General features: G+C 66.7%; 54 protein-coding genes, 1 other RNA gene and 3 pseudogenes (2 of these 58 only partly in view). 21 read left to right on the top strand and 37 right to left on the bottom strand.

Annotated elements, in window-relative coordinates:
• The 18 genes from nuoF to OCU_RS43785 form a co-directional block, all read right to left on the bottom strand.
• A protein-coding gene (gene nuoF, locus OCU_RS43870; protein WP_009955121.1) for an NADH-quinone oxidoreductase subunit NuoF crosses the window boundary here: on the bottom strand, positions 1-724 show its 5' portion. Its footprint begins 617 nt before the window's first position; the window shows 724 of its 1,341 coding nt (coding positions 1-724); its start codon is at positions 722-724; its stop codon lies beyond the left edge, outside the window.
• Entirely contained in the window at positions 721-1,479 is a 759-nt protein-coding gene (gene nuoE, locus OCU_RS43865; RefSeq protein ID WP_009955120.1) for an NADH-quinone oxidoreductase subunit NuoE, read from the bottom strand. The genes nuoF and nuoE overlap by 4 nt, the downstream gene beginning before the upstream one ends.
• Positions 1,476-2,801 carry an NADH dehydrogenase (quinone) subunit D gene (nuoD, locus tag OCU_RS43860; protein ID WP_008259439.1) on the bottom strand — a complete coding sequence of 442 codons (1,326 nt, stop codon included), beginning with the start codon at positions 2,799-2,801 and terminating at the stop codon, positions 1,476-1,478. The genes nuoE and nuoD overlap by 4 nt, the downstream gene beginning before the upstream one ends.
• Complete coding sequence (locus OCU_RS43855; protein ID WP_009955118.1) at positions 2,801-3,508, bottom strand: NADH-quinone oxidoreductase subunit C; 708 nt, start codon at positions 3,506-3,508, stop codon at positions 2,801-2,803. Before OCU_RS43855 ends, nuoD begins: the two co-directional genes overlap by 1 nt.
• A complete protein-coding gene (locus OCU_RS43850) occupies positions 3,505-4,059 on the bottom strand; it encodes a NuoB/complex I 20 kDa subunit family protein (RefSeq protein WP_008259437.1) in 555 nt (184 codons plus the stop codon). The genes OCU_RS43855 and OCU_RS43850 overlap by 4 nt, the downstream gene beginning before the upstream one ends.
• Positions 4,060-4,067: 8 nt before the next feature.
• A complete protein-coding gene (locus tag OCU_RS43845; RefSeq protein ID WP_008259436.1) occupies positions 4,068-4,445 on the bottom strand; it encodes an NADH-quinone oxidoreductase subunit A in 378 nt (125 codons plus the stop codon).
• A 266-nt stretch (positions 4,446-4,711) separates the two neighbouring features.
• On the bottom strand, positions 4,712-5,125 hold the full coding sequence (locus OCU_RS43840; RefSeq protein WP_008259435.1) for an Rv3143 family two-component system response regulator: 414 nt from the start codon (positions 5,123-5,125) through the stop codon (positions 4,712-4,714).
• A 54-nt stretch (positions 5,126-5,179) separates the two neighbouring features.
• On the bottom strand, positions 5,180-5,716 hold the full coding sequence (locus tag OCU_RS43835) for a YceI family protein (RefSeq protein ID WP_029384835.1): 537 nt from the start codon (positions 5,714-5,716) through the stop codon (positions 5,180-5,182).
• Positions 5,717-5,748: 32 nt separating this feature from the next.
• Positions 5,749-6,162 (bottom strand): nuclear transport factor 2 family protein, encoded by a 414-nt coding sequence (locus OCU_RS43830; RefSeq protein ID WP_009955114.1) that lies wholly within the window; start codon positions 6,160-6,162, stop codon positions 5,749-5,751.
• Between the two features lie 11 nt (positions 6,163-6,173).
• Positions 6,174-7,562, bottom strand: a complete 1,389-nt coding sequence (locus tag OCU_RS43825) for a phosphotransferase family protein (RefSeq protein WP_014380850.1) — start codon at positions 7,560-7,562, stop codon at positions 6,174-6,176.
• Complete coding sequence (locus OCU_RS43820; protein ID WP_009955110.1) at positions 7,559-8,797, bottom strand: acyl-CoA dehydrogenase family protein; 1,239 nt, start codon at positions 8,795-8,797, stop codon at positions 7,559-7,561. Before OCU_RS43820 ends, OCU_RS43825 begins: the two co-directional genes overlap by 4 nt.
• A gap of 10 nt (positions 8,798-8,807) precedes the next feature.
• Complete coding sequence (locus OCU_RS43815; protein WP_009955109.1) at positions 8,808-9,431, bottom strand: TetR/AcrR family transcriptional regulator; 624 nt, start codon at positions 9,429-9,431, stop codon at positions 8,808-8,810.
• Positions 9,431-10,342: a hydroxymethylglutaryl-CoA lyase gene (locus OCU_RS43810; RefSeq protein ID WP_014380849.1), complete on the bottom strand. Its 912-nt coding sequence runs from the start codon at positions 10,340-10,342 to the stop codon at positions 9,431-9,433. The genes OCU_RS43815 and OCU_RS43810 overlap by 1 nt, the downstream gene beginning before the upstream one ends.
• Positions 10,339-11,544 carry a CaiB/BaiF CoA transferase family protein gene (locus tag OCU_RS43805; RefSeq protein ID WP_009955107.1) on the bottom strand — a complete coding sequence of 402 codons (1,206 nt, stop codon included), beginning with the start codon at positions 11,542-11,544 and terminating at the stop codon, positions 10,339-10,341. Before OCU_RS43805 ends, OCU_RS43810 begins: the two co-directional genes overlap by 4 nt.
• Positions 11,541-12,737 carry an alpha/beta hydrolase family protein gene (locus tag OCU_RS43800; RefSeq protein WP_014380848.1) on the bottom strand — a complete coding sequence of 399 codons (1,197 nt, stop codon included), beginning with the start codon at positions 12,735-12,737 and terminating at the stop codon, positions 11,541-11,543. Before OCU_RS43800 ends, OCU_RS43805 begins: the two co-directional genes overlap by 4 nt.
• A 28-nt stretch (positions 12,738-12,765) precedes the next feature.
• Complete coding sequence (locus OCU_RS43795; protein WP_009955104.1) at positions 12,766-13,860, bottom strand: homogentisate 1,2-dioxygenase; 1,095 nt, start codon at positions 13,858-13,860, stop codon at positions 12,766-12,768.
• 231 nt (positions 13,861-14,091) lie between these two features.
• Positions 14,092-15,063, bottom strand: coding sequence for an NADPH:quinone oxidoreductase family protein (locus OCU_RS43790; RefSeq protein WP_009955103.1), 972 nt, complete (start codon positions 15,061-15,063; stop codon positions 14,092-14,094).
• Between the two features lie 22 nt (positions 15,064-15,085).
• Positions 15,086-16,084 (bottom strand): acrylyl-CoA reductase family protein, encoded by a 999-nt coding sequence (locus tag OCU_RS43785; RefSeq protein ID WP_009955102.1) that lies wholly within the window; start codon positions 16,082-16,084, stop codon positions 15,086-15,088.
• Positions 16,085-16,106: 22 nt separating this feature from the next.
• Between OCU_RS43785 and OCU_RS43780 the strand changes: the two genes are divergently transcribed.
• Positions 16,107-16,964 carry an oxidoreductase gene (locus tag OCU_RS43780; RefSeq protein WP_009955101.1) on the top strand — a complete coding sequence of 286 codons (858 nt, stop codon included), beginning with the start codon at positions 16,107-16,109 and terminating at the stop codon, positions 16,962-16,964.
• Here the strand turns inward: OCU_RS43780 and OCU_RS43775 are convergent.
• From OCU_RS43775 to hisN, 3 genes are all read right to left on the bottom strand, one after another.
• Entirely contained in the window at positions 16,957-18,162 is a 1,206-nt protein-coding gene (locus OCU_RS43775) for an acyl-CoA dehydrogenase family protein (protein WP_008259399.1), read from the bottom strand. The genes OCU_RS43780 and OCU_RS43775 overlap by 8 nt on opposite strands.
• A 32-nt stretch (positions 18,163-18,194) precedes the next feature.
• A complete protein-coding gene (locus OCU_RS43770) occupies positions 18,195-19,592 on the bottom strand; it encodes an acyl-CoA dehydrogenase family protein (protein WP_008259397.1) in 1,398 nt (465 codons plus the stop codon).
• 80 nt (positions 19,593-19,672) lie between these two features.
• Positions 19,673-20,458 (bottom strand): histidinol-phosphatase, encoded by a 786-nt coding sequence (gene hisN / locus OCU_RS43765; RefSeq protein ID WP_014380847.1) that lies wholly within the window; start codon positions 20,456-20,458, stop codon positions 19,673-19,675.
• 33 nt (positions 20,459-20,491) lie between these two features.
• Here hisN and OCU_RS43760 point away from each other — a divergent pair, with 33 nt between their 5' ends.
• A complete protein-coding gene (locus OCU_RS43760) occupies positions 20,492-20,836 on the top strand; it encodes a hypothetical protein (RefSeq protein WP_009955097.1) in 345 nt (114 codons plus the stop codon).
• Positions 20,837-20,842: 6 nt separating this feature from the next.
• Here the strand turns inward: OCU_RS43760 and OCU_RS43755 are convergent, their stop codons facing one another.
• The 7 genes from OCU_RS43755 to OCU_RS43725 form a co-directional block, all read right to left on the bottom strand.
• A complete protein-coding gene (locus OCU_RS43755; protein ID WP_014942742.1) occupies positions 20,843-21,931 on the bottom strand; it encodes a PPE family protein in 1,089 nt (362 codons plus the stop codon).
• A gap of 48 nt (positions 21,932-21,979) precedes the next feature.
• Positions 21,980-23,155, bottom strand: a complete 1,176-nt coding sequence (locus OCU_RS43750; protein ID WP_014380845.1) for a PPE family protein — start codon at positions 23,153-23,155, stop codon at positions 21,980-21,982.
• 447 nt (positions 23,156-23,602) lie between these two features.
• Entirely contained in the window at positions 23,603-24,400 is a 798-nt protein-coding gene (locus OCU_RS43745; protein WP_009954275.1) for a slipin family protein, read from the bottom strand.
• Complete coding sequence (locus tag OCU_RS43740) at positions 24,397-25,023, bottom strand: hypothetical protein (RefSeq protein ID WP_014712156.1); 627 nt, start codon at positions 25,021-25,023, stop codon at positions 24,397-24,399. Before OCU_RS43740 ends, OCU_RS43745 begins: the two co-directional genes overlap by 4 nt.
• 2 nt (positions 25,024-25,025) lie before the next feature.
• On the bottom strand, positions 25,026-27,356 hold the full coding sequence (locus tag OCU_RS43735) for a nitric-oxide reductase large subunit (protein ID WP_009954273.1): 2,331 nt from the start codon (positions 27,354-27,356) through the stop codon (positions 25,026-25,028).
• A 712-nt stretch (positions 27,357-28,068) separates the two neighbouring features.
• A complete protein-coding gene (locus OCU_RS43730; RefSeq protein WP_009954272.1) occupies positions 28,069-28,485 on the bottom strand; it encodes a pyridoxamine 5'-phosphate oxidase family protein in 417 nt (138 codons plus the stop codon).
• 47 nt (positions 28,486-28,532) lie between these two features.
• Positions 28,533-29,909, bottom strand: a complete 1,377-nt coding sequence (locus OCU_RS43725) for an FAD-dependent oxidoreductase (RefSeq protein WP_009954271.1) — start codon at positions 29,907-29,909, stop codon at positions 28,533-28,535.
• A gap of 171 nt (positions 29,910-30,080) precedes the next feature.
• Here OCU_RS43725 and prfB point away from each other — a divergent pair, with 171 nt between their 5' ends.
• The 9 genes from prfB (at position 30,081) to ssrA (ending at position 37,021) form a co-directional block, all read left to right on the top strand.
• Positions 30,081-31,193 (top strand): peptide chain release factor 2, encoded by a 1,113-nt coding sequence (prfB, locus tag OCU_RS43720; RefSeq protein ID WP_009954269.1) that lies wholly within the window; start codon positions 30,081-30,083, stop codon positions 31,191-31,193.
• The gene (locus OCU_RS43715; protein ID WP_026071243.1) at positions 31,183-32,160 is read left to right on the top strand and encodes a mechanosensitive ion channel family protein; all 978 of its coding nucleotides are present in this window, start codon (positions 31,183-31,185) and stop codon (positions 32,158-32,160) included. The genes prfB and OCU_RS43715 overlap by 11 nt, the downstream gene beginning before the upstream one ends.
• On the top strand, positions 32,157-32,645 hold the full coding sequence (locus tag OCU_RS43710) for a hypothetical protein (protein WP_014380843.1): 489 nt from the start codon (positions 32,157-32,159) through the stop codon (positions 32,643-32,645). The genes OCU_RS43715 and OCU_RS43710 overlap by 4 nt, the downstream gene beginning before the upstream one ends.
• 43 nt (positions 32,646-32,688) lie before the next feature.
• Positions 32,689-33,378, top strand: coding sequence for a cell division ATP-binding protein FtsE (ftsE, locus tag OCU_RS43705; RefSeq protein ID WP_020415574.1), 690 nt, complete (start codon positions 32,689-32,691; stop codon positions 33,376-33,378).
• Positions 33,379-34,272 carry a permease-like cell division protein FtsX gene (ftsX, locus tag OCU_RS43700; protein WP_009954262.1) on the top strand — a complete coding sequence of 298 codons (894 nt, stop codon included), beginning with the start codon at positions 33,379-33,381 and terminating at the stop codon, positions 34,270-34,272.
• Between the two features lie 2 nt (positions 34,273-34,274).
• Entirely contained in the window at positions 34,275-34,784 is a 510-nt protein-coding gene (gene smpB / locus OCU_RS43695; RefSeq protein ID WP_009954261.1) for an SsrA-binding protein SmpB, read from the top strand.
• A gap of 95 nt (positions 34,785-34,879) precedes the next feature.
• Positions 34,880-35,623, top strand: coding sequence for an EamA family transporter (locus tag OCU_RS43690; protein ID WP_438803706.1), 744 nt, complete (start codon positions 34,880-34,882; stop codon positions 35,621-35,623).
• Positions 35,624-35,642: 19 nt separating this feature from the next.
• Positions 35,643-36,488, top strand: coding sequence for a maleylpyruvate isomerase family mycothiol-dependent enzyme (locus OCU_RS43685; protein ID WP_014380840.1), 846 nt, complete (start codon positions 35,643-35,645; stop codon positions 36,486-36,488).
• A gap of 165 nt (positions 36,489-36,653) precedes the next feature.
• Positions 36,654-37,021: a transfer-messenger RNA gene (ssrA, locus tag OCU_RS50655) on the top strand.
• A 96-nt stretch (positions 37,022-37,117) separates the two neighbouring features.
• Here the strand turns inward: ssrA and OCU_RS43680 are convergent.
• From OCU_RS43680 to OCU_RS43665, 5 genes are all read right to left on the bottom strand, one after another.
• Positions 37,118-37,576 (bottom strand): hypothetical protein, encoded by a 459-nt coding sequence (locus OCU_RS43680; RefSeq protein WP_009954259.1) that lies wholly within the window; start codon positions 37,574-37,576, stop codon positions 37,118-37,120.
• Positions 37,577-37,747: 171 nt separating this feature from the next.
• Complete coding sequence (locus OCU_RS50650; protein ID WP_029384585.1) at positions 37,748-38,461, bottom strand: DUF4352 domain-containing protein; 714 nt, start codon at positions 38,459-38,461, stop codon at positions 37,748-37,750.
• Positions 38,458-38,649, bottom strand: a complete 192-nt coding sequence (locus tag OCU_RS51910; RefSeq protein ID WP_080552517.1) for a DUF3263 domain-containing protein — start codon at positions 38,647-38,649, stop codon at positions 38,458-38,460. The genes OCU_RS50650 and OCU_RS51910 overlap by 4 nt, the downstream gene beginning before the upstream one ends.
• A 704-nt stretch (positions 38,650-39,353) precedes the next feature.
• Entirely contained in the window at positions 39,354-39,815 is a 462-nt protein-coding gene (locus OCU_RS43670) for a DUF1942 domain-containing protein (RefSeq protein WP_014380839.1), read from the bottom strand.
• A gap of 123 nt (positions 39,816-39,938) precedes the next feature.
• Positions 39,939-40,379: a nitroreductase family deazaflavin-dependent oxidoreductase gene (locus OCU_RS43665; protein ID WP_009954255.1), complete on the bottom strand. Its 441-nt coding sequence runs from the start codon at positions 40,377-40,379 to the stop codon at positions 39,939-39,941.
• 216 nt (positions 40,380-40,595) lie between these two features.
• Here OCU_RS43665 and OCU_RS43660 point away from each other — a divergent pair, with 216 nt between their 5' ends.
• Both OCU_RS43660 and OCU_RS43655 read left to right on the top strand, forming a co-directional pair.
• Positions 40,596-42,797, top strand: coding sequence for an acyltransferase family protein (locus tag OCU_RS43660; RefSeq protein WP_014380838.1), 2,202 nt, complete (start codon positions 40,596-40,598; stop codon positions 42,795-42,797).
• A 97-nt stretch (positions 42,798-42,894) separates the two neighbouring features.
• A complete protein-coding gene (locus OCU_RS43655) occupies positions 42,895-46,020 on the top strand; it encodes a serine/threonine-protein kinase (protein WP_014380837.1) in 3,126 nt (1,041 codons plus the stop codon).
• A 7-nt stretch (positions 46,021-46,027) separates the two neighbouring features.
• Here the strand turns inward: OCU_RS43655 and OCU_RS51965 are convergent.
• The 4 genes and pseudogenes from OCU_RS51965 to OCU_RS43645 form a co-directional block, all read right to left on the bottom strand.
• Positions 46,028-46,780 (bottom strand): annotated as a pseudogene (locus tag OCU_RS51965) (ABC transporter permease); the annotation flags it as partial.
• 459 nt (positions 46,781-47,239) lie between these two features.
• A pseudogene (locus OCU_RS51960) lies at positions 47,240-47,602 on the bottom strand (ATP-binding cassette domain-containing protein); the annotation flags it as partial.
• Between the two features lie 174 nt (positions 47,603-47,776).
• Positions 47,777-48,460, bottom strand: a pseudogene (locus OCU_RS51955) (FHA domain-containing protein); the annotation flags it as partial.
• A 181-nt stretch (positions 48,461-48,641) separates the two neighbouring features.
• A complete protein-coding gene (locus tag OCU_RS43645; protein WP_014380835.1) occupies positions 48,642-49,562 on the bottom strand; it encodes a LysR family transcriptional regulator in 921 nt (306 codons plus the stop codon).
• 96 nt (positions 49,563-49,658) lie between these two features.
• On the opposite strand from OCU_RS43645, the gene OCU_RS43640 reads away from it, so the two are divergent.
• From OCU_RS43640 to OCU_RS43600, 8 genes are all read left to right on the top strand, one after another.
• Positions 49,659-50,942: an aromatic ring-hydroxylating oxygenase subunit alpha gene (locus OCU_RS43640; RefSeq protein ID WP_014380834.1), complete on the top strand. Its 1,284-nt coding sequence runs from the start codon at positions 49,659-49,661 to the stop codon at positions 50,940-50,942.
• Positions 50,939-51,262: a hypothetical protein gene (locus OCU_RS43635; RefSeq protein WP_014380833.1), complete on the top strand. Its 324-nt coding sequence runs from the start codon at positions 50,939-50,941 to the stop codon at positions 51,260-51,262. The genes OCU_RS43640 and OCU_RS43635 overlap by 4 nt, the downstream gene beginning before the upstream one ends.
• A gap of 3 nt (positions 51,263-51,265) precedes the next feature.
• A complete protein-coding gene (locus OCU_RS43630; protein WP_014380832.1) occupies positions 51,266-52,096 on the top strand; it encodes a TauD/TfdA dioxygenase family protein in 831 nt (276 codons plus the stop codon).
• The gene (locus OCU_RS43625; protein WP_014380831.1) at positions 52,093-52,950 is read left to right on the top strand and encodes a TIGR03619 family F420-dependent LLM class oxidoreductase; all 858 of its coding nucleotides are present in this window, start codon (positions 52,093-52,095) and stop codon (positions 52,948-52,950) included. Before OCU_RS43630 ends, OCU_RS43625 begins: the two co-directional genes overlap by 4 nt.
• A gap of 54 nt (positions 52,951-53,004) precedes the next feature.
• Positions 53,005-54,525, top strand: a complete 1,521-nt coding sequence (locus OCU_RS43620) for an adenylate/guanylate cyclase domain-containing protein (RefSeq protein WP_041787095.1) — start codon at positions 53,005-53,007, stop codon at positions 54,523-54,525.
• A gap of 80 nt (positions 54,526-54,605) precedes the next feature.
• Positions 54,606-54,908 carry an RNA 2'-phosphotransferase gene (locus OCU_RS43615; protein ID WP_225331030.1) on the top strand — a complete coding sequence of 101 codons (303 nt, stop codon included), beginning with the start codon at positions 54,606-54,608 and terminating at the stop codon, positions 54,906-54,908.
• A gap of 9 nt (positions 54,909-54,917) precedes the next feature.
• A complete protein-coding gene (locus tag OCU_RS51435) occupies positions 54,918-56,873 on the top strand; it encodes a hypothetical protein (RefSeq protein ID WP_014380829.1) in 1,956 nt (651 codons plus the stop codon).
• Between the two features lie 8 nt (positions 56,874-56,881).
• Positions 56,882-57,167, top strand: partial view of a hypothetical protein gene (locus OCU_RS43600; RefSeq protein WP_225331029.1) — the 5' portion only. It continues 5 nt past the right edge of the window; the window shows 286 of its 291 coding nt (coding positions 1-286); its start codon is at positions 56,882-56,884; its stop codon lies off the right edge, out of view.

Below are 57,167 nucleotides of genomic sequence, written 5' to 3'. Positions count from 1 at the left end.
GGAACCAGTCCACGCCGTTGCCGATGATCGACGGCACGCTCGCGATGGTCTCGACGTTGTTGATCACCGTGGGGCAGCCGTACAGGCCGGCGACGGCGGGGAACGGCGGGCGCAGCCGCGGCTGGCCGCGTCGGCCTTCCAGCGAATCCAGCAGCGCGGTCTCCTCGCCGCAGATGTACGCGCCGGCGCCCGCGTGCACGACCAGCTCCAGATCGAATCCCGAGCCGTTGATGTCGCGGCCCAGGTACCCGGCGGCGTACGCCTCGGCCACCGCGTTCTGCAGGCGGCGCAGCACCGGCAGCACCTCGCCGCGCACATAGATGAACGCGTGGTTGGCCCGGATCGCGTAGGCGGCGATGATGACGCCCTCGACGAGGACGTGCGGTGTCGCCAGCATCAGCGGGATGTCTTTGCAGGTACCGGGTTCCGACTCGTCGGCGTTGACCACCAGGTAGTGCGGTTTGGCGGCCGCGCCGGTGTCGCCCTGCGGGATGAACGACCACTTGGTCCCGGTCGAGAAGCCCGCGCCGCCGCGCCCGCGCAGCCCGGAATCCTTCACCACCCCGATCACCGCGTCCGGCTCCATCGCCAGCGCCTTCTTCATCGCCTCGTAGCCACCGTGCCGACGGTAGGTCTCAAGCGTCCAGGACTCGGGGTCGTCCCAGAAGCGGCTGAGCACCGGAGTGAGCGGCGTGGCGCCGGACGTCTCGGAAGTGGTTGTCATGGCTGGCCTTCCGGCGCGCCGGGCGCCTGCATGCCGTGTTCCTTGGCTACCTTCAGGCCGGCCAGGGTCGCCGCACCGGCGCCTCCCTGCCCCTGGTCGGGCCGCTCGTCGGGCAGGCCGGCCAGGATGCGCGACGTCTCCCGGAAGGCGCACAGCGGCGCGCCGCGGGTCGGGGCCTTGGGCTCACCGGAACGCAGCGAGTCGACGAGTTCGCGTGCCGATTCGCAAGTCTGGTTGTCGAAGAACTCCCAGTTGACCATCACCACGGGCGCGTAGTCGCAGGCGGCGTTGCATTCGATGTGTTGCAGAGTGACCGATCCGTCGGCGGTCGTCTCGTCGTTGCCGATGCCCAAATGTTCTTTCAGGGCATCGAAAATGGCGTCGCCGCCCATGACGGCGCACAGCGTGTTGGTGCAGACGCCCACCAGGTAGTCGCCGGTGGGGCCGCGGCGATACATCGTGTAAAAGCTCGCCACGGCGGACACCTCGGCTCCGCTGAGTCCCAGCTGCTCACCGCAGAACTCCAGGCCCGCCGGCGTCAGGTAGGAATCCTGCGCCTGCACCAGGTGCAGCAACGGCAGCAGCGCCGAGCGCTTCTCGGGGTAGCGGCCCATGATCTCCTTGGCGTCGACCTCCAGCCGGGCCCGCACCTCGGGCGGATACGACGTGGGCGCGCCCTCGACGACGAACGCGTTGGGCTCGTCCGGCGGCGGGCCGAGCCGCAGGAAGACTGGCTGTCCCTGCGGGCCGGTCACCGGTCCACCCCGCCCATGACCGGGTCGATGCTGGCGACCGAGGTGATCAGGTCGGCGACCAACCCGCCCTCGCACATCGCGGCGACCGACTGCAGGTTGGTGAACGAGGGGTCTCGGTAATGCACTCGGTAGGGCCGGGTGCCGCCGTCGCTGACCATGTGCACGCCGAGCTCCCCGCGCGGCGACTCGACCGCGGTGTACACCTGGCCGGGCGGAACCCTGATGCCCTCGGTGACCAATTTGAAGTGGTGGATCAAGGCCTCCATCGAACCGCCCATGATCTTGGCGATGTGCTCCGGCGAGTTGCCCATGCCGTCCGGCCCCACCTTCAGGTCGGCCGGCCAGGCGATCTTGCGATCCTCGACCATGGTCGGGCCGGGCTTCAACTTGTCCAGACACTGCTCGACGATCTTGATCGACTCCCACATCTCGTTGACACGAATCATGTAGCGCCCGTAAGCATCACACGTGTCTTCGGTGATTACGTCGAATTCGTAGTTTTCATATCCGCAGTACGGTTCGCTCTTGCGCAGATCGTGCGGCAGCCCGGTGGCACGCAGGATCGGCCCGGTGATGCCCAGCGCCATGCACCCGGTCAGGTCCAGGTAGCCGACGTCCTGGGTGCGGGCCTTCCAGATCGCGTTCTCGTTGAGCAGACCGCTCATCTCGCGCAGCACTTCCCGCAGCGGTTCGAGGGCCTCGGCGATCTCGGTCTGCGCGTTCGGCGGCAGGTCCTGGGCCACGCCGCCGGGCCGGATGTAGTTGCTGTTCATCCGCAAGCCGGTGATCGATTCGAACAGGGTCAGCACGATCTCGCGGCCCCGGAAACCGACGAACATCGGGGTCATGGCGCCCAGTTCCATGCCGCCGGTGGCCAAGGCCACCAGGTGCGACGAAATCCGGTTGAGCTCCATCATCAACACCCGGATGACGTCGACGCGCTCGGGTATCTGGTCGGTGATGCCGAGTAGCTTCTCCACGCCCAGGCAGTAGGCGGTCTCGTTGAAAAACGGTGCGAGGTAATCCATCCGGGTCACGAAGGTGACGCCCTGGGTCCAGTAGCGGTATTCGAGGTTCTTTTCGATGCCGGTGTGCAGGTACCCGATGCCGCAGCGGGCGTCGGTGACCGTCTCGCCCTCGATTTCCAGGATCAGCCGCAGCACCCCGTGTGTGGACGGGTGCTGGGGCCCCATGTTGACGACGATGCGTTCGCCGGGATCGGCGTTGCGGGCGGCTTCGACGACCTTGTCCCAGTCCTGGCCGCCGGCGACCACGAGTGTCTCGCCGGCGCCGTCGTGCGTCGATTCGGTGGTGGTGCTCATCAGTTGTACGCTCTCCGCTCGTCGGGCGGGGGGATCTGTGCGCCTTTGTATTCGACGGGAATTCCGCCGAGAGGGTAGTCCTTGCGCTGCGGATGTCCGTGCCAGTCGTCGGGCATTTCGATGCGGGTCAGCGACGGGTGACCGTCGAAGATGATGCCGAAGAAGTCGTAGGTCTCACGCTCGTGCCAGTCGGTGGTCGGATAGATGCCGAACAGCGACGGGATGTGCGGATCATCGTCGGGCGCAGACACTTCCAGGCGGACGCGGCGGTTGTGCGTGATCGATTGCAGCGGATAAACCGCGTGCAGCTCGCGGCCGGCCTCGTGCGGGTAGTGCACCCCGCTGACGCCCAGGCACATTTCGAAGCGCAGTTGCGGTTCGTCGCGAAGGCGCTGGGCGACCTGCGGCAGCGCCTCCCGGCGCACATGCAAGGTGAGCTCGTTGCGGTACACCACCACTTTTTCGATCGCGTCCGTGAATTCGACGCCGCCCTTTTTCAGGGCCTCGGCCAGTCCGTCGACGAGCTCGTCGAAGTAGCCGCCGTAGGGCCGCGGGCTGCTGCCCGGAAGCAGGACTTCGCGCACCAGCCGGCCGTAGCCGGACGTGTCACCCGAGCCTTGGACGCCGAACATGCCGCGGCGCACGTCGATGACTTCTTCGTCGGCGCGGCCGATCGCCTCGTGTGGATCCTGATTCGGCGAACTCATCGCAGCAGTCCGCGCATCTCGATGGTGGGCCGGGCCGACAGCGCCGCCTGCTCGGCCTCGGCGATGGCGTCTTCCCGGTTGACGCCCAGCGGCATCTCCTGAATCTTCTCGTGCAGCTTCAGGATTGCGTACAGCAGCATCTCCGGCCGCGGCGGGCATCCGGGCAGGTAGATGTCCACCGGGACCACGTGATCCACGCCCTGGACGATCGCGTAGTTGTTGAACATTCCGCCCGACGACGCGCACACGCCCATGGCGAGCACCCATTTCGGCTCGGCCATCTGGTCGTAGATCTGCCGCAATACCGGTGCCATCTTCTGGCTGACCCGGCCGGCGACGATCATCAGATCGGCCTGCCGGGGGGTGGCCGAGAAGCGTTCCATGCCGAACCGAGCGATGTCGAATCTTGGCCCGGCGGTTGCCATCATCTCGATGGCGCAGCAGGCCAACCCGAATGTCGCCGGCCACAGCGAGTTCTTGCGGACATAGCCCGCCACCTTCTCGACCGTGGACAGCAGAATCCCGCCGGGCAGCTGTTCCTCAAGACCCACGTCTTACCTCAATCCCACGTCAGGCCGCCGCGGCGCCACACGTACGCGTAGGCCACGAAGACCGTGAGCATGAACACGACCATTTCGACCAGAGCAAACGTGCCCAACGCGTCATAGCTGACCGCCCACGGATACAGGAACACGATTTCGATGTCGAAGACGATGAACAGCATCGCGGTCAGGTAGTACTTCACCGGAAACCGCTGTCCTGCCGTCGCATGCGGCCCGCTCACCGAGGTCTCGGTGGGCTCGATCCCACACTCGTAGGCCGCCATCTTCGACTTGTTGAACCGTGACGGGCCCGCCAGGCTCGCGATCACCACCGAGCCCACGGCAAAGGCCGCGGCGATCGCACCGAGCACCAGGATGGGTATGTAGACGTTCAATTCGCTCCATGATCCGTCGTACGAGCCGCCTGCAGCGGCCAGGCGGTAACCGGGCTGCTGTGACGAACTGGGTCTGAAGCCCGTCACAGTGATCTTCAACATAGCGTCGCGGCGCGCGGTGCGCTTGCCCGGGGTGGGCGTTTTGCACTATTGGGGGGCCGCGCGCGTGCTGTGCTGCGCGAACTCGGACCGGCGCCGGTGGTCAGAACCGCCGCAGGCGGTCAGCGGAAGGCAAAAGCCGCGGCATGGCCGCGGCGAGGAGAAGGTCAGCGAACCGGGGTTCGCAGCAAATTGAGGACCGTGCGGCCCAGCAGGATGGGGTCGATGGGATGTGGCACCGCACCCTCGGCGCGCGACCAGGATGCCAGCCACGCGTCGTCGGGACGCCCGGTGAGCACCACCAGCGGTGGGCAGGTCTCGAGTTCGTCTTTGAGCTGTTTCGCGATTCCCATGCCGCCCGTCGGGGTGGCCTCGCCGTCCAGGATGGCCAAGTCGATGCCGCCCTCGTCCATCGTGCGCACCACCATCGGACCGGTCGCCACCTCGACATAGCTCAACTCGGGCAAATCCGGGTGCAGCTGCTTGCCGAGCGCGCGCATCACCCGTTCGCGGGTTTGGGCGTTGCTGCTGTAGACGAGGATCCGCAGGGCGACGCTGGATTGGGGGAGGCTGTCGGACACGGTGCAGATGCTACTGGGGTCGCTGCGGGTTTATCGCCGGTGCCCGCAGAAATCTCATCGCGATTCGCGCACGAAGATGGCTTCCGCCGCCGCGGTCACCGTCGGGCCGATCATGCCGAGCCGGTTCCAACCCAGGTCGAACCGGGCACGATCGAGCGTGGTCTCGCCGGCGACGCGGACCGAGCCGTCGTCGAGTTCGGAGATCGTGACGGGCAGCGGCAGCTCCGCGGTGATGCCCTTGATGGTGAAGTTGGCCCGAACGTCGGCGGCCTTGCCCGTCGTGGGGCGCAGCGCGGTGACGACGACGCCGATCTCGGGAAAGCGGTCCACGTCGAAGAAGTCCGCCGAGCGCAGGTGTTTGTCGCGGCGGCCGATCCCGGTGTCCAGCGAGGCGGCCCGGATGTCGACGCGCCCGAAAACCGCTCCCTTGCCGGTCAGTTGGCCGTCGCCGGTGAAGTCGGTGAAGCGGCCCTTGACGTTGACGAGCCCCCACATGTTGCGGCCCTTGAACGTGATGGCCGAGCGATCCAAGACCAGGTTCCACCCGCCGGCGAGGTCGGGATCGTGAAGCAGTGTCTCCAAAGTCGTCATCGTCACCCCCATGTCTGGTGGCGAATCTAGTCTCAATCCAGCAACGGCGCGATCCCGGCGGGGTCGAAATATTCGTCGATGCGCTCGATCCGGCCGTCGGTGCCCACCCGGATCACGATGCACACGCGCAGCGAGATCGATTGCCCCGCATGCCCGGTCGCGTGCAGGACGTGCTGCTGGACGAAGCCCTGAGCGGACCCGTCGTCGAAGAGCTGCCGGTCGAGAATTTCGTAGCGGCGCTGCGTGGTCGCGCCGATGAACCACTCGATGACCCGCATCGCGCGGGCCTTGTCGTCCGTTTTGAGGGGGTCGTGGCGCGAGCCGACGCGCCATACCGCGATGTCGTCGCTCCACATCGCGCCGACCGCCGCGACATCGCCTCGCTCGATCGCCGTGAACAGGCGGTCGGCGGCCTCGATGACCGTTTCTGCGCGGGACGCGGGCATGGCGGTGGCTCCTATTCGCTGTCGTATCCGGGGTGGGCGACGGCGAGCCGGCGCCGTACCAGGGTGCGCAGGCAGGCCGTGACGTCGGCCGCCCGGTCGTCCATCTCGCCGGACCGGATCGCGGCGGCCAGCTGGTCCTCGTCGGCGACACCCAGGCCGGCCAGCGCCGCACGGGATTCGGCCCCGCTGTCGTCGAGTAGTTCGCGCTCGACGATGCGCAGGGCGTTGGCCGCCACCCTGGCGTGAAAGTTGACCTGGCCGTCGGTCGCGGCCCGGACGTCGGTCTCCAGGAATTCGGCCACCGCGGCCACGAGTTCGGCCGCCCGCGGGCGGCCGTACGCACCGCTCACGGGGCCGCCCGGCCCCGATTGCCCGCCTCCTCCTCGCGCCGCCGCGCGGCGCCCATCGTCGGCGGGCGCGAGCAGGTTGAGCAGGTCCCACTCGGTCTCGCAGACGCGGCGCCCGATGGTGGCCAGCTCGACCGAGCGGTGCTGACCGCTCAGATGCCGTTCCGCCTGGAATCGGCAGATGACACCCCAGCGCAGCGTGGCCAGCACCAGCCACCAGTGAAACGCCACCCGGTCGACGGTAGTCGCGCCGGCCTGCTCGTAGGCCCGCAGGAAGCTCTCGATGCTGCCGAGGCCGCCGGCGCCCAGGCTGGCCGGGGCGCCGAATCGCCAGGCCCTAATGCAGAACCACGCCAGGTCTTCGTACGCCTGGCCGACGTGCACCAGTTCCCAATCCAGCACGGCGGCAAGGTCGGATCCGTCGACGATGAGGTTGCCCATCCGGAAGTCGCCGTGCACCAGCACCGCCGGCGTCGGGTCGGGCCGGTTTGCGGCCAGCCAGCGAAACCCCCATTCGAAGGTGGCGGTGGTGTCGCCCATGTCGTCAAGGCGCCGGCGCCATTCGTCGAGCTGGTCCTCGTGGGCCAGGCCCGGGCCGTGTGGGTCGGCGCGGTGAATGGCGGCCGCCGCCTGCGCGCACTGCTGCAGCAATCGGGCGCGGCCGGCGTGCCCGTCACCGGAGTCGAGCCGGCGTTGGATGCGCCGCACGATGGTCTCGCCCTTGATCTCATCGCAGATCAGAAACGGATTACCCAGTGCCGCAGGCGAATCGTCGGCGATCAGGACGTGGGGGACCGGAGCTCCGGCGGCCGCGGCGGCGGCCTGGGACCGGGCCTCGAGTTCCATGCCGGCATGCACGTCGTCGGGCGGACCGGTGCGCAGGATCAGCGAGCGGCGTTGCGCGCCGGTCACGGCCTCGAACGCCCAGGTGGTTCTGCTGGCGCCGCCGGTTAGCGCGCGCAGGTTCTCGACCGCCGTGTCGGTGCCGATGGCCGACGTGAGCACGGCGGCGAGTTTGGCGGTCAGCTCGGCCGACTCGTCATCGTGCATCATTTTCGGCCGAAGTTGAACAGCCGCTGCGCCACCCGGCGAATCTGGATCTCTTCGGCGCCCTCGGTGATCCGGTAACGACGGTGGTGTCGGTAGATGTGCTCGAACGGCTCGTGCCGGCTGTACCCGAGGCCGCCGAAGATCTGCATGGCGCGATCGGCGGCGTCGCAGACCAGGCGATTGGCGCGGTAATTCGCCATCGACACCTTGTCGGAGACCTCCATGTGGTGGTCGCGGTCCAGATGCCAGGCGGCGTATTGGACCAGCAGGCGCACCATCTGTGCTTCGGTCTGCAACTCGGCCAGCGGCCACTGCACCGCCTGGTTGACCGACAGCGGCTTGCCGAACACAGTTCGGCCGCCGGCGTATTCGGCGGCGCGGTCGATGCAGTATTGCGCGGCGCCCAGGCTGCTGGCCGCCTGCCGAATCCTGTTCTCGTGCAGGAAGGTTTGCGCCACCTCCAGGCCGCGATCCACCTCGCCGAGCACCGCGTCCGCGGGCACCCGAACGTCGGTCAGCTCGACCTCGCCGTGGTCGGTGGGCATGTTGAACGTCCACCAGTAGTACGGAACGTCGAACCCCGGCGTATCGGTCGGCACCAGAAACGCGGTGATTCCGCGTGCGCCGCCGGGCTCCCCGGAGGTGCGGGCGAAGACCAGGTCGTGGGTGGCGCGGTGCACGCCGGTGTTGAACCGCTTGGAGCCGTTGATCACCCAGGTGTCGCCGTCACGTTCGGCGTGTGTTTCCAGCCAGGTGGCATCCGAGCCGTGCTTGGGCTCGGTCAGTCCGAACGCCATCGAACGTTCCCCGGTGATCAGCGCTTCCGACCACACCCGGCGTTGCTCGTCGGTGCCGAAGCGCTCCATCATGATCACCTGCGGGAAGTTCCCGACGATCGACGACTCGTTCTGCAGGTCGTTGTGCAGGCCAAGTCCCTTGCGCGCCAGGTGTTCCCGGATGACGGCCATGTCGACGTTGCTGCCGTCGCGGCCGCCGAGCGAGGCCGGCAGGCCGTAGCGCAGCCAGCCCGCCTTGTCGGCGCGCCTGCGCATCTCGGCGAGCAGGTCCTCCCACTCGCGGGTGGGAATGCCGTCGTTGTCCCAATCGGTGCGCGCGTGCTCGCGGCGCTGGTCGAAATACTGGATGTTCTCGCGTTCCAGCGGTTTGATCTCGGTCTCGATGAACTCGTCCATCTCGGCGAGCACACCCGGAAGGTGCTCGGGCAGCGTGAAATCCATGGTTTTCTCCTTATGCGCCGTACAGGGTTCTCTTCCAGATCGTCGACAGCGTGGCGATGGCGTCCTTGTCGCTGATCTTGATGCCCAGGTTGGAGGGACCGACGAACACGGTGGTGAAGTTCTCGAACAGCAGCGCGATGGCCGCCGCGGTGTGTTCGGGGTTCAATTCGGCGCCGTAGCCCTGCTCCTGGGCGCGGCGCACCGATGCCGCCACGAGATCGATGCCCAATCGCCGGAATTCGTTCTGCACGGCGGCGAACCGGCGCTGGGTGGCGGCCAGCTGGGCCACCGCGATCATGATCCCGATGTTCTGCTTGAACATGTTCCAGTAGCCGGTGACCACCGAGGTGAAAAAGGCGTCGTCGTCGGGGGCGTCGGGCAGGTGAACACTGGCCCCCGACGGCGTCACCACCTCGTGCAGGAACGATTTCGCCAGCGCCGCCAGCAGGTCTTCCTTGTCGGTGAAGTAGCGGTAGAACACCGCCGGCGATTTCCCGGCGGCCGACGTGATGTCGGCCACCGTGGTGCCGTGAAACCCCCGTTCGGCGAACAGTTTACGGGCGGCCTGCTCGATGGCCTGCCTGGTTTGGCGGCCTTTGGCGGTCAGCTCGCGGGTTGCCTCCGGGGCGGACATCAATTCTGTATCCGGTCGCCGGCGCGCAGCAGGGAGCTCGGTAAATCGTGGCCCACCAACGACTTCGCCACGGCGGCCGCGGCGATGGCGGCTTGCAGGTCGACGTCGACGTCGACACCGCTGTCGCGCAGCAGATACACCAGGTCCTCGGTGGCGATGTTGCCCGTGGCGCCCGGGGCGAACGGGCAGCCGCCCAGCCCACCGACCGAGGCGTCCAGCCGGGTCACCCCGGCGGTGACCGCGGCGTAGGCGCTGGCCAGTCCGGAGCCGCGGGTGTTGTGGAAGTGGCCGCCCAGCGGCATGTCCCCGATGACCGGACGCAGTTGCGCGATCAGCGAACTCACGCGGCCCGGGGTGGTGGTGCCGATGGTGTCGGCGATCGACAGCCGGTCGGCGCCGCGCTCGCGTGCGGCCGCGGCGATGTCGAGCACCCGCTGCGGCGGGGTGGGGCCTTCGAACGGCGAATCCCACGCGGTGGCGATGACGACCTCGACGGTGACAGGGACGCCGGTGGGGCCGTCGTGCGCGATCGCGACGATCTCGTCGATCTGGTGGGTAGCCTCCGCGCTGGTGCGCCCGACGTTGGCCTCGCTGAAGGTGTCGTCGGCGGCCACCACGTACTCGATGGAGCGCAGGCCCGCGGCGACGGCCCGCCTGGCCCCGTTCGGGCTGGCGACCAGGGCGGAGAATTCGATGTCGGGGTAGTCGTGCAGGTGGGCGGCGAGCTCGGCGGCGTCGGCCATCGACGGCACCTTCGTCGGGGAGACGAACGCGGTGGCCTCCACCTCGCGGACGCCGGTGGCCGCCACCGCGGCCAGCAGTTCGAGCTTGGCCGACAACGGGATTGGCGCCTCGATCTGCAGGCCATCGCGCAGGGCCACTTCTCGAATCTGGACATGCTGGGTGGTCATAGCACCTCCTGGGCCCGCAGCTCCTCGAGTTCCGCGGCGGTCTTGCCCAGCAACCCGACGTAGACGTCGTCGTTGTGTTCGCCCGGACGCGCCGGGCCGGCGTTGCGCAGCCGGCCCGGAGATTCCGAGAGCACCGGAACGATGCCGGGTCCGAGCACATTGCGCTGCAACCGCTCGTCGTAGTGCTCGACCAGCATGTCGCGGGCCCGCAGCTGCGGGTCGTTGACGACCTCGGCGACCGTGTTGATGGGACCCGCGATCACCCCTGCGGCGGAAAGGGTTTCGATGACCTCGCCCGGCTGGCGTTCGGCCGCCCAGCAGCCGATGATGTTGTCGAGCTCGTCCTGGTTGCGGCCGCGCGCGACGTGCGTGGCGAACCGGTCGTCGGTGGCCAGCTCCGGGCGCCCCATGGCCTTGCACAGCCGGGCGAAGACGGTGTCCTGGTTGGCGGCGATCACCACCCACGAGCCGTCGGCGCTGCGGTAGATGTTGGACGGGGCGATGCCCTCGAGCCGGGTGCCCGACGGTCCGCGCACCACGCCGCCGACGTCGTAGTCGGGGATCGTGGATTCCTGAACGGCCAAACAGGATTCGGTGAGCGCGACGTCGACCACCTGGCCGCGCCCGGTCACGCTGCGGCGGTACAGCGCGGCCAGCGCTCCCTGGGCGCCGAACATGCCCGCGAGGCTGTCGCCGAGCGAGAGCGCCAGCCGGGGCGGCGGGCCGCCCGGGAAACCGTTGAGGTGTCGCAGTCCGCTCGCCGCCTCGGCGACCGACGCGTAACCGGCCTTGGACGCGTCGGGTCCGGTCTGTCCGTAACCGGAGACGCGCACCAGGATGATGCCGGGGTTGCGCTCGGACAGCACGTCGTAGCCCAGGTTCCACTTCTCCAGGGTGCCCGGGCGGAAGTTCTCCACCACGATGTCGGATTTCTCGACGAGCTCGCAGAACAGTTCGCGGCCCTGGGGGTGGCGCAGGTCGAGGGTGATGGCTCGTTTGTTGCGCGCGTGCACCGTCCAGAAGACGTGCTGCCCGTCGACTTCGGCCTGGCCCCAGGTGCGCAACGGGTCCGGGGCCTTGGGAAGTTCCACCTTGATGACGTCGGCGCCCATGTCGCCCAGCAGCCGCCCGGCGAACGGGCCGGCGATCAGGGTGCCCAGTTCGAGCACCCGGACGCCGTCCAGCGGACCTGTGGGAATCACTCGGCGCTCGCGAAGTCGTGCCGGACGAGCCAGTCCGTGACGATGGTGACCGCCGTGCGCAGCGCGTCACGCTGGTCGGGTCCCGCGTAATAGTGTGTGGCGCCTGGGATTTCGTGTATCTCCTTGTCCGGGTGCCCGATCGCTTCGAAAAGCCGGCGGGTGTGGCTGGGTGTGCACGCGTCGTCGGCCAGGTTACCGATCACCAGCGCCGGGATCGCGATATCGGGCCCGCAGGACACCGCGTCGCCGCGGGCGTCGTCGTAACTCCACTGCGAGAGCCAGCCGCGCAACGTGGAGAACCGGGCCAACCCGACGGGGCTCATGTTCACCACTTGAGGATCCCCCAGGTAGCAAGTCCCCGGGGCGCGTTCGTTGGGATCGACGGTCGGGTCCAGCCATCGCGGGTCGGCCATGGTGCCGTGCACGACGAACCCGAACTCGTCGTCCGGCCGGCCGGCGGCCCTCAGCTCGGCCAACTTGTCTTTGACCCACGCGGTGATGCGGCGGTTGCGGTCGATCTGCGCCTGCCGGTACCGGGCCAGGAATCCTTGGCTGTAAGGCGGCTGGTTGGGGTTGTCGGGGTTGTACAGGTCAAGCTCGGGATCGCGCTTGGTCGGGTCGGATTCGTCGAGGATCGATGCGTCCAGCCACTCGGTCAGCGTGCCGTGCCGGCTGATGTGCGCGGCCAGCAGCATGATGCCGTCGGCGGCGGGCAGGTCGAGTTTGGTCAGGTCGGGGCCGTCACCGGTCGGGCTGGAGGTGATCGTCGGATTCTGCGCCTGCTGCTGGTAGAACACCGACAGCGAACCGCCGCCACTCCATCCGGCCAGCACCACCTTGGAGTACCCCAGCCGTTTCTTGGCGTCCTTGATGCACTCGCCGAGGTCCTCGACCACCTTCTCCATCAGCAGCGCCGAGTCGGTGCCGCGGAAGCGGCTGTTGCAGTAGATGACGTGATGACCGGCGCGGGCCAGGGCATTGATCATCGGCAGGTAGGCGCCACCGCCGATCGGGTGCATGAACACCAGCACGGTGTCCGACGGATTGTCCCTGGGCTTGAGCAGGTAGCTTTCCAGCACGGTGATCTCGGCCAGGCCGCCGTAGACGTCCCGGACACCGGAATTGTTCTGGAAGGCAACGAGATAGGGGATGCGATCGTACTCGTGCTTCTTGGGTTTCACGGCGTGCGTCATTAGCGCCGCTCCTCCTCATCGCGGGTCATCAATGTTGTCCTAGGTCGTGGGCGAGTATTTCCGCCGACGGGGTCAGCCGGCGGCGGGTGTCGATGGCGATCACCTGCCAGTCGACGCGGGAGTATTCGTCGAACTTGCGGCGCGCCCGTTCGCGCGCCTTTTCGGGTGCGCCGTGGTGAACCCCTTGCGGCGCATGCGAAATCAAACCTGGCGGCATCGGGATGCCGTAGAGCGAGCCGCCGTGGAAGAAGGCGATCTCGTCGTAGTCGACGTTGCGGTGATACCACGGTGTGCGCTCGGTGCCCGGGACGCCCTCGGCGGGCTTGGGCAGGAAGTTCATCACGTAGACGCCGGTGGCCTGCATGAACAGGTGCACGGTCGGCGGCAGGTGGACGCTGTCGGAGGTGACCACGTTGTAGTCTGCGATGTTGAACGTGAACGCGAAGTTATCGCCGCGCCAGCCCTCGACGTCGAGCGGATTGTGTTGGTAGAACAGCGTTGTCGGTCCGCCCTCGTGGATCAGCCGGACCTCGTACTCGCCGCCGGACGCGTCGTCGTCGGCGGGGACCGGCTCGGGGATGACGACCTGCGACGGGTCGAAGGGGAAGTGGCGGCCGAGCGCGCCGGGGGGCGGTATCCGAAACTCGTCGCGGGCCTCGATCATCAGCATCGTCGTCGCGGTATCGGGCAGCTGGCGCCAGGTGCACGCCTTCGGGATGTACAGCCAATCGCCCTCCCGATAGCGCAGCGGCCCGAACTCCGTCTCGGCCAGACCGGTGCCTTGGTGGACGAAGCACAGCAGGTCGCCGTCGACGTGACGAGCGAAGAACGGCATCGGCTCATGGCGACGGCTCAACAGAATTCGGCAGTCGTCGTTGCTGAACATCAGCAGCGGCCCGCCACCCGCGTCGGTGGCGTCGCCGGGCTTGAGCTCGCTGGACAGCACGTCGAGGGGGCGCAGCGGACCGACCGACCGGTAGGCGGTGGGATCGTTGCGCCGGTAGAGGTTGGCGGTGCGACCGGTGAACCCGCCGCGGCCCAGCTCGTCGTCCTTGAGCCCGTCAAGATCCGCATGAAGCCGGCGTGGCGTCTTCCCTTTCCGCAGGTGCACAAAGGATTCCATGGACGGCTCCTCCGATGGGCCAAGCTCGGCGGTCACAAAACTGAAAGTGACATTACTTTTTGTTTTGGTCGGACACAAGGGCCGCAAGAGCGCCAGGCCGTCGTCGTCTCGCGTCAGTCACAGTCGCCACAGGCGTCTCCGGCAGGCCGGACCCGCTCGGTGCCCACCTCCCAGCGACAACTCCGATGGCAACGCGCCCGCTCGCTGGGAGGCGGCCAACAAATACGTCCGTCAACCCCGGACGCGCAGCACGACCTTGCCCTTGGCGGTGCGGTTTTCGAGTGAGGCGACGGTGGCCGCGGCCTCGTCCAGCGGGTAGGTGGCCGGCTCGGGCGGAGCCAGCTCCCCGGAGGTGAGCAGACGTTCGAGGCCGGCCCATTGCTCGGCCAGCGCGCCCGGATGCGTGCCCGCCCACGCGCCCCAGCCCACGCCGACGACGTCAATGTTGTTGAGCAGCAATCGGTTTACCTTGACGGTGGGGATCTCACCGCCGGTGAATCCGACGACCAGCAGTCGTCCGCCGGGGGCGAGCGAGCGCAGGGAATCGGTGAACCGGTCGCCGCCGACCGGGTCGACGACGATGTCGACGCCACGGCCGTGGGTCAGCTCCTTGACCGCGTCCTTGAACCCGTCAGCCAGCACCACGTCCGTCGCGCCGGCGGCCGTGGCGATGTCGGCCTTGTCCTGCGTGCTGACGACGGCGATGGTGCGCGAGGCGCCCAGCGCCGGCGCCAACCGCAGCGCCGAGGTGCCGATGCCGCCGGCCGCGCCGTGGACCAGCACCGTCTCGCCGCGCTGCAACCGGCCCCGCACGGTGAGCGCGAAGTACACCGTCAGGTCGTTGAACAGCAGGCCGGCGCCGGCCTCGAAGCTCACGTTGTCGGGCAGCTTGAACACCCGGTCCGGGGCCAAGATTGCGACCTCGGCCATGCCGCCGGACAGCATCGTGAGGCCGACGACCCGGTCGCCGGGACCCACGTGCGCGCCCTCGGGCGCCGACCGGACCACGCCGGCGATTTCGGCGCCCAGCACAAAGGGCAATTGCGGGCGGTACTGGTACAGGCCGCGGGTGAGCAGGGCGTCCGGGAACGCCACCCCGGCGGCGTGCACGTCGACGACGACCCCGTCACCAGTCGGTTCGTCGATGTCGGCCAACTCGACCGAGTCTGGACCATCGAGCCGAGTCACCCGTACCGCGCGCATGCCAGCAGAGCCTACTGCCGCCTCAAAAACCGCCCGCGACCCGCACCACGGCCCGGCCGGAGAACTTGCCGGCGCGCACCTGATCGATCACGCCGACGACGTCCTTCACGTCGACGTCGCTGACCAGCGAGTCCAAGTGACGCGGCCGCAACGAATCACCCAGCCGGGCCCACAGCGCGCGCCGCGGCCCGATCGGCATCAGCACCGAGTCCATGCCCAGCAGCGCCACACCGCGCAGGATGAACGGCATGACCGTGGTGTGCAGGGCGGGACCGCCGGTGAGACCGCTGGCCGCCACCGCGCCGCCGTAGTCGATGGTGCTGAGCACGTCGGCGAGCGTCGCCCCGCCCACGCAATCCACCCCGCCCGCCCAGCGGGCCTTGCCGAGCGGTCGCGGTTTGGCGTCGGGATCGGCGGGCAGGCGACCGATAACCTCCGCGGCACCAAGGGTTTTCAGCCGCTCGGCGGCGTCGGCCTTGCCGGTCGAGGCGACGACCCGGTACCCGGCGGCCGCCAGCAGGTCCACGCTGACCGAGCCGACTCCGCCGGTCGCGCCGGTGACGACGATGTCGCCGGCGTCGGGTGCGATGCCCCAGTCGATCAGCGCCTGCACGCTCATCGCCGCGGTGAAGCCCGCGGTTCCGATCGCCGCGCCCTCGTGGGGGCTCAACGCGCCGAGCGCCACCACCTGGTCGGCCGGCAACCGCGCGTATTCGGCGTAGCCGCCGTGGTGGCCGGTGCCGATCGCATAGCCGTGGGCCAGCACCGCGTCGCCGACGGCGAAGTCCGGTGAGGTGGACTCCACGACCTCGCCGGTCAGGTCGATGCCGGGCACCACCGGATAGTTGCGCACCACGCCGCCGCCGGGCGTCAGCGCCAGCGCGTCTTTGTAGTTGACGCTCGAATACAGGACCCGGATCGTCACGTCCCCGGGCGGTAGGTCGTCGGGACGAAGCGTCTCGACCGACGCGGTTATCCGGTCACCATCTTGGCGCGCGACGAGCGCGTGAAACGTGTCCATGCTTCGACGCTAACCTCACCGTATGGATCCCTTTCCACTCGGTGGGTTTTCGGTCAACCGCGTGGGCTTCGGCGCCATGCAACTGCCCGGTCCGAACGCGTTCGGCCCGCCGCGCGACCGCGACGAGGCGTTGGCCGTACTGCGGCGCGCGGTCGAACTCGGCGTCGACCACATCGACACCGCCCAGATCTATGGGCCCGACGTTGCCAACGAGTTGATCCGCGAGGCGCTGCATCCCTATCCGCCAAACCTGGCGCTGGTCAGCAAGGTCGGCGGGCGCCGCGACGGCGACGGGGCCTGGCTGCCGGCCGGCGAGCCGGCCGAGCTGCGCCGCGACATCGAGACGAACCTGCGCACTCTCGGCGTCGAGCGGCTCGCCGTGGTCAACCTGCGGGTGTTCGACAGCTCGGCTCCCGATCAGCTGTTCGACGACCAGCTCTCGGCCATGATCTCCGCGCGCGACGCCGGGCTGATCGGCGCAATCGGACTGAGCAACGTCAGCCGCGAGCAGCTGGCCCATGCGTGCGAGCGCACCGAAATCGCCTGTGTGCAAAACGCATTCAATCTCATTCACCGCGAGTCGGCCGCGGTGCTCGGCGAGTGCACGACGCGGGGGATTGCGTTCGTCCCCTTCTTCCCGCTGGGCGCGGCGTTCATGCGTCCCAACCCCGTGCTCGGCCATCAGCTGGTCCAGGGGATCGCGCAGCGCCTCGGCCGCACCCCGGCCCAGGTCGCGCTGGCGTGGACGCTCGGCGTGGCGCCCAACGTGCTGCTGATCCCCGGCACCTCGTCGCTGCGGCACCTGGAGGAGAACGTCGACGTCGCCTCGATCGAACTGGACGACGACGACCGCGAGCGGCTGAACGCGGTCGCTACCTGAGCTCGGCCGAGGACAGGCCCAGCAGTCGGCGCGCGACGACCAGCTGCTGGATCTGTTGGGTGCCCTCGAAGATGTCCAGGATCTTCGAGTCGCGCGCCCACTTCTCCAGCAGGGTCTGTTCGGAATACCCTGCGGTGCCGGCCAATTCGACGGACTTGAGGGTGACGTCGGTGACCATCCGGCCGGCCTTGGCCTTGCTCATCGACGCCTCTTTGGAGTTGGGGATCTTGTTGTCGGCCTGCCAGGCCGCCCGCAACGAGAGCAGGTAGCTGGCCTCCCAGTCGGCTTCCATTCGCAAGAACTCGGCGGCCGCCGCGCTCTGAACGTGCGCCGGTCGGTCGTAAGAGATCTCCACGCCGGCCTCGGTCAGGATCTTGCGGATCTCCTCGAGCGCCGCGCGCCCCACGCCGACGGCCATGGCGGCGACGATGGGCCGGGTGTTGTCGAAGGTCTCCATGACACCGGAAAAGCCCTTGCCGACCTCGATTTCGGGGTTGCCGAGCAGGTTTTCCTTCGGGATGCGGACATTGTCGAACCGGATGGCGGCGGTATCGGAACCCTTGATGCCCAGCTTGTGCTCGAGCCGCTCGACCGTGACCCCGGGGTGCTCGCGCGGCACGACGAACGACTTGATCGCCGCGCGGCCCTGCGACTTGTCCAGGGTGGCCCACACCACGATGTGCGTGGCGCGCGACCCGGCGGTGACGAAGATCTTCTCGCCGTTGATCACGTACTCGTCGCCGTCCAGGGTGGCGGTCGTCGCGACCGCCGCCGAGTCCGACCCGAAGCCGGGTTCGGTGATCGCCATCGCCGCCCACACCTTGCCGAGGCGTTGTAGCTGCTCGTCGTTCGCGACGGCGGAGATGGCGGCGTTGCCCAGCCCCTGGTAGGGGACCGACAGCATCATCGCGAGGTCGCCCCAGCTGGCTTCCAGCGTCTGGAGCAGCGCGGCCATGTTGGCGCCGTTGTGGTTTTTGTCGCGCTCTTCGTCCTCGCCGCCGAGCGCGTTCGCTCCGGCGAATTCGAATGACTCCGAAGCGCCTTCGAAGAGGCTGAACAGGGTGTCGAGCTCGACCGGGTACGCGTGCTCCTTGAGGTCGTACTTGCGGGCGATCGGCCGCATCAACTCAGCGGCGCCCTGATGCGTCTTGGTCGTGACCGCTTGCATCTTGCGGGGCAGTTCCAGATTGATTGCCATGATTGAACTTTCAGCTCGAATGAGTTAACGACTTAGATGACGACGACACCCTCGGCGACGCCGATGGCCCGCAGGTCGCGGTACCACCGCTCGACTGGGTGCTCCTTGGTGTAGCCGTGGCCGCCGAGCAGCTGAACGCCGTCCAGTCCGATCTGCATGCCCTTGTCGGCGCCGAGCCGCTTGGCCAGCGCCGCTTCGCGGATGAAGGGCAGGCCCTGCTCGGCACGCGCCGCGCCGCGCCAGGTGATCAGCCGCAGCCCGTCCAATTCGATGGCGATGTTGGCGCACATGAAGGCCACCGCCTGGCGGTGGGCGATCGGCTCACCGAAGGCCTCGCGTTCCTTCACGTAGGGGACGACGTAGTCGAGCACCGCGTGCGACGTGCCGACCGTCAGCGCCGCCCAGCCCAGCCGGGACAGCGCGATGGCCTCGGAGTAATCCTGATCCGAGGCGTCGTCCTCGCCGAGGCGCGCGCCCAGCGGCACCGACACCCCGGAGAGCTCGACGTGGCCCAGGGCCGCCGCGCGCAGCCCCATGCTCGGATCGGCCTTTACCGTCAGGCCTTTCGCCGACGACTCGACGATGAACAAGGCCGGCTTGCCGTCGAGTTGGGCGCCGACGATGAAAAGCTCGGCGTCGGCCGCGGCCGGCACCAATGACTTCACGCCGTCGAGGCGGTAGCCACTCGGGGTGCGCACCGCGGTCGTCTTGAGCCGGGTGGGGTCGAAGAGCGGTTGCGGCTCGGCGATGGCCACGCAGGCCTGCGGCACGTTCTCGCCGGCGAATTCCGGTAGGTAGGTCGCCTGCTGATCGGCGCTGCCCCAATGGGTCAGCGCGGAGGCGACGCCGCCCGGGGCGAGCAGCGGCAACGCCAAGCCCATGTCGCCGTAGGCGAGTGCCTCGGCGACCAGCACGTTGGTCACGCTGGAGCGGTGCGCGGCGATGCCGTCGAAATCCTCGGGAATGTTGATCGCCGTGATGCCCAGCTCGGCGGCCTTGGCGATCAGGTCTTGCGGGTAGGTGGCCGCCTCGTCGGCGTCGTGCGCCGCGGGGCGCAGCACTTCCTCGGCGAATTCGTCGAGGGTCTCGACGATCATCTTCTGCTCGTCGTCGGGCGTCAGGTCGAAATAGTCCTTGCCGCTGGACTTGAGCCGGGTCGGCCCGGTGCGCAGATTCTGGACCCGCTTGAACTGCCGAGAAGTCGTGGCGGCCGTAGAGAAAATCGTCTTGGTGCCGTAGCGCAGGGCGCGGTTGAGCGGGTCGCGCAGCTGGTATTTGTCCAGGAACTCCTGGCCGACGAGCGGGGTGATGAGCGCGATGGCGATGTCGACGCCGGTGCGTTTGTGCGGTTGCAGCCCGACCGCGGACTTATGGTCGCGCCGTTTGACGCGCGAGCGGGCGGTTGTTTTTGGTGAACCGGTATCGGTCATGGGTCAGCGGCCTCAGGTTGATGGGCAAGCGGATACAGCCGATCTTACTCCGGAGTAAGATCACAGAGAACACTTGTTAACTAATTCACAGTGAGGCTGCCGAGCACCTGCCCCTGCAGCAGGCCGTTGGTGGCCACGGCGCTGCCATGATGCGGTCCCGCGGTGCCGTCGAGCGCCGTCAGCGTCCCGCCCGCTTCGCGCACCAGGATGTCCAGCGCGGCCAGATCCCATACCGACACTTCCGGCTCGGCGGCGATGTCGACCGCCCCCTCGGCCACCAGGCAATAGGACAGGAAGTCGCCGAACGCGCGCACCCGCCACACGGCATCGGTCAGCGCGATGAAGCGGTCCCGCACGCCCAGCTGCGCCCACCCGGAAAGACTGGAGAACGACAGACTGGCCGAATTCAGTTGCGCCACTGAGGAAACCGATATCCGGCGGGGTGGTGTGCCGTTGAAGGCGACGAACGCGCCGTGGCCGTCCGCGGCCCACCACCGGCGCTGCAACGCCGGGGCGCTCACCACGCCGACGACGGGGACGCCGTCGTGCAGCAACGCGATCAAGCTGGCCCAGACCGGCACCCCGCGGACGAAGTTCTTGGTCCCGTCGATCGGGTCGATGATCCACTGCCGCCCGGTGAAGGTCGTGTCTCCGCCGAATTCTTCGCCGACGATGCTGTCCTTCGGGCGTTCGCGCGCGAGCGCCTCCCGCAGCTCGGTTTCGACCGCGCGGTCGGCATCGGTCACCGGCGTCAGATCCGGTTTGGTGTCAACGCGCAGGTCCAGCGAACCGAATCGGGAGGACGTCAACGAGTCTGCGCGGTCGGCAAGCGTCAGTGCCAGCGCCAGATCCTCGGTGCGACTCATGACGCAGTCTTATCACGGCCCTACGATGGCGGGGTGTGGGAATTCGGACTGCTGATCCTCCTGATCGCGGTGCTGGCGGTATTCCTGGTCCAGCGGTTCGTCCCGCGCGGTCCCCGCGGTGAGCTGCTGAGTGGCACGCTGCTGGTGACCGGGGTCAGCCCGCGTCCCGATGCCACCGGCGAGCAATTCGTCACCATCGCCGGAGTGATCAACGGCCCCTCGGTCAACGAACATGCGGTGTATCAGCGCATGGCCGTCGACGTGGATCAGTGGCCGACCATCGGTCAACTGTTCCCGGTGCTGTATTCGCCCAAGAATCCGGACAACTGGAGAATCGCCCCGCCGACTCCGCCCGCACCGCAGGAGCCGCAGTCCTAGGGCGCGTCAGCCGGCCGCGGGCGGGCGCGTCATGACCGTGATGCGAACGCCGTAGCGGGGCACCACAAGCGGTGCCCGCCGAACCGTCCCTCCGGGTATGCCGGGGACGCCGGCGGCGGCGGGCCCGGTGCGGGCGAGCGCCTCGGTCGCCGGCAGCCCGGACAACCCGCCGCCGGGCAACGCCGGGACGGGGTCACCCGCCGCGGCGGCCCAACCCGCGGGCACCGACATCGGGCCGATTCGGCCGGCGCGGGCCAGCACCGCATTGACGTTCCCCAGACCGGACGCGGCGCCGCTCAGCGCGGGCGCCTTCGGGAGCGCGGCCGGGACCGCCGCGAGGTTCGGCAAAATGCCCAAGTTCTTGTCCGCCTGGATGATTCCCGCGTTGAACCCCTCCGCCGTGAAGATTGATCGGAACGCGACCTGGGCGCCCTGGATGGTGTCCAGGATTCGCGCGAATCCGTCCCTTCTGGAAAACGCGAACAGCTGCGAACCCGGGCCCGCATTCGAGTTCGCGGCATTGGCGGTAGCTTGCGTAACGGCGTCCTGCTGCGCTGTCACCCCATCCTGAGTGGTCGCTTCGCGCGGGGCAGAGAACGGCGAAAACTGCACCGTTGCAGCAGAACTGGCGGAATAGCTGTACATCGCGGAGGCGTCCTGGGCCCAGTATTCGGCGTACTGGGCCTCGTTCGCCGCGATCGCGGCGGTGTTCTGCCCGAAGAAGTTCGTTGCCACCAGCGTCGCCAATTGGGTGCGGTTGGCCGCGACCGCGGGCGGGGGCACGGTCATGGCGCGCGCCAGCTCGTAGGCTGCCGCCGCCGCCCGAGCTTGGATGCCCGTCTGCTGTGCGCGCTCGGCCGTCGCGTGCAGCCATCCCACGTAAGGGGCGGCGCTGGCCGCCATCGCCTGGGAGGCGGGCCCGTACCAGGACAGGCCCGTCAGGCCGGACAGCACCGATTCGTACACGGCGGCCGTGATGCTCAACTCGGCCGCCAGTGAGTCCCAGCTTCCCGCGGCGGCCAACAACGACCCCGAGCCGGGGCCCGCGTACATGCGGCCAGAGTTCACCTCTGGAGGTAGAAACCCGAAATCCATTGTCTTACAGCGCTATCAGCTGCGTACAGCGGCCCTGTTGGCGGTGCGTCACCCGGCGGCCGGAGGGCGTGGCATCACCGTGAGCCGCACGCCGTAGCGGGGCGGGACACCCGCTCCGACGGATCGCGAGGCGCCGCCGCCCGGCATGCCGGGGTAGCCGGGGTAACCGGACGCTACCGGCTCCTCGGTTCCCGGCAGCGTGGTGAAACCGGCCGGCTCCAACGGCGAGATATGGGTGCTCGTGGGCGCGGCCCAGCTTGCGGGCACGGACATCGGCCCGATCGATCCGGCGTGCGAGAGGGTTGCGGTGACGTTGCCCAGGCCTGCGCCGAGACCCCCGCCGAGACTCGTTGTGGTGCTGCTGAGTGCGGGCGCCGCGAGAGCAGGGGCGGCGGCCAAGGGCTTAGCGAGAATACCCAAATTGTTCTCGGCCCCGATGATGCCGGATACGAACTGCTCCATGTTGTAGGGAGCGCTGAAGCCGACGCCGGTGCCCTGAATGGCGTCGAGGGCCGCAAAGAAGGGTTTGCCGCCGGCCGCCGCTGTCGTATCCGACAAGTCATAGATGTCGCCGTAGTAGTTGTAGGTGTCGCCCGTTTGCTGCGTGGATAACGGTGAATAACTCTGCGTGACGGCCTTGTTGGCGGCGGCGTTGCTGTTGGCCGCGGTCACGGCGGCCTTCTGGGCGCTCACCCCGGACTCGTTGGTGGAGTTGGTCGCGGGCGCAAACCGCGGCAACTGGGTCGCGGCCGCCGAGGACACGGAGTAGGCGGACATGGCGGCGGCGTCCTGGGCCCAATAGTCGGCGTACTGCGCCTCGGTGTCCGCGATGGCCGCGGTGTTCTGGCCGACGATGTTCGACGCCACCAGCGCCGCCAGCAGGGTGCGGTTGGCGGTGATCACGGGCGGGGGCACCGTCATCGCATACGCCTGCTCATAGGCCGCCGCGGCCGTCCGGGCCTGCATGGCCGTCTGCCTGGTCTGCTCGGCGGTCACCTGCAGCCACTCGGCGTAGCGGATGGCGGCGAACGCCATCGCCTGCGCTGCGGGACCGCGCCATTGCAGGTCCAGGCCCGAGAGCGCCGATTCGTAGCCCTCGGCGGCCGAACTCAGCTCGGCCGACAGCGCGTCCCAGCTTCCCGCCGCGGCCAACAGCGAGCCCATGCCGGGGCCCGTATACATCCGGGCGGAGTTGATTTCTGGTGGAACAAAAGCCCAATCCATTGTGGATACATCCCCTCGAAGTGCGGTCTGCGGACAGACGCCACTGGCGCCGGCGCTTGCCGCAACGGCGTTGATCAAAGTTGGTGGGGCCGATCCCAGGCCGGCATGACAAGCCGGCAAAGCTCACCCCCGCGTCGGGGGACGGGACGGCCGGGCGCGATCGCTCCGCGCCTGCCTAGCGGGCAGCGCGGTACTTATCGAGTTGGCGGACCGTGCGCACAGGGCATCGCGGGAGACCTTCGGTTTTTGGGCCCTTCAAAGGTCGCAGGTGCGGCCGACGTGTGCGGGGTTTTGTGTATTTCACGGCGCCGACCAGGCAGAATTAAGACTACGTTTGCCCATCGTTCATCTTCTGTTCACCGAAGCGGCCTCTAGATCTACGCGTGTCGAATATTGAAAGTAATTGACGCGCTTGATATTTGGGCTAACCCCGGCGTCGGCCCGCCGTCAACCGCGATGGTTGAAGCTGTCGACCACACCCCGTAGCATCTCGGGATTTCGGAGGAACGGCGTGATGATGTCGACCGGCAACGGGAAGACGACGGTCGAGTTCTGATCGGCTCCCAGCTCCAGCAGCGTCTGCAGGTAACGCAACTGCAGTGAGGCCGGGCTCTTCGACAGGGTCTCGGCGGCCTCGCGCAGCTCCTCCGAGGCCTGCAACTCGCCGCGGGCGTTGATGACCTTGGCGCGGCGCTCGCGTTCGGCCTCGGCCTCACGCGCCATCGCTCGCTGCATCGACTCGGGGATCTCGACGTCTTTGATCTCCACGACACGGACCTGGACGCCCCAGGGTTCGGTCTGCTTCTCGATGATCGTGCGCAGGTCGCTGTTGAGGTCCTCGCGGTGCGCGAGCAGCGTGTCCAGGTCCGCCCGGCCCAGCAGCGAACGCAGGGTGGTCTGGGCGATCTGCGAGGTCGCGACCGCGTAATTCTCCACCGCCAGAATCGCTTTCAGCGGATCGGTCACCTGGAACATCACGACGGCGTTGACGCGGGCCGGCACGTTGTCGCGGGTGATCACCTCCTGCGGCGGAATGGTCAGCGTGACCAGGCGCTGGTCGACGCGAATCATCTTGTCCAGAAGCGGAATGAGGAGCCGCAGCCCCGGGGCGTACAGCGGACGTACATGCCCCATCCGGAACACCACCCCGCGTTCGTACTCGCGCAGCACCACCAGCGACCACGTCGCGAGCACCACAAGCACAACGATTCCGGCGGCGATGAGGCCGATCACCAGCGTGGTCATGTCGTGTTGTCCTCCTTGGGCTTCCAGCCGCCCCAGCGCGTGGAGTAGCGGTCGATCGCCGCCGCCACCTGATCCTCGATCGCGGTGCGGTGCGGCAGGTGTTCAGGCGCGTTCGACGGAGTGTTCCACAGGTGGCGGACGAGCGGCGCGCCGAGCAGTGCGACCAGCAGCACGGTCGCCATCAGGACCAGCGCGTCCGCGGCCGAGTGGTTGGCGATCAAGGTGGCCAGCGGCAACACGATGCCCAATGCCGCCACGCAGCAGGCGATTCCGCGGTGAAACCGGCCGGCGTCCGAATGCGGCCACGGGTCGATCTCGCGGCTGATCTCGCGACCGTGCTCCGATGTGGTGCAGTCGGATTTGACGGGGCAGCTGTTGCAGACCACCGGCAGCGCGCGGTACCGCATGACCCGGTGCTTGGGATCGAACGACGTCGGCCACAGCCAGTGGTCCTGCGGACATATCCAGGCGTCATGGTCGGGCCGGTAGGTGAATTGGCCTGTGCGCCAGCGCGCCGCGTGCGCCGACGCCCGTCGGGCCATGACGTCGAAACTCCACCCGACGGCCAGCAGGGCCAGGGAGTACCCCGCGATCAACCACACCGAGGTCGCCGGCGCGGTCACCGTCAATCCTTCGCCGGCACCGCGGCGCCGGCCTCCGGCTCGACCGCGGCCTGGGTGTACAGCGGACTTTCGGGCAGCTCCTGCGCCGTCGTGCCCGACCGGAAATTGCGCAGCGCGATCCAGGCGATCCAGACGAACGGCAGCACGCCGCCGACGATCAGGATGACGTCTCCGGGTAGCCGCAGCCATTCGAGTACCGCGTTGCCCGGCTTGGTGATGTAGCCCAGCGACCGCGCCTCGAAATAGCCGTCGTTGACCGAATGGTAGAGCTGCAGCACGCCCAGCGGCAGCAGGGTGGCGAACACCATCCACGCCAGCCCGATGTTCATGCACCAGAACGAGATCCGCGCCAGCTTCTCCGGCCACTTGTCGGCCGGGATCACGTACCGGAAGGCGAACATGGCCAGGCCGACGGCGAGCATGCCGTAAACACCCATCATCGCCGCGTGCCCGTGGTTGGCCGTCAGGGCGGTGCCGATCTGGTAGTAGGACACGATGGGCAGGTTGATCAGGAACCCGAAGATGCCCGCCCCCAAGAAGTTCCAGAATCCGACCGCGACCAGGAACATCACCGCCCAGCGATGCGGGAAGGGATTGGCGTCGCCGGATTGCTGGCGCGCGCCGAGTTGCAGGAACGCCCACGCCTCGACGGTCAGGAAGGTCAGCGGTATGACTTCGGCGGCGGAGAAGAACGCCCCCAGCGCCATGTGCTCCACCGGCGTGCCGGAGAAGTACAGGTGATGCATGGTGCCGATGACGCCGCCGGCCGAGTACAGGATGACGTCGAGGAAGATCACGCCGAGTGCGATCCGCTCGCGCACCACACCGAGCAGAACGAACATGTAGGCCACCATCACGGTGGTGAACAACTCCAGGAAGTCCTCCACCCACAGGTGCACGACCCAGAACCTCCAGAAGTCCGCGACGGTGTAGTGGGCGTCGCTGCCGGCCAACAGGCCGACGGCGTAGAAGGCCGGGATGGCCAGCCCGGAGAAGAAGAACAGCCAGGGCATGTTCATCTTCGACTCGGTCTTGAGCCTGCCGCGGATGCCGCGCCAGATGATGGCGATCCACAAGAACATGCCGACGATCAGCAGGACCTGCCACAGCCGCGGCAGGTCGAGGTACTCCCACTGCTGGGAGAACAGCCCGCCCGCGGGGATCACGCCATAGATGGACAGCGCTTCACAGATCAGCGAGCCGAACACCACCACGGCGACCGCCCCGAGCAACACGTAGGCGAGCAACGCCTGACGCCTGGGTTCGCGACGCGCGATGAACGGCACCAAGAAGATGCCACCGGCCAAAAACGCCGCCGCCGTCCAGAACAGCGAGAGCTGCAGGTGCCAGGTGCGGGCGAGGTTGTACGGCAGCACGCGGGCCAGGTCCAAGCCGAAGAAGTTCGACAGGTCGGCCCGGTAGTGCTCAGCGGCCGCGCCCAGCAGCGTCTGCGCCAGGAACAGCACCGAGACGATGGCGAAGAACCAGATGCAGGCTCGTTGCGCGGGCGTCAGGCTCACCTCGCCGGGTTGGCGGAAGGACAGGGTGGACGACTCGGCGCTGTGCCAGCCGACCTTCTGGCTCCAGCGGCCGTAGACCGCGAACATGATGCCGATGCCGCCCAGCAGGGCGATCAGCGACAGCGCCGACCAGACGATCACCGGAGCGGTGGGGCCGTTGTCGACTCGCGGCTCGGCGGGCCAGTTGTTGGTGTAGGTGTACCGGTGCCCGGGGCGTTCGGCCGCCGCCGCCCATGCCGTCCAGGCGAAGAACCCGGTCAGTTCACGGATTTGCGCCCGGTCGGTGATCATGTGGGGCAGCAGACCGTATTTCGTCGAATTCTCCCCGAAGTAGGCCGCGTACCGGTTCTGGATGTGGTCGAACGCCGCGGCCTGCCGATCGGTGAACACCAACGTCTTGGTCGCCGGGTTGTAGCGGTTGGTGCGGAATTCGGTGACCACCCGATCGCGCGGCTCGCTGACACCCTGCGCCCTCAGCTGATCGGCGACGTCCTGCGTTGCCGCGCGCAGGTATTCGGCGGTGTAGTCGGGTCCCAGGTAGGCGCCATGACCGAGCACCGAGCCGTATTCCATCAGGCCGCGCGCCTGGTAGAGCTCCTGTCCGCGGGTGATGTCCTCGCCGGTGAACAGCAGCTGACCGGATTCGCTGACGACCTTGTCCGGCATCGGCATCGACGCCGAATAGGTGCGGTAGGCCAGAATGCCCATCACCAGGAAGCCGAAGATCATGACGAGGGCGACACCCTGGACCCAGCCTTTGCCGACCAGCGGCTGTGACGATGACTGTTGGGCGGAGGTCGGTTGAGCGGTCATGCGCGAGGTCTCCCGTCTAGGTGGTGGCTGTGGTGCCGCTGTCTCGCATGTCAAACAAACCCGGTTTTCGTCCGCACCCAGTATTCGGTTGCCGGCATCGCGATGGCAACAGTGAATTCGCAGCGTTTCGCGGCCAGTCGGTTCCAATGGCGCCAAATTCGAGACCGATCTCCTTGGGGGAGAGCGCTTTACGGCCAATAGCCTGAGAACGCACCGCTCAACGAAGGAAGTCGCGATGAGCAAAATGTATTCGGCTCCGGCGATTGTCGTGGGAATCGACGGATTACCCGACTCGCCGTCGCGCGCGCCGCGCTTGCCGACGCCCATCGGCCGTCGACGCGGCCGGCGAACCGCGCAAGGTGGAAGCGGACATCCTCTGGGGCAAAACGGTTTTCAAGCTGATCGGTTGCGTTCTCGTTGGTCCGCGCGGCCCTATTCCCGGTCGCCGTGATCCATCGGTCGACCAGCCGAAGGCTCGCGCAGGTCGGCACCGTCGTCGCCGAGGTGGACAACGGCACGGTGCTGCGGCACGCTTTCGAGGAAGCGAGGCTGCGCGGAGCCACACTGCGAGCGGTGTCGATCTCGCGCGATGCTGCGCTCGGAAACTTCACGGCGCCCGCGCAATTGGATCGCCGACTCGCACGGTGGATGCGGTTGTATCCCGACGCGCACGCGGAGCAGGCACTCCGTGCTCGCGATCCGCTGTGGCAACCTATGAATCGGGCTCCGGGCCGAACCGGAAATGACGACCGGTGACCTCGGTCGGGGTGATCCGCACATAGTGCGGCTTGCGCATGGCGGTCCACGGCAGTAACTGCGCGCGGTCTGCGTGTGCAATGTCCGCGTCGGTTTTCAGCAGCCGGGCGCGACCGCGGACGATGACGCTCCAGCCTTCGACGAGGTTGTGGTCGTCCACCTCGAAGACCACCGCGTGGTTCGCCACGGCCGAGAACAGTTTGGTGCCCTCGGCGGTGCGGAACAGCACGGTGCGGTCCTGCGCCACGAAGTTGACCGGAAAGATCTCGGGCTCACCGGCGAAGTTGGTGACCAGCCGGCCCAGCGTGACACTGCCCAACCGATTCCAGTTCTCGTCCTCGGTGAGTACGCTCACCGGTTCGTCGCTACGCACGACCCCAACGCTACGGAGAATCGCCGGCGTTGAGTAGGGCCGGCGATCTAGCCGTGGCTGACCCGAAGCAACTTGGCCAAGCTCGGCAGCTTGACCCGGGGGCGCCCGTGCGGCTCGCCGGCCGCCCGCTCGTGGGCGTCGATGAGCTCCCAATGCGCCGAGGTGACCAGTTTGGGCTGGCGCGAGGCCAGCCATTCGGCCAGCTGATCGGCGTGGTCGTCCGGGAAATCCGCCAGGCCGCCACCATCGGGGCGGGCGGCGCTGGCCAGGTCGGCGAGCAGCGTGTCCACGGTGTCCTGGGAGTCCTTCTTGTTGGTGCCGATGACGCCGGTCGGCCCGCGCTTGATCCACCCGACCACGTATTCGTTGCGGCTCCCGTCGACCCGGCCCCCACTATTGGGGATCGTCGCGGTCTTCTCGTCGAACGGTAGCCCCGGCGTGGGCACGCCGCGGTAACCGACCGAGCGCACCACCAGCTGCACCGGCAGCTCCTCGCGCTCGCCGGTGTCGTTGGCGGAGACCCGCCCGTTGGCGTCGGTGACGAGCTCGTTGCGGCCGAGCACAATCCGCTCCACCCGGCCCTCGCCCTTGATCTCGATCGGCGAGGTCATGAAGCGCAACACGATCCGGCGATGCCCCGGGCGCGGGGAGCGCTTCGCGTAATCACGCAGCACGTTGATGTTCTGCTTGGCCGTCTTGCCGGCCGCGGCGGCGTCCTCGTCGCTCACGCCCTCGAGCTGCGCCGGGTCGACGATCACGTCGACGTTCTCCAGATCGCCCAGCTCGCGAAGTTCGAGCGTGGTGAACGCGGTCTGCAGGGGCCCGCGCCGGCCGATGACCACCACTTCGTCGACCCCGCACGGCCGCAACGACTCCAGCGCGTGGTCGGCGATGTCGGTCTGGCCCAGCACGTCGGGATCGGTGACCAGGATGCGCGCGACGTCGAGGGCGACGTTGCCGTTGCCGACGACCACGGCGCGCGCGCCCGACAGGTCGGGCGTGGCCTCCTCGAAGTTGGGATGCGCGTTGTACCAGCCCACGAAATCGACGGCGGCGATGCTGCCCGGCAACTCCTCGCCGGGGATGTTCAGCGCGCGGTCGGACTGGGCACCGACGGCATAGATGACGGCGTCGTAACGCTCGGCGAGCTCACTGGCTTGCACGTGCTCGCCGACCGAGACGTTGCCGAAGAAACGGAACCGCGGATCTTGGGCCGTCTTCTCGAATTGCTTGCTGATCGACTTGATCTTCGGATGATCGGGCGCGACGCCGGAGCGCACCAGCCCCCACGGGGTGGGGAGCATCTCCAGCATGTCAACGGCGACATCGATGTCCTGCGACGCGTCGGCCGCCTTCAGCAAGGAGGACGCGGCGAAGAACCCCGACGGTCCGGAGCCGACGATTGCAACGTGGTACGGGCGCATTCTCGACCTTCTATTCGGGCCACGTCAGCGCCGGGGGCTTCCAAAATAGGCCGGCGCGCAACGCGGGGCGCACATGATCGTGCCTCGACTCTAAACGCATGACCGCTGGTCGTGACCTCAGCACTCGCCGGTGGCCGGGCAGGCTGGCGGCCCCCGGTAACGTTGTCGGCTGTGGAACCCGACCGTCAAGCCGACATCGCCGCCCTCGACTCCACCCTGACCACGGTGGAGCGGGTGCTCGATGTGGACGGTCTGCGCGCCCGCATCGAGAAGCTCGAACGCGAGGCTTCCGATCCTCAGTTGTGGGACGACCAGACCCGCGCCCAGCGGGTGACCAGCGAGTTGTCCCACGCCCAGGGCGAGCTGCGCCGGATCGAGGAGCTGCGGGGGCGTCTGGACGACCTGCCGGTGCTGTACGAGCTGGCGGCCGAGGAGGGCGAGGGCGCGGCAGAGGCGCTGGCCGAGGCGGACGCCGAGTTGAAGGCGCTGCAGGCCGAGATCGAGGCCACCGAGGTGCGCACCCTGCTCTCGGGCGAGTACGACGAGCGCGAGGCGCTGGTCACGATCCGTTCCGGCGCCGGTGGGGTGGACGCCGCCGACTGGGCCGAGATGCTAATGCGGATGTATATCCGGTGGGCCGAGCAGCACAAGTATCCCGTCGAGCTGTTCGACACCTCCTACGCCGAAGAGGCCGGCATCAAGAGCGCGACGTTCGCCGTGCACGCCCCGTTCGCCTACGGCACGTTGTCGGTGGAGCAGGGCACCCATCGGCTGGTGCGAATCAGCCCGTTCGACAACCAGAGCCGGCGTCAGACCTCGTTCGCCGAAGTCGAGGTGCTGCCTGTGGTGGAGACCACCGATCACATCGACATTCCGGAAGGCGATGTGCGCGTTGACGTTTACCGTTCGAGCGGCCCGGGCGGCCAATCCGTGAACACCACCGACTCCGCGGTACGTTTAACCCACGTCCCAACGGGTATCGTCGTCACTTGCCAGAACGAAAAATCGCAATTGCAGAACAAGATCTCGGCGATGCGAGTGCTTCAGGCAAAGTTGTTGGAGCGCAAGCGATCCGAAGAACGCGCGGAGCTGGACGCGTTAAAAGGCGAAGGCGGCAGTTCGTGGGGCAACCAGATGCGCTCCTACGTGCTGCACCCCTATCAGATGGTCAAGGACCTGCGGACCGAATACGAGGTCGGCAATCCGGCGGCCGTCCTGGATGGAGACATCGACGGATTCCTGGAAGCGGGAATCCGTTGGCGCAACCGAAAAGATGACGAATAACACAAGCATTCTTGCGGCCTCGATGACGCACCGTTGGCACGACTTCTGGCGGGGCGAGATCGGTGAGTGGATCATCACCAGGGGTCTGCGGATCGCCATGGTGCTGATCGCGGCGGTGCTGGCGGCGAGGTTCGTCAACTGGGTGGCACAGCAGGTGACCCGGCAGCTCAACCTCGGCTTCGCCGAAAGCGACGCGCTGGTGCGCTCGGAAGCCTCCAAGCACCGCCAGGCCGTGGCCTCGGTGATCTCCTGGGTATCGGTCGTCATCATCGGCATCTGGGTCATGCTGCAGATCGCCGACGTGCTGCAGTTCTCGGTGGGGGGTCTGGTCGCCCCGGCCACCGTGGTCGGCGCCGCCCTGGGTTTCGGCGCCCAGCAGTTGGTGAGAGACCTGCTGTCCGGCTTTTTCATCCTGGTGGAGCGGCAGTACGGCTTCGGGGATCTGGTCACCCTCACCGTCGTTGCGGCCACGGAAGCCAGCGGCACCGTCGAGAACGTGACGTTGCGGGTGACCCGGCTGCGCTCGCCGGACGGCGAGGTGCTGACCATCCCGAACGGGCAGATCGTCAAGGTGGTCAACCTGTCCAAGGATTGGGCGCGCGCGGTGGTGGACATTCCGGTGTCGACCAGCGCCGACCTGAACCGGGTCAACGAGGTCCTGCACCAGGAATGCGACCGCGCGATGGACAACCCCGTGCTGGGGGCATTGCTGCTGGATGCGCCCACCGTGATGGGGGTGGAGAGCATCGAAGTGGACACCGTCACCTTGCGAATGGTGGCCCGCACCCTGCCCGGTAAGCAGTTCGAGGTCGGCCGGCAGCTGCGTGTCCTGGTCATCCGCGCGCTGGCCCGCGTCGGGATCGTGACGGCGGCGGACGCGCGGGTGGAGCTGGTCGACGACGCGTCCGTCCCGGCCGCCGAACGGCAAACCGATAATGACGTCCAAGGTGCGGGGCAAAAGCGGTGAAATTCACCCTGAACATCCTCGAGAAGCGCGGCGACGACACGGATGCCGAACATCGCTGGCCGAATTACGTCTTCGGCGGGCGGATGCGCACGTCGACCCTGGTGCTGATCATCGCCTTTTTCCTGGTGTGGTGGACCTACGACACCTACCGCCCGGCGCCGGCGCCAAAGCCCCCGGCCCAGCAAGTGGTGCCGCCGGGGTTCGTGCCCGATCCCAACTACACGTGGGTGCCGCGCAGCCGCGTGCAGCAGCCGCCGGCGACCGTCACCTATACGCCGACCCCGACGACCACGCCGCCGCCTCCACCGCCGCCACCCCCGGTGACCACGACCACCACCACTACGCCGCCGTTCCAGATGCCGCAGCTGCCGTGCATCCTCCCGGCGCCGTTCTGCCCGCCGAGCACGAGCCCGCCCACGCCGACGCCCGAGCAACCGCAGCCGGGCCCCGGTCCGACCCCCACGACGTCGCCCCCGGCCCGTTGACTTCGCCTGCCAGCGAAAATCACCGCTACACTGGCGTGCCGTGATGATCACCCTGGACCACGTCAGCAAGAAGTACAAAAGCGCGGCCCGTCCCGCATTGGAGGACGTCAACGTCAAGATCGACAAGGGTGAATTCGTCTTCCTGATCGGCCCGTCGGGTTCGGGCAAGTCGACGTTCATGCGGCTGCTGCTCGGCGAGGAGAGCCCGACCTCCGGCGACATCCGAGTGTCGAAGTTCCACGTCAACAAGCTGCGCGGTCGTCACGTACCGAAGCTGCGTCAGGTGATCGGAACGGTCTTTCAGGACTTTCGCCTGCTGCAGCAGAAGACCGTGTACGAGAACGTCGCCTTCGCGCTGGAAGTGATCGGCAAGCGCAGTGACGCGATCAACCGCGTGGTGCCCGACGTGCTGGAAACCGTCGGCCTGTCGGGGAAGGCAAACCGGCTGCCCCACGAGCTGTCCGGCGGCGAGCAGCAACGCGTGGCGATCGCGCGGGCCTACGTCAACCGGCCGCTGGTGCTGCTGGCGGACGAGCCGACGGGCAACCTCGACCCAGATACCAGTAAGGACATCATGGATTTGTTGGAGCGGATCAACCGCACCGGGACGACGGTGTTGATGGCGACACACGACCATCACATCGTCGACTCGATGCGCCAGCGCGTCGTCGAGCTGTCGTTGGGCAGGCTGGTGCGCGACGAGCAGCGTGGCGTCTACGGGATGGACCGCTAAGTGCGCTTCGGCTTCCTGCTCAACGAGGTCCTGACCGGCCTTCGCCGCAACGTCACGATGACGGCCGCGATGATCCTGACGACTGCCATCTCGATCGGGCTGTTCGGCGGCGGCCTGCTGGTGGTACGGCTGGCCGACAACTCCCGGGAGATCTATCTCGACCGCGTCGAGACGCAAGTCTTCCTCACCGACGACATCTCCGCCAACGACGCGACGTGCGCGTCCGCTCCGTGTAAGGCGCTGCGCGACAAGGTCGATGCGCGACAGGACGTCAAGTCGGTGCGGTTCGTCAACCGGCAGGACGCCTACAACGACGCCATCAAGAAGTTCCCGGAGTTCAAGGACGTCGCGGGCAAGGACTCGTTCCCCGCGTCGTTCATCGTCAAACTCAACAACCCCGAACAGCACGCGGAATTCGACGCCGCGATGCAGGGGCAGCCGGGGGTGCGCAGCATCCTCAACGAGAAGGACCTGATCGACCGGCTGTTCGCGGTGCTCGACGGGTTGCGGGATGCCGCGTTCGCCGTCGCGCTGGTGCAGGCGGTCGGGGCGATCCTGTTGATCGCCAACATGGTGCAGGTCGCGGCCTACACGCGACGCACGGAGATCGGGATCATGCGGCTGGTGGGCGCCAGCCGGTGGTACACCCAGCTGCCCTTCCTGGTGGAGGCGATGCTGGCCGCGTCCATCGGTGTCGCCATCGCGGTCATCGGCCTGATGTTGGTGCGGGCCTTGTTCCTGGACAACGCGCTGAGCCAGTTCTACCAAGCTCACCTGATCGCCAAGGTCGACTACGCCGACATCCTCTATATCTCGCCGTGGCTGTTTCTGCTCGGCGTGTCGATGGCGGCCCTGACGGCGTACGCGACCTTGCGCCTCTATATCCGGCGGTAGCTGTGGCCAAGGGATCCGGCCGGGCCAAGGCGGCGGGCGGCAAAGGCGGCAGCAAACAAGTTGTGGCCACCAATCGCAAAGCGCGGCATAACTATTCGATCATCGAATCGTTCGAGGCCGGGGTCGCGCTGCAAGGCACCGAGGTCAAAAGCCTGCGCGAGGGCCAAGCTTCGTTAGCTGACGCCTTCGCAACGATCGACGACGGCGAAGTGTGGTTGCGCAACTTGTACATTGCGGAGTACCAGCACGGTAGCTGGACCAATCATGACCCCCGGCGCAACCGAAAGTTGTTGTTACATCGGCAACAAATCGACAGGCTGGTCGGCAAGATTCGAGATGGTAACCTCGCCTTGATGCCGCTGTCTCTGTATTTCTCCGAGGGCAAGGTCAAGGTCGAACTGGCCCTTGCGCGCGGCAAAAGGGCTTACGACAAACGCCAGGACATGGCCCAGCGCGACGCACAGCGCGAAGTGGTCCGTGAACTAGGGCGCCGAGCGAAGGGCATGACCTGATCGGCGCCGCGTACGCCCAGCTGTCAGCCGTTACGTACGGTGTCAGCGATTTTGTGGGCGGTGTCGCAGCTCGGCGGGTGGCCGCGCTGCGCGTCATGCTGGTCGCCTATCCGATCGAGACAGTCCTACTCGGTGTGATGGCCATCTTCGTCGGTGGCCCTATTCATGTCGGGGCCGTTCTGTGGGGGACCCTCTACGGAATCGGCATGGCGTTCGGCATGTGGGCGTTCTTCGCGGCGCTGGGTTCGGGACCGATCTCCGTCGTCTCACCGCTGGCGGCCGTGCTGAACGCCGCGGTACCCGTCGCAGTGGGTATGGCTCTGGGGGAGCGGCCGGGGCAGGCGGCCCTGGTGGGTGTCGTGCTGGCCCTGGGGGCGGTGATGCTGGTCAGCCGCGAGGCCCCCGTCGAGGGGACCCCATATCGGTTCACCCCAAAAGTGGCCTGGCTCACGGTCGTTGCGGGCTCGGCGATGGGACTGAACCTGGTGTTTCTGCACCAGGCACCCCACGTCTGCAAGCTCTGGCCGCTGGTGTTCGCCCGGGTGGCCGCCAGCCTGGTGATCTTCGCGATGGCCGCAACCAGCCAGAACCTGAAGATGCCGCGCGGCAAGCCGTTGCGGTTGGCGGTCGCCGTCGCCGTCCTAGACATCTTCGCCAACATCACCATGCTGGCGGCCCTGCACACCTGGCTGCTGTCGTTGGCCAGCATCCTGACCTCGCTGTATCCGGCGGCGACGGTCGTCCTGGCGATGGTCGTGCTGCGGGAGCGGGTGACCCGCTGGCAGGGGATCGGCATGGTGCTCGCGATGGGGTCCGTGGCGATGATCGCGTCGGCCTGACCGGCCTACGATCCTGACCATGGCCGATCGCCCCGTCACCAAACTCGACAAGTCCACCGTGCTCACCGGTCTGTTCGCCGTTTGGGACGACCTCGACGCGCTGTTGGCGGGCCTGTCCGAGGCGCAATGGCGGGCGGCGAGTCCGCTGCCGGGCTGGGACGTCAAGGCCTTGGTGTCGCACATGATCGGCACCGAGTCCTTCCTCGCCGGCATCGCCGCGCCCCAGCCCGACATCGATGTCTCCGTGCTGGAGCACGTGCGCAACGACATCGGAGCGATGAACGAGTGTTGGGTTCGCCATCTGGGCACCCACGCGGATGCCGATGTGCTGGAAAGCTTCCGGGCGATCACCGACGACCGGCGCGCGGCCCTGACGTCCCTGTCCGACGAGGAGTGGAACGCGGTGACGGCGACCCCCACGGGCCCGGACACCTACGGCCGGTTCATGCGGATCCGGGTGTTCGATTGCTGGATGCACGAGCAAGACATCCGCGTCGCATTGGAGCGGCCGCCCTCCGACGACGAGCTCGCCGGCCCGGCGGCCTCGCTTGCCGTCGACGAGATCGCCGCCACGATGGGCTATGTGGTGGGCAGGCTGGCCAAGGCCCCCGAGGGTTCGCGCGTCCAATTCGAGCTCACCGGCCCGCTGGCCCGCACCATCCGGGTCAGGGTCGACGGTCGGGCCGCCGTCGTCGACAGCTTCGCGGGACAAGAGCCGACGGCGACGATCCGGCTGGACGGGCTGCAGTTCACCAGGCTCGCCGGCGGCCGGCCGATGTGCCCCGCGCGCGCCCAGGACGTCGAACTCGGTGGCGACAAAGACGTGGCCGGCCAGATCGTCGAGCACCTCAACTTCGTGATCTGACCGCTCTTCGTCGCCTTTCGCGACGAACGTCGGATTGATGCGTTGATATGGGGGTTTTTCGCGCAACGAGTCGACGCTCGTGGCCGAGCGGGGAAGATAATCCCATTGCCGCTGGTTGATAGGCGGGTACCATTGATATTCCTGCCGAAAGTCGGCGGGATGCGAGGGGCTGAAAGGTTTCGACTTCGCGCATCGAATCAAGGGAAGCGTGCCGGTGCAGGCAACCGACCACCGTAAGCGTCGTTGCAAACAGATAAGCGCCGATTCACATCAGCGCGACTACGCTCTCGCTGCCTAAGCGACAGCTAGTCCGTCAGACCGGGAACGCCCTCGACCCGGAGCCTGGCGTCAGCTAGAGGGATCCACCGATGAGTCCGGTCGCGGGACTTATCGGGACACCAACAGCGACTGGGATCGTCATCTCGGCTTGTTCGCGTGACCGGGAGATCCGAGTAGAGGCATAGCGAACTGCGCACGGAGAAGTCTTGAGGGAATGCCGTAGGACCCGGGTTCGATTCCCGGCAGCTCCACAAGGGAAGAAGCAGGTCAGGCGGTGTTATCGCGCCTGGCCTGCTTCCTTTTTGGGCCCAGGTCGTAGCGCTTAAGCTGTCCGCGGTCTGCAGGTTCGGCTAGTCGCCTGCAGACTGATTCCCGCGAGCATCCCAAATCCTTTGCGTGCGCTCACCGATCGAGGGGTGGTGGATTTCCTGGAAGTTCCGTCCACCGCGGCCGAATGTGGCAATGACGGCGGACGGCACATCCTGCTCCGGCATCGGTGACGACAGCCACTCGCACGGTCGCACGTGCACCAAATCCACTGCCGCGGCCTGTTCGTCGGCGTCATAGAAGTACGGCCCGGCGATGCGGCCTAACCAGAACCACCCGTCGGTGTCGCGGGTCCACACAAACGAGCCGTCGTCGACCTCGGCGAATCGGCCGACCCGACGGACAAGCCGTTCCTGTTCGCCCGACCGATCCACGTATTGCCCGAAGCCGCACAGGCCGAGCCGTCGGGCGCGATCGATCGCAGGTTGTGGATCGACGGCATCGTTGCGGGAACGCATCGGCGCGCGGTAGACGGCGACCATGAGAGACATCGTGCCTCCGGTTCGGTTCGCCGCCTAGGTCAGAGACGCCATAACCGGGTCGAAGGAGTCAATCAAGTATGAATTGCACGGCCAGTATGGCCGGGTGTTCCCGTATTCGCGCCGCAGCTCGCGGCCCGCTAGCCCCGCCCGAAAGCCCTCGCGCCCGCAGTGTCAGGGAAGACCCACTTGCACGCCACCAGAGAAGGCAGAATCATGCAGCTGAAGCGTGCCGCCGCTGGCGCCCGGCGGCACATCGAACGACACCACTACCTGAATGCTGTTGCCCGGGTTAACTTCTTCATTCGCTGAGCTCGTCCACAATGCGGCCATGCCGTTTGCGTCGTACGTTTTGCCGCCGATCTTCAGATGCTGGTTCGTGGCGAAAAATGACTGAGCGTGATTGCCGGTGTTCGCAACCGTCATGTGCACGTTGAGGAATTCGCCCTGCGCCGTTACGATTTCGAACTGATTGCTCAAGTCGCCAGCCTGCTTAGAGCGGTCTACCGAGACCACGGTGAATGCGAACTGGCCATCCCTGACTTCTTGGCCAATCGACGCAATCGGTTTGGAGGCTGACGACGGCGTCTTCGGTGTCTCGGCGGAGGAACCAGGTGTGGATGCCGAGGAAGTCGACGTCGATGTTGTTGGCTGCTTGTCGTGGTTGCCGATCGAGCCGAGAATTATCAGCCCGACGAAGACGGCCGCGATTATTGCGATGATCCGGCCTGTGCTGGTCTTCTTTTTGGGAGGTGCTGCCGGCGCGACAGCGGGTGGAGGTGTGCTCGGCGCCGCGGGTCCCCACTGCTGGCCGTCCCAGTATCGTGTATTGGGTGTCCCTGACGGGTCTGGGTACCACCCGGGCGGAGGCGATGGGGGAGTCGTCATAGTTCACAAACCTTACGTCGCAGACGAATTCGACGGAGCTGATTCGTAATTAATGGATCGTAGGCAGGCGTAAAAGCCGAGGCGAGAACCTGGATCGTCAGCTGGTAATAACAAATGGGTGTCGTGCTGAACCGTTCGGGAACCGCCGTTTCTTTCCCACCGACGGTCGCCCAACGCTGACGCTCCATATCGATGATCGCCCGCTGTTCTCGGTCAGCGAGTCCATAGCCAGTCTCCGTCCATTGGTGCTCGGAGCTCGGCTACCTGTATTGGGTCGAGCGTGGTAAGTCGGGTCGGTCTTCGCCGTGGCGTCGAAAAGCCGCATTCCCGCCGCCCAAGATTTCGATGCGCTGCCGGTTCCGAGGCCAGGCTGACCTCTGGATTGGCCAAGATTTCATCGACGCCCGCTAAGGGCACCAGAACTTCCTGCCGCCAAATCTTGCTCAAGGCAGTGGGGGGAGGTGGTCGCCGTCGGCGGTGACAGCCTTTTGCGATTCCCAACGTAGACGTGCGTTGACCTGAGAGGTCAGGCGCTCCCAGCGTGGCCCATTTCCACGCGGCCCAACAATGCCCGACGGCGCGCGCCCCGCCAACAACGGCCGAAGCTGTCGCGCCGATGTACTCGATCGCCGCCCGCCCCCTCTAGACCCCGGCCTGCGTCCGGCAGCGAATCGGATTCGATGCGCGAAAGTCAAAATCAGCTAGCCAGAGCCCTAAGCCTTGTCCGGTTTTCAAAGTCAGCAGTAGCCACGTTGGGCAGACCGACCTCGTCGGCACCCGAGGCATGACACCAACCGGACGCCCTAGGCGAAGTCTGCTATTCCGGCAGTGGTGACGTGCTCAGTGAACACGGGGAACCCTCCCGCGGTCACGGTCCAAGCTCACCTACTCGCTAGCTCTTCCAGACGACCTTGTCGACGCCGGCGGCATCCCGGTAGACAACGCTGTCCGGCGCCGTGCCGCCTCGAACGTCGAAGTAGAGCCGCCCGGTCGCCTGGGCGCCCGGCGCGATCGGCTGGTTCGGCAGGCCGTCTACTTCATGCCCTTTCATGACCGCGTAGGTCGAGCTGTTGACGGCACGCGCGTTGAAGTCGGCAATGACCGGAGTCGCGTTACCGCGCACACCTGTGGCCGTGACGTCGGAGTACCAGATGCCATCGTTGTGGCCGCTGGGCTGCAAGTTGTTCACGGTGTAGTTGATGGCTTCTGCGCCGTTTGCGCTCGGAATCTCTGCGGATTGGCCAAACGCTACGACTTGCGGATCCGCCAGCGCCGGCGACGCCATCAGAATTCCCGCCGTCGCGATGCCGGCGGCGGCCGCCGTCGTCTTCATGGCAACCTTGGAGAGCACCATGGCAAAACCCCTTCCCTAGGTCCCTGCGGTCAAGAAGCGCTAGCCGCTTACTCGACATCCCCGGGAGGTATCCAGACTCGCCGGTTTCAAACCTGCTCGGGCGAGGTCAGAGGGTGAATCGTTCTAGCCTTTCGGACTCAGGACGACCACCGGGATGGGTCGTGACGTCCGCTTCTGATACTCCACGTAGCGGTTTTGGTTGTTGTTGTTGACGATCTGCCATAGCCGCGGGTAGTCGGGGTCATCGGGCAGCACCGGTCGCGCGGTGACGGCGAAACGCCGTGGCCCGACGTTGATCTCGACGTCGGGGTTGGCTTTCAGGTTGTGGTACCAGCCGGGGGCTTCGGGGGCGCCGCCCTTGGAGGCGACGACCAGATACTTGTCACCGTCGCGGGCATAGGTCAGCGACGTCGTGCGTCGTTTACCGGTCTTCGCGCCGACGGTATGCAGCAGCAGGCTCGGTATCCACAGCGCGCGATGACCGATCCAGCCGTTCGTCTTTTGATACACCGTGTCGTGCACTCGCAGCAGCTGCGGAAGCACCTTTTCCTCCACGAAACTCATAGCTGTCAGTCTCGCTCGGCGGCGCCGGTATTTGCCAGGGGGTTCCTCGAAGCGGGAGGCAATTCGGACGTATATCCGCACATGGCCGCGGAGATAGCTATAGTCACCTCGGACTGAAGGGGCGGTTGGGGTCAAGGGGGGTCAGACGGTAATTGGCGCAGATACTGACATAGCTGCCCCCGTCGCGATTTCGCATGTATCTACCATTCTCGAGAGTTGCCCTTCACCCAGTTGGTGACGATGGCAGACGTTGAGAGCGTCAGCCCCGTCACGCAAGCGCGGGGCCTGCGTCCGCCGAAGCCGGCATTTCGCCAAGACCTCGAAGGCCTGCGTGCCGTCGCGGTGTTGGCCGTCGTGCTCTTTCATGCCGGCGTGCCCGGCGTGGGCGGTGGGTTCACCGGCGTCGACGTGTTCTTCGTCATCTCGGGATTCCTCATCACCGGAATGCTTTACCGCGAGGTAAGCACTGCAGGCACCGTCCGGCTGGGCCGCTTCTACGGGGCGCGAGCCCGCCGGCTGCTGCCGGCATCGGCTGCGGTGGGCGTTGTCACCGCGATCGCCTCGGCGATCCTGTTGCCCCCATTGCAAGCCGAGGGCGTCATCGGTGACGGCATCGCCAGCGCGCTGTACATCGGCAACTACTGGTTCGTCTTCCACGGCATCGACTACCAACTTGCCTACACGCCGCCGTCGCCGTTCCAGCACTACTGGTCCCTGGGCGTCGAGGAGCAGTTCTACCTGGTGTGGCCGGCCGTCATCATCGGTACGGCCTGGGCCATCCGGCGGCGGCGTCGGCGCGCCACGGGCGTGTCGTCCGAGCGTCCTTATCTCCTGGTCCTTGCGCTGGTCGCCGTCCTGTCGTTTGCCGCGTCGCTGCTGGCCACCCCGATCGTGCCTTCCGTCGCGTTCTTTTCACTGCCCACCCGGGCGTGGGAGTTGGCCGTGGGCGGCCTGGTGGCCCTGACGACCACCCAGTGGCGCCGGCTGGCGGCGCTGCCCGCCGCGATCGCGGGATGGGCGGGCCTGGCACTGATCCTGCTGGGTTGCACGGTCTTGAGCGTGATGACGCCCTACCCGGGCACGGCCGCCCTGCTGCCCGTGCTCGGCACCGCACTCGTGATCGGCGCGGGCTGTGTCCACCCCACCCGAGGGTGCGGGCACCTTTTGGCGTGGTCGCCGATCGGAGCCATCGGCCGAATTTCGTATTCGTGGTATCTCTGGCACTGGCCCGTGTTGTTGCTCGCGCCGCCGTTGCTGGGCCATCCGCTGGGACTGGTGGGCAGGCTGGCGACGGTCGCGATATCCGGCGGTCTGGCCGTGCTCACCCTGCGCTTCATCGAAAACCCGCTCCGCTTCGCCCCTTTCGTGCGCCGGTCCGCGTTCCGCAGCCTGTTGCTCGGTGGCGGTGCGACCGCGGTGGCGGTATGCGTGGGCGCGGCGTTGTTGGTGGCGATCCCCGCCCCCGTCGGTCACGGTGCCCCGGCGGCGGCGCTGAAAGTCACCGGGCCGATACCACCGGCGGGTGACAGCCTCGACGCGTACGACGCGGCGGTGCAGTACGCGTTTGCGCAAGTGCAGACGATGGTCGCGGTATCCGCCGATCTCAAGGCAGTCCCGTCGAATCTCGACCCATCGATCGGCGCTGCTTCAGCCGAAAACCCGATCGCCTACTTCAAGGGCTGCTTGCGCAATTTTTTGGAGGCCGATCAGCCCGAGTGCATCAGCGGCGACAGGGCGTCGAAGACCGGCGTCGCCCTGGTCGGTGACTCGACCGCAGCGATGTGGATCCCTGCATTCCAGCAGGTCACCGGGCGGCGGCACTGGCGGCTGGAGGCCCTGACCAAAGGCGGCTGCCCGATGCTGGACCTGCCAATCATCAACCCGTTCCTGCGCCGGGAATTCACCGAGTGCGACAAGTGGCGCGATCTGGTCGTCGCCCGCCTGCGCAACCAGCATCCACAGTTGGTCGTGTTGAGCCTGTGGCGCAAATACGGTGACCGTTACGACTTTCCGGCCGGTGTCACGTCATACGACTCGGCCTGGCTCGGCAGCCTGACCCGACTCGTCCAGCAGCTGCGCGGTACCGGTGCCAAGGTGCTGGTGCTCGGGCCGGCCCCGGATCCGCACGCATTGGTGCCGACCTGCCTGTCCGGTCACCTCGATGACGCGACGGCCTGCGCGCCGCCGAGATCGACGGCGGTGAACGATCCGGGCATCGCCGCCGAGGCGGCGGCCACCAAAGCCGGCGGCGGACAGTACGCCGACCTCACCGAGCTGTTCTGCACCTTGGACCGGTGCCCGGTCATCGTCGGCAACACCGTGGTGTTCCACGACGCCAACCATCTGACGTTCGAATACGCCCGGGAACTGGCGCCGGTGATGGGCGCGCTGGCCGATCGCGCGCTGCTCCCCGGCTGAGCTTTGCGACGATCCTCACCGGAACCGTTCAGCCGGTGCGCTCATGTTCGCTACCCTTAACTCGATCATCAGTTGCCTGGGAAGTTGAGGCCACGAAATGGCTGAAAGACCCAAGGCTCGCCCCCGGGCGCCGGGACCGAGCGACATCGTCGCGGAGTTGGCTGCCGCCGGATTCGACAACGCGCGCCAGATCGCTCGAGGCGCCGCCGGCGTGGTGTATCGCTGTCGCGAGACTGCGCTGGGTCGCAACGTCGCCATCAAGGTGTTGCCGACCTTCGGCGACGACGAGAGTCGCGAACGATTTCTCCGCGAGGGCTACGCCATGGGCGGCCTATCGGGCCATCCGAACATCGTCAACATTCTGCGCGTCGGCGTCACCGCGGGCGGCCGGCCTTACATCGTGATGTCGTACTGCGCCGCCGGTTCCCTGGGCCTGCGGGTGCAGCGAGAGGGGCCGATCGCCTGGCCCGAAGCGATGCGGATCGGTGTGAAATTGTGCGGGGCGCTCGAAACCGCTCACCTGACAGGAACTTTGCACCGCGATATCAAGCCCGCGAACGTTCTCGTCAACGACTACGGCGAACCGCAGCTCACCGATTTCGGGACGGCGCACGTCGCTGGAGGCTATGAAACGGCGTCCGGGTTGTTTTCCGGCACAGTCGATTTCCTCGCGCCCGAGGTCATGACCGGCGATCCGGCGACGGTCGAGACCGATGTTTACTCGCTCGGTGCCACGCTCTATGCGCTCATCGCCGGCAACGCCGCATACGAGCGCCGCAGCGGCGAAGACCTCCTCGCGCAGTACACCCGGATCAAAAGCACGCGGGTCCCGGACCTGCGCCCCAATGGGATCCCCGACGCGGTCTGTTCGGCGATCGAAAAAGCGATGCGGTTCGATCCGGCCGAACGGCCGGCGTCAGCGGCGGAGTTCGGCCGCGAATTGCAGGAGAGCCTGCGCCGCAACGGATTAAAGCCCGATTCCATGGCGATTACCGCCGCGGGTGCGGGTTCGGGGCGCATCGCGCGGCCGGTGCCGAGACCGCCGAGGATCGCCAAACCGGGCCCACGGATCGCCGGCCCGGAAAGTGCCACCTCGCTGATGAATGCGCTGGGAGATCGCACCACCTCGACGCCACCGCATCCGCCGTCACGGCCGCCCGGTCGCCAGCAGCCGGGCCGCGCACCCGCTGTCTCGCGCGGCCCAAACACGTCCGAGCCCACCCAGATGATCCCCGAACAGACAAGTGTCACCGACGCGATCGCGCCGACGAGTTCTGCCGACCGTGTTCCGGATACGCCGCGCGGATTGGCGACCGGCGCGGTGGCGTGGCCGAAACCGTCGAAAGCGAAACGAAGCCGCGCCACCGCGGCGCTGATCGCCGTCGCGATCGTGGTGGCCGTGTTGGTGCTGGGCAGCGGCGTCTACGTGCTGCTGACGCACGGCAAGCGGCACCCCCAGGCCGCCGCGAGCCAGCCGAGCCAGGCGTCGGTGAAGTGGCAGCCGATCACGAACGCGCGCATCGCACGCGACGCGGCGGCAACCACCCAGGCCGACGGCACGATCTGGATATTCGGCGGAATCGGCAGCAACCACGCCGTCGTCGCAAACCACGAGGGGTATGACCCCGTCATCGACAGCTGGAAGAGCGGCGACGATCTCCCGGTCCCGGTTCAACAGGCCATGGCCGTGACGTGGCAGGGAAACCCGATCGTGCTCGGCGGCTGGCGCGCCGCGGGCGCGCAAAAGGTTGCCAGCGACCAGGTTTGGCGCGTGGTCAACAGCCACTGGGTGGAGCTGCCCCACCTGTTGCAGCCCCGCGCGGCAGCGGCGGCGGCCGTGGTGGGTGACCGCATCATCGTCACCGGCGGCGTCGACGCCAACGGAGCGCTGCTGAACTCCACCGAGATCTTCGACGGCAACGCCTGGACCCTCGGCACCCCCATCCCGACCCCGCGACAGATGCTGGCCGCGGCCTCGGACGGGAAGCTGGTGTACACGGTCGGCGGGACCAACGGGAACGCCGACCTGGTAGCGGTCGAGGCGTACGACCCGGCCGCGAAAACCTGGATGAAATTGCCCGACCTTCCCCAGCCTCGCAGTGACCTTGGCGTGGCGATCGCGGACCGGCGCCTGGTCGCCGCCGGGGGTCAGTCGGCGGGGCAAGTTCTCAAGAGCGTGGCGGTGTTCGATCTGTCGACGAAGACGTGGGATGGCTTGCCGGACATGGGGACTGCGCGCCATGGCATGGCGGTCGATGCGGTGGGGAAGTCCATCTACGCCGTCGGGGGGTCGACGGCCGTCGGTGACGACCAGGTGACCGCGACGGCCGAGGCGTTACAGGTGCCGCCACGCCTGGCCCAGCCGGCCGCGCAGTGGCGTTCGCTACCCGACGCGCCCACACCCCGGCTGATGACGGCGTGGACCGTGCTGGGCGACAAGATCTGGATCGTGGGCGGACTGCGCGACGGAGTCGCACTTCAGACGGTCGAGAGTTACGACCCGCGCACCGGCGCCTGGCAAGCCCAACCCCCGCTGCCCGTCCCGCTCCACCACGCCGCCGCGGCCACGTATCGCAACGAGGTGGTGGTCCTCGGCGGCGCCAGCGGCGACCTCACGCAGGCGTCCACCAAGGTGTTCGCGTTGCGCGGCGGCAATTGGGTGGAGCTGGCCGGCCTCAGCCACGCGCGGGCGGCACCGGCGGCCGCGGTGGTCGGTGACAAGCTCGTCGTCGCCGGCGGACAGAACGCCAAGCAGCTCGTCGGCCAGACCGAGGTCTTCGACGGCAGCTCGTGGCGCGACGCGGCCAACATGCCTACCCCGCGCGAACACTTGGCCGCGGCGTCCGACGGCACCTACATGTACGCGGTCGGCGGGAGGTTCCTGTCCGCCGACAAGAATTCCGCGGCGTTCGAACGGTTCGATCCCCAAGCAGGGACCTGGACCAAGTTGGTCGACATGCCAACTCCGCGTGGAAGTTACGGCGCCGCGTTCATCGATGGCCGAATCGTGGCGGTCGGTGGTGAGGAACCAACCCAGGTGTTGGGAGTCGCAGAAATGTACGACATCGCAAATGCGAAGTGGTCCACGCTGCCCCCGCTGCCGACGCCGCGTCACGCTGAGGCGGTCGCGGCGGTGGGCAACACCGTGTACTGCATTGGCGGTGCAAACCGGCCCACCCATGAGGGCCCCGTCGCGACGGTCGAGGCTTTGGACTTCGTCTAGCGACGGATCAATGGCGCTTGAGCCGGCTGCGCCACCCCACGATTCCCGCGTACACGACCGTCAGCAACACCAGCATGCCGACGTCGAACAGCCATGTCCCCGCCGTGTGTTTGAAGTGGCGGTCTTTCGGGGCGAGCGGCCCGGGCTCGATCGTCCACAAGTCGACCGTCGAGGCCTGCGCCGCATACCCCCAACGGGAGGGGACCGCCCAGGACATCTGGTCCAGCCCGATCCGGTCGGTGACCGGGACCATCCCACCGCAGAGCACCAGCTGCAACATGAGCGACACCACCAGGAGCGGCATGATCTGCTCGTTCGAGCGCGCCAGCGAGGACAGGACCAGGCCGATCATCGCCGCGGCCACGCACATGGCGGCGGTGGCGACGTACAGCTCGAGTGTGGCGCTGCCAAGGAGCAGGGCCGGCCGGGTCGGCGCGCCTTTCCCCAGAATGGTGATGGTGGTCGCGATCGTCGACTGGACGATGGCGAACACAAAGAAGACCGCCATCTTCGCGAGCAGATAGGCCTTGGTCGACAGGCCGACCGCCTGTTCGCGGCGAAAGATCGGGCGCTCGCCGATAAGATCGCGGATCGTCAGCGCGGTGCCCATGAAGACGGCGGCCATGGTCAGCAACATCAACACCGATCCGGGCTCGTCGGACCCGTCGCCGTTCGGATCGGCCACGCGGAATCCCGTCGAGCCGGGAACGGTCAGCGCCAGCGCGCCCATCACGAACGGCAGCAGCGCCAGGAAGATGAAGTAGGCGCGATCGGCGACGATCAGCCGGACCTGGCGGCGGGCGATCGTCGAGAATTGACGCCAGGTGCTGGAGCGCGCCGGAGCGCCGAGATCGGCCGGCTTGTCCGCGTCGGATACAGGAGGCGGCGGTTTGGCTTGGGCCAGGAATCGACGGTTGGCTTCGTCGGGGTCCGCGCCCACCATTCCAAAGATCTTGGCCCAGTTGGTGGTTCCCATGGTCGCTTCGATGTCGCCGGGTGGACCGCAGTAGGCGGTCTTGCCGCCCGGCGCCATCAGCAACACCTGGTCGCACAGATCGAGGTAGCTCAGCGAGTGCGTCACCACCAGCACGACGCGGCCGGCGTCGGCCAGCTGCCGAAGCATCGTCATGACCTGCAGGTCCAATGCGGGGTCCAGGCCCGACGTGGGCTCGTCGAGGATCAGCAGCGACGGCCCGGTGAGCAGTTCCAGGGCCACCGAGGCGCGCTTGCGCTGCCCGCCGGACAGCTTGTCGACTCGCGTGTCGGCGTGCTTGGTCAAGCCGAGTTCCTCGATGACCTGCGCGACGACCTGTGCGCGGTCGGACTTGCTGGTGTCGGTCGGCAGCCGCAACTCGGCCGCGTAGTTCAGCGCCTGGGTCACCGTGAGCTGGCGGTGCACGACGTCGTCTTGGGGCACCATCCCGATCCGGCTGCGCAACGACGCGAACTGGGCGTGGATGTCGTGGCCCTCGAACGTGATCGAGCCCGAGGTCGGACAAGTGGCGCCGGCGATCAGCCGGGACAACGTGCTCTTGCCCGCTCCCGACCCACCGATGAGCGCGGTCAGCGTCCCGGGCCGCGCCGTCAGGGACACCTTTTGGATCAGCCGCTTGTTGTCGACGTGAAAGTCGACCTCCCGCACTTCCAGCCCGCCGGTGCGGGTGGCCGCTTCGGCGCGGCGCAGCAGGATTTCACCGTTGAAAACCAGGTCGACGTTGCCGATCGTGACCACGTCACCCTCGGTGAGCGGTGCCGACAAGATGCGGGTGCCGTTGACGAAAGTCCCGTTGATGCTTTGCGCGTCGTGGATCTCCATGCCGGTGGGGCCCGGCACCAAGTAGGCATGATGGCGCGACGCCAAGACGTCCGAGATGACGATGTCGCTGTCTTCCGCGCGGCCGATGACCGCCGCCCCCGCGGGGGGCGCCCCGAGCCTCGAACGTGACCGCTGCACGGCGCGCCGCAGGTTGGCGCTGTCGAAGCCCGAGGCTTCAAGGGTCTGTGCCCCGATCTCGGTGAGCGGCTGGAGCCCCGCCGGCTGCGGCGCCGGGTGGGGAGCGCGCGGGGGCTGGCCGGCCGGCGGGTAGCGCGGCGGGGCGGGTTGCGGTCGCGCGATGCGGGGCGGCGGGACGCCGGGCCGCCGTGGCGGTTCCGGACGGGCGGTCTTCGGGGCGCCCGGCGGCGCGATCACCGGCACCGCCTCCAGGGTGGGCGGTAGTTGGCCCACCGCCCCGTCGTGCCGGCCGATCCCAAAGCTCAGACGCGGCCCGTCGGGCCGGGCGAGGTTGAGGCTCTGGCGATCGTGGATGTCGACGGCCCGTACCCGGTGACCATTGACGAAAATGCCGGAGGGCGAACCGTTGTCGATCGCGATCCATTTGGCCCCGTCGAAGCGCAGCAGGAGGTGGGCGCGGGCGATCAGCGGATGGGCGACGCGCATGTCGGCGCGGAGGTCACTTCCGACCACGATGTCGTGGCCCGGCGCGAAACTGCGCTGTGACCACTCCGATTGAACCGTCAGCACGGGCGGTGCAGGCCTACTCATCACCTAAGTATTGGACTCGCCGCCAGCAAACGCTCACTTTTTCGCTTTATAGGTGCAGACGGCCGGTTTTGCCGCCTCAGCTTCGCGCGGTGTTCTCGGTGATGATGTCGCACGCCGTCTCGTAGAACGCGCTGATCAACGTGGAGAACGAGAGCTGGAAGGGATGGATCATGTAGACGTCAAGCTGCTCGAGGCGCCATTCGGGCAGCACCGGCACGATGCTGCCGTCCCGCAACTCGGAGGTGACGATGATCTGGCTCGGCATCGCACCGACACCGAGCCCGTTCAGGATGTACTGCTTGCACACCTGAAAATTGTTGGCTCGCGCCCGAACCGTCGGCGAGAGCTCATGGCGCCGCTTGTTCTTGGCGACGGTGAGCCTGCGCGGTCCCTCGCTGACTCCGCAGTCGATGAACGGCACGGTATCCAATTGGGTGGGAGCGGTGATGGGTTCGGGGAGTTCCCGTATGAACTCCGGTGATGCACAAAGGAACAGTTCGAGGCTGAAGACCTTGCGCGCGATCAGCGTCGAGTCCTGCAGCGGCCCCGTGCCGAAAACCACGTCGAACCCGTCGTGGACGGGATGAACGACGTTGTCCACCAAGCGGATATCCAGCCGCGACTGGGGATATTGCTTCAGGAATTTGGCGCCGACTCGCGATGCGTAGTCGATGCCGACAAAGACCGGGATGGCAACGCGCAACTCACCCTGCGGCTCGAGCTTGCTGCCTTCCACCAGCGCCCGCACCCCGTTGGCCTCGGCCAAGATGTTCACGCCGTGGCTGTAGATCTTCTCGCCAAGGTCGGTGACGGTGAGCTGGTGCGTGTTCTTGCGCAGCAGCTTGATCCCGAGGTCCGCCTCGAGCTTGCTGAGCTTGCGGCTGACGGTGGACTTGGGCATGCCCAGCAGCGCGGCCGCCTTCGACAGGCTGCGGCACTCGACCACCTTGCCGAATACGAGCAAGGCATCGAGGTCGAACGGCAGGTTCTGCTCCACGTGGTGTTCCAAAATTGCAACAGGGTGTTGCAATTGAAGGCCTATTTGCGCATTTGGTCAAGTGCTACCTTCGGCCGAGAGGCGGAGGAGGGCCCGATGAGTCAGGACGTCTTGGTCACGAAGCCGTCGAGCGGGCACTGGACGGATGACTATCCCGAATTGGGCCGTGGCCCAGTGTCACTCGAGGACTGTGTCTCAGAAGAGTTCTACGAGAAGGAACGCGAGCACGTCTTCAAAAAAACCTGGCTCTACGTCGGACGGGTTGAGCGGGTGCCGAAGTCGGGAAGCTACTTCACCCGCGAGCTGAGATTCCTCGACACGTCGATCATCATCGTTCGCGGCAAGGACGACGTGATCCGCGCCTTCCACAACATCTGTCCGCACCGCGGCAACAAGATGCTGTGGGAAGACGACCCGTTCGAAGAGGTGCAAGGTCGCGCCCCGGTGCTGTACTGCCGATTCCACGGCTGGCGCTACAAGTTGGACGGCTCGCTGCACGCGGCCACCCGCAAGGATCTGCTGCTCGACTTCGACGCCGAGAGCTGTCGGGTGCCGGCGATTCAATGCGAGGTGTGGGAGGGGTTCGTCTTCGTCAACCTCGACCCGCACAACACCGAGCCGCTGCGGTCCTACCTCGGCGAGCTGGCTCACGGCATCGAAGGCTATCCGTTTGCGGGGCCACACCAGGTGTATCGGTTCAAGGTCGAATTGCAGTGCAACTGGAAGATTTTCGTCGACGGATTCGCCGAAAGTTACCACGGGCCGTATCTGCACGCGTCCTCGTTCGGCGCCCTCACCGCGGAGGCGCGAGACGCCTTCGACCAGCCGAACCCGTTCACCGACGCGCTGGCCTACCGGCTCAAGGGTCCGCACCGGATGTTTTCCTTCGCCGGCGAGCCGTCGCAGAAGACGCCGTACTCCAAGCCCATTGAATGCGTGATGGAGGCGAGCGCGGCCGGCCCGTGGAACAAGCGGACCGATCGCGGCCCGATGCCGCCCGGGCTCAATCCGACTCGTTCGGAGAAGTACGGCTTCGATTCGTTCCAGTTCTTCCCCAACTTCGTGCTGATCTTCGGTTCGTCCGGTTTCAGTACGCACACGCACTGGCCGACGGGCCCGCACTCGCACATCTTCGAAGTCGAGATGTTCTACCAGCCGCCCAAGACGCACAAAGAACGGCTGGGCCAAGAGCTCACCGTTACCTTCCTCAACGACATCATCCTGGAAGACGCGAGCCCGTCGGAAGGGTTGCAGGCGATGCTGAACAGCGGTGCGCTCACGCATTTCACGATGAATGACGAGGAGATCCTGCTGCGTCACCTGCACAAGGTGGTGGGCGATTATGTGGCGGCCGGCGAGAAGGCGAAGGCCGGCCGATGAACGCCCTTTTGCCGCACGAGTTCTCGCAACTCGAGCACCTGGTGCCCGAATGGGCCATCGAGGATGGGCATGAGCGCTACGTGAAGCGTGTGAACAGCTCCATGGCCGAGATACAGGCGTTCTACGACGAGGTTTTTCCGCACGCCGAGGACGCGGTCGCCTACATCGACAAGTTCGACTATGCCGAGCCGCTGCCCGAGGACGTCGCGAACCTGCGCAATCTGCTGTACTCGCTGATCACGGTCTCGTTGGCGGTGGAGCTGTGGAGGCAGCCGCGGGTAAAGCATTCGGCGAAGACCATTCTCACGAGATTGAGCTGACGCATGGGACTGTCCACCACACGACTCGACGTCATCGACTGCACACCGTTGATCGGCAGCGAGATCAAGACCGATCTCGACACGCTGCTCAGTGGTCGCGAAGCCGAGGCGATCCGCGCGATCCTCGAGCAGCGCGGGGTGGTCTTCTTTCGCGGACTGCAGATCAGCGACGAACAGCAGGTCACCATCGCGAAAACCCTTGGCAGCATTGTGCAGAACGAGGGTGAGGGCGGGATCTACAAGATCTCGCTCGACACGAACGTCAATCAGCGCGCCGAGTACCTGAAAGGCTCGCTATTCTGGCATTTCGACGGCTCGCTGCAGCCCTATCCGAATCTGGCCACGCTGTTGCGCGCCATGAAATTGTCCGACTCCGGCGGTCAGACCGAGTTCTGCAACACCTACGCGGCCTACGAGGAGTTGCCGGAGGCCGACAAGGAGACGATCGCCGGCCTTCGGGTGGTGCATAGCGCGGAGCGCTCGCAGTACTACGTGCGACCCGAGATGAGCTACGAGGAGATCGCGTTCTGGCAGAAATCGCCTACGAAATCCTGCCCCATGGTGTGGACTCACCGATCGGGGCGTAAGTCGTTGCTGCTCGGTGCGACGGCGGATTACGTGATCGACCTGCCGGTGGAAGAAAGCCGCGCATTGCTTGCGCGCCTTCGTGACTGGGCGACTCAGCCGCGCTACGTCTACCGCCACGAGTGGCAGCTGGGCGACCTGCTCATGTGGGACAACACCGGGACCATGCACCGGGCGCTGCCGTATGCCGCTGACAGCGGTCGGCTCATGCACCGCACGGTCCTTGCCGGTGAAGAGCCGCTGGATTGAAACTCGGCATCGCTACACCCGTCGTCACGAACGTCGCCGGCGCGGCGTTGACGTGGGAGAAGACGGCCACCATCGAAGACATCGGTCGCGTCGCCGAAACGGCGGACGGCCTTGGCTATCACCACCTCACCTGCAGCGAGCACATCGGCATACCGTCGACCGAGGCCGCCCGCCGCGGCTCCCGGTACTGGGACCCGCTGGCCACGCTCGGCTACGTGTCGGCGCGCACCAGCCGGATTCGGCTCGTCACGATGACCCTGGTGCTTGGCTATCACCACCCGCTCGCGATCGTAAAGCGTTATGGCACATTGGATCACGTCAGCGGCGGCCGGGTGATCCTGGGCGTCGGCGTCGGGAGCCTCAGGGAGGAATTCGACCTGCTGGGCGCGCCGTTCGACGACCGCGGTGCTCGTGCCGACGACGCCCTGAAGGCGCTGCGGGCGGCGTTGCCCACCAACGAGCCGGTGTATGACGGCGAGTACTACTCGTTCGGTGGGCTCACCATCGATCCCTGTGCGCTGCAGCCACATATGCCGATCTGGGTCGGCGGGCGCACCAAGCGGTCGTTGCGCCGTGCGCTCACGCTCGCCGACGGCTGGTGTCCGTACTACGTGTCCATTGCCACCGCCGCCGAGTGGCTGCGGGCGCGAGAGCTGCCGGACGGCTTCGAGGTCGTCTTGCCCGCGGACCAGCCACTGGACCCGGTGGGTGAGCCGGCGAAAACCGAAGACGCGCTGCACACCATCGCCGCCGCCGGGACCACCACGTTGTCGGCCAGGTTCATCCACCATTCGCTTGAGCACTACCTCGAACAGATTCACGCGCTGGCAGAGTTGCACGGCAAAACGTTCTGACCAGGCAGCATCAGAACGGCCGCGTCGTAGATGCGAGACGCTTAATCTCCTGGCATGGACCGCTTCTTACAGTGGACGTGGGATCGGTTTGGTCCGCGTTATCTCTTGGCGTGTTGGGTGCTTGCGTTTGTCATTTCGCTCCCGATCTACTCCGTACTCATATCGTTGCCAATCGTCGCGTTCGAGAAGTCCGGCCGCTACATCGAGGTCGGGTCCGTCACCATCGGCGCGGTCGTGGTGCTTGCGTGCATCTTCATACTCCCGGGGCGCCGGTGGGTGCGCCCTGCGGAGCAATGGGCGGCCGGCCACCACGTCGATCGGGTGGCAGCGTTGCAGGGCACCTATGTTTACGCTCGCAGGGCGACTGTCCGAGCGGTCTGGGGCGCCGCTGTCTGGGCCGCCACGTTGGCGGTCGTCGTCGGTGCGATGGTCGGGGCGGGTGGGACACGGCTGGTGCAATACGGGATCGTGGCCACTGTGGTGGTGGCGGCGATCCAGCTGGTCGCCTATCACAACATCGTGGAGGGAGCGTTCCGCCCAGCCAGGATCGCCCTCGCCGGTGACACGGAGCTTGGCGATTCGCTGCCACGCGCCCGCCCGACTTTCGCCCGGCGATCGAACGTGTCGGTGGTCGCCGCCACGTTCGCGTACGCCACCGGGGGAGCATTGCTCGCCGGAGTGTCCAATGTCACTGCCGCCCCGATCCTTTCGATCCTGATCGGAGGCGCGATGGCGGTTGCCTTCGCGGTGCCGGTGACCGTCGGTTTCGGATTCTCGAGGTCTTTGCAACCCATCCGCGACCTCGCCGAGGGCGCCGAACGCGTTGCGGCAGGGGACTATAGCCAGCGCCTACCCGTCGTCCAGGACGACGACCTCGGCGCCCTCGCCGCGTCATTCAACCGCATGCAGGCGGGTTTGGCTGAGCGGCAACGGCTTCAGAGCGCGTTCGGCACCTACGTCGATCCGGCGCTAGCGGCGCGGCTGCTCGAACAGGGCGACGACGTGTTTACTGGTGAGCGCCGCGAGGTGACCGTGATGTTCATCGACATTCGCGATTTCACCCCGTTCGCCGAAGCCAATACCGCCGAGGACACCGTCGCCCGGCTCAACTCGCTGTTCGAGATCGTCGTGCCCGCCGTCGTCCGCGCCGGGGGGCACGTCAACAAGTTCCTTGGCGACGGAGCCCTCGCCGTCTTCGGCGCACCGAACGACCTTGCGGCACACGCCGATGCCGCGGTACATGTCGCTGTCGGGATCCAGCGGCTGGTCGCGGAGCGCTTCGGCGGAGCACTGCGGATCGGCATCGGGATCAACACCGGGGTGGTAATTGCCGGCACCATCGGCGGGGGAGGCAAGCTCGAGTTCACGCTGATCGGTGACGCCGTCAACGTAGCCGCGCGCGTCGAGCAGCTAACCAAGACGACGGGCGACGCGATCCTGCTCACCCAGTCGTGCGTCGATGCGCTGGCTTCTCGACCTGTCGGCCTCGTCGATCGGGGGCCCCACACCCTCAAGGGCAAATCCGCAGCGGTGCAGGTCTTCACTCTGGAAGAAAGAAGCTGGTCAGCGCCTTGACCCGCAAGAGGTGAAGTGCGCGGTCCTACGCAGCAAATTAAGATTCGGAGCGCAATCCCGGCGAGCCGTAGGAGACATTCGTGGCAGATGGATTGAAGGTCGATCCCGCCGCACTGCACGTCGGCAGCAACGACATGTTCAACGCGATCGGCGAGGCCGCGTTGGATTTCTTCAGCCATGAGGACGGCCTTGCGGCGGCCGCGCCCGGCTGGATCGGATCCTCGGAGCTGGCGCTGGGTGAGCTCTCGGCGCGCTGGCAGGCCCGCCACGACCACCACCAGCTGCAGGTGGACGGCCTGGGGTCGCACGTCGCCGAGGCGATGCTCGGCTACCTCACCAACGAGGACGAGTCGGCGCGAGCTTTTCGGTCGGTGCGGGAGTAGGGGTCACGAGTGGGGCAGCTGACCCCCAATGACGTCAAGCGTTGGGATCTCGGCGCGATCCAGAAGGTGTTTGAGACCGCGAACGGACGCGCCAACACCTTGCAGCAGTTGGGGGAGAACCTCCAGCAGGTGGATAACGTTCTCAGCGGCTGGCAGGGGGAAGCCGGAGAGGCGTTTCGCGCTGACCTCGGTAAGGCTCGACGTGACATCGAGGCCGACGGTCAGGAGTCCCGGCAGGTAGCCGCGGCGGTGGCACGCGCCGAGGGGGATGTGCGCGCATGCAAGCGCGAACTCGAGGACATCGAGCGGGCCGCTGAGGCCAATGGCTGGACCATCACGCCGGACTGGCGAATTGACGTGGGCGACACGTGGATTGGGCTCGATCCCATAGAGTTCGCCGCGCAACAACAGCTGCTGCAGGATCAGCTCATAGCGTTGAACGTGCACGCCCACAGTGCCGATCACGAGCTTGCCACCGCCGTCCGCTTTGCCGTGGGCGAAGTCCCGCTGGATACCGGCGGTCATGCACCAAGTGGTGGCGCACCGCCGCAAGGTCCGCCCAATCCGGCAGCAGGGCGCAAGCCACGGACGTGGCAAGACATGTTGTTGCCCGATGGCCCGGCAGACGCTGGGCCGGACGGCGCCTCGCCGAAGGGCCCGCCGGTTCCCGCCGGCGCCGTGGGTCCGCCGCGGTCGTTGCAAGACATGTTGTTGCCGGCCGGACCTGCAACCGCGGGCACGGACGGTGCCTCGCCGAAGGGCCCGCCTGTTCCCGGGGGCGCCGCTGGCAAGCCCCTGTCGCTGCAAGACATGCTGTTGCCGGCTGGACCTGCCGGACCCGGGCGCGGCGGTGTCCCGCCGCCGCGGCTGAACCCAGCAGATGTCGAGAGCTTCAAGGCGATGGCGCGCCAGACCATGATTCGCGACGGTGTGGCGCCGAATCAGATCGAGGCGCGGCTGAATGACGTTGTGAGCCAGACACAGCAGTGGATCGACAACGGGATGCCCAACTACGTTCCACCCGAGCCGAAGGCCCCGCCGCCACCGGGATTTTCCGAAGGCTTTAGTGACCGTTGGTTCGCTACCGAGCAAGGGATCAAAAACCTTTTCGGGCAGGGAGGCCCCGGAGCTCCAAGTGTGCTCAAGTCATGGGAGCAGATGCTCAAAGGCACCGCCGAGACGGCCCTGAACCCCGTGGGCACCGGGCTCACGGAAATCAAGAGCGCAATAGACTCCCCAAGCCTCGCTTACTATTTGGGCGGCAAGACCTCCGACGCCGCCACCACGCTGCCCACGATGCTCTTCGGTGGCGAAGGAGCGGCCGTCGTACGTGCGGGGGAATTGGCCGACCTCGATGCCGCCGCCACTGTCCCACACGACCTCGTCGGCAGCCATCCGCCGATAGGTGCTGGCGATCACCTTCCCGCCGCAATTGGTGAGCACCACGATCCCTTTGTGGCCGACCATTCCATCCTGGACGGTAACCATGGTGATGGCCCTTACCCAATGGACAGTGCGGGTCACTATCTGCCCGGAAGTCTGCCGTCGTACGAACAGCTTCTAGAAATCACGACCACACAGCCAAATACCGCATATTACTGGTCGGGCAGAACTGCCGACGGGATCGGAGTTGGTCCCGATGGCTCAGGGGTAGCGGAACTGATCGCTCATGGAACTGGGGGCAGGACGTTAGAAATGACGCTTGCGGACAACGGGATTGATCCGCTTCCAGTCTGGAATCGCCATGATCCGGTATCGGTACAGTTCTGGGACGATGCTTCGACGGCATACGCGGAAAACGCGCAAGGAGAAGTTACCGCAATCATTGGTTCCAACTTGCGCCCAGGCAACGTCTGGCAAAATATTGAGATACCTCGTCTGATGGAAAACCTTAACATAAGCCGCATTGTGCAGATCGATCCAGACACAGGAGAAGCAGTAACGATTTTTGAGAGGCATGGGTGAGGTGGACCTTGGAGAATGACGGTATCGACATCAATGAAGCGATTGTTCTATATCTGCGCCGTTACCCCGGTAGCAATGGAGTTGAGTTCGAGGAGCATTTCGGATCAAGGGCTACGGTTGCAAATGAGAGGGTGCATGCGATTCTTAACGAAGCGATGAGGGTGGAGCCTGACTGGAGTCGCATGAGCCTCAATGAGGCTGGGGACTATGTCGAAGCTGTGATGCACGAAAGGCATCCGATTCTCACGAAACAATCACTCACGGCTATCGGCAATTTTTACACCTTTCAGATGC

The sequence above is a fragment of the Mycobacterium intracellulare ATCC 13950 genome (assembly GCF_000277125.1).
GTDB lineage: Bacteria > Actinomycetota > Actinomycetes > Mycobacteriales > Mycobacteriaceae > Mycobacterium > Mycobacterium intracellulare.
Note: the sequence above shows the minus strand (reverse complement) of the source record. Positions and strands in the feature narration are given on the sequence as shown.

Bases quoted from the DNA above. Each gene is read 5' to 3' on its own strand.
- nuoD (WP_008259439.1), bottom strand. From the start codon at position 2,801: ATGAGCACCACCACCGAATCGACGCACGACGGCGCCGGCGAGACACTC.
- OCU_RS43855 (WP_009955118.1), bottom strand. From the start codon at position 3,508: ATGAGTTCGCCGAATCAGGATCCACACGAGGCGATCGGCCGCGCCGAC.
- OCU_RS43835 (WP_029384835.1), bottom strand. From the start codon at position 5,716: ATGACGACTTTGGAGACACTGCTTCACGATCCCGACCTCGCCGGCGGG.
- OCU_RS43830 (WP_009955114.1), bottom strand. From the start codon at position 6,162: ATGCCCGCGTCCCGCGCAGAAACGGTCATCGAGGCCGCCGACCGCCTG.
- OCU_RS43825 (WP_014380850.1), bottom strand. From the start codon at position 7,562: ATGATGCACGATGACGAGTCGGCCGAGCTGACCGCCAAACTCGCCGCC.
- OCU_RS43820 (WP_009955110.1), bottom strand. From the start codon at position 8,797: ATGGATTTCACGCTGCCCGAGCACCTTCCGGGTGTGCTCGCCGAGATG.
- OCU_RS43815 (WP_009955109.1), bottom strand. From the start codon at position 9,431: ATGTCCGCCCCGGAGGCAACCCGCGAGCTGACCGCCAAAGGCCGCCAA.
- OCU_RS43810 (WP_014380849.1), bottom strand. From the start codon at position 10,342: ATGACCACCCAGCATGTCCAGATTCGAGAAGTGGCCCTGCGCGATGGC.
- OCU_RS43800 (WP_014380848.1), bottom strand. From the start codon at position 12,737: ATGACGCACGCCGTGAAACCCAAGAAGCACGAGTACGATCGCATCCCC.
- OCU_RS43795 (WP_009955104.1), bottom strand. From the start codon at position 13,860: ATGGAATCCTTTGTGCACCTGCGGAAAGGGAAGACGCCACGCCGGCTT.
- OCU_RS43790 (WP_009955103.1), bottom strand. From the start codon at position 15,063: ATGCGCGCGGTACGGGTGACTCGGCTCGATGGTCCAGACTCGGTCGAG.
- OCU_RS43785 (WP_009955102.1), bottom strand. From the start codon at position 16,084: ATGGACACGTTTCACGCGCTCGTCGCGCGCCAAGATGGTGACCGGATA.
- OCU_RS43780 (WP_009955101.1), top strand. From the start codon at position 16,107: ATGGATCCCTTTCCACTCGGTGGGTTTTCGGTCAACCGCGTGGGCTTC.
- OCU_RS43775 (WP_008259399.1), bottom strand. From the start codon at position 18,162: ATGGCAATCAATCTGGAACTGCCCCGCAAGATGCAAGCGGTCACGACC.
- OCU_RS43770 (WP_008259397.1), bottom strand. From the start codon at position 19,592: ATGACCGATACCGGTTCACCAAAAACAACCGCCCGCTCGCGCGTCAAA.
- hisN (WP_014380847.1), bottom strand. From the start codon at position 20,458: ATGAGTCGCACCGAGGATCTGGCGCTGGCACTGACGCTTGCCGACCGC.
- OCU_RS43755 (WP_014942742.1), bottom strand. From the start codon at position 21,931: ATGGATTTCGGGTTTCTACCTCCAGAGGTGAACTCTGGCCGCATGTAC.
- OCU_RS43750 (WP_014380845.1), bottom strand. From the start codon at position 23,155: ATGGATTGGGCTTTTGTTCCACCAGAAATCAACTCCGCCCGGATGTAT.
- OCU_RS43745 (WP_009954275.1), bottom strand. From the start codon at position 24,400: ATGACCACGCTGGTGATCGGCCTCATCGCCGCCGGAATCGTTGTGCTT.
- OCU_RS43735 (WP_009954273.1), bottom strand. From the start codon at position 27,356: ATGACCGCTCAACCGACCTCCGCCCAACAGTCATCGTCACAGCCGCTG.
- OCU_RS43725 (WP_009954271.1), bottom strand. From the start codon at position 29,909: ATGCGCCCGTACCACGTTGCAATCGTCGGCTCCGGACCGTCGGGGTTC.
- OCU_RS43715 (WP_026071243.1), top strand. From the start codon at position 31,183: ATGACGAATAACACAAGCATTCTTGCGGCCTCGATGACGCACCGTTGG.
- ftsE (WP_020415574.1), top strand. From the start codon at position 32,689: ATGATCACCCTGGACCACGTCAGCAAGAAGTACAAAAGCGCGGCCCGT.
- OCU_RS43690 (WP_438803706.1), top strand. From the start codon at position 34,880: ATGCTGGTCGCCTATCCGATCGAGACAGTCCTACTCGGTGTGATGGCC.
- OCU_RS43685 (WP_014380840.1), top strand. From the start codon at position 35,643: ATGGCCGATCGCCCCGTCACCAAACTCGACAAGTCCACCGTGCTCACC.
- OCU_RS43680 (WP_009954259.1), bottom strand. From the start codon at position 37,576: ATGGTCGCCGTCTACCGCGCGCCGATGCGTTCCCGCAACGATGCCGTC.
- OCU_RS50650 (WP_029384585.1), bottom strand. From the start codon at position 38,461: ATGACGACTCCCCCATCGCCTCCGCCCGGGTGGTACCCAGACCCGTCA.
- OCU_RS51910 (WP_080552517.1), bottom strand. From the start codon at position 38,649: ATGGAGCGTCAGCGTTGGGCGACCGTCGGTGGGAAAGAAACGGCGGTT.
- OCU_RS43670 (WP_014380839.1), bottom strand. From the start codon at position 39,815: ATGGTGCTCTCCAAGGTTGCCATGAAGACGACGGCGGCCGCCGCCGGC.
- OCU_RS43665 (WP_009954255.1), bottom strand. From the start codon at position 40,379: ATGAGTTTCGTGGAGGAAAAGGTGCTTCCGCAGCTGCTGCGAGTGCAC.
- OCU_RS43655 (WP_014380837.1), top strand. From the start codon at position 42,895: ATGGCTGAAAGACCCAAGGCTCGCCCCCGGGCGCCGGGACCGAGCGAC.
- OCU_RS43640 (WP_014380834.1), top strand. From the start codon at position 49,659: ATGAGTCAGGACGTCTTGGTCACGAAGCCGTCGAGCGGGCACTGGACG.
- OCU_RS43635 (WP_014380833.1), top strand. From the start codon at position 50,939: ATGAACGCCCTTTTGCCGCACGAGTTCTCGCAACTCGAGCACCTGGTG.
- OCU_RS43630 (WP_014380832.1), top strand. From the start codon at position 51,266: ATGGGACTGTCCACCACACGACTCGACGTCATCGACTGCACACCGTTG.
- OCU_RS43620 (WP_041787095.1), top strand. From the start codon at position 53,005: ATGGACCGCTTCTTACAGTGGACGTGGGATCGGTTTGGTCCGCGTTAT.